Genomic DNA, 53,189 nt, shown 5'->3' with positions numbered 1-53,189 from the left:
GGATGAAACGCCTCGGCGTCACCAATCTGCGTACCGGGCTTTCCTGGGCCGACAGCTTCAGGCCGAACGCACTTGACTGGTTCGACCGGCAGATGGAGGCTTTGGCCGACTTCGACGTGACGGTTACTTTCTGCTTCACGCCGGAACACCGCGGAATGATGCCGCACCACAGCAGTCCGCCGCTGGTGCCGGAGGAATTCGCCGACTTCTGCGCGGCAATGACGCGCCGATATGCCGGCAGCATCGCTGCCCCTTCGGTCTGCAGGCTGCGCGCCTCCGCAGCGTGAGGAGCTTCGGCCCTCCAGCCATGACGCTCACCATCCTCAACGTCGCCTATCCCCTCGCCCCGGTCGGGCCGGATGCGGTCGGTGGTGCCGAGCAGGTGCTGTCGATGCTCGACCAGGCGCTCGTACAGGCCGGACACCGCTCGATCGTGATCGGCTGCCAGGGCTCGAGCGCTGCGGGTGTCCTCATCGAGACGCCGGCCGAACCGGGCGTGCTCGATGAAGCGGCCAAGCGCCGGGCGCAGCGTGCTCATTGCGCCGCAATTGCCACCGCGCGCGCTCGCTGGCCAATCGAGGTGGTCCATTTGCACGGTATCGATTTCGATGCCTATCTGCCGGGCGACGGGCCGACATTGGTGACCCTGCATTTGCCGCTCGACTGGTATCCGGCCGACGCTCTCAATCCGGCGCGGGAGGATCTGTGGCTGCATGCGGTATCGGCGGCTCAGCAAAGAACCGCGCCGCCGGGAGCCAGGCTGATTGGGCCGATTCCCAACGGAGTGGACGTCGACGCGCTGAGCGAGCCGCAGGCCAAACACGACTTTGCGCTCGTGCTCAGCCGCGTCTGCCCGGAAAAGGGCATCCATCTGGCGCTCGACGCAGCCAAGAAGGCCAGCGTGCCGCTGGTCATCGGTGGCAAGGTCTACCCCTATGAAACGCACACAGCGTATTTTCGCGACGAGGTCGAACCCCGGCTGGACGACCGGCGCCGCTTCCTTGGTCCGCTCGGCTTTGTCGCCAAGCGGCGCCTGCTGAATACAGCCCGCTGCCTAGTCATCCCGAGCCTTGCCGCGGAGACCAGTTCGCTCGTCGCAATGGAGGCGCTCGCCTGCGGCACCCCCGTGGTGGCCTTCGCGAATGGCGCACTGCCGGATGTGGTCGAGCACGGCAAGACCGGGTATCTGGTCGGGGATGTCGACGAGATGGCCGAAGCCATCGCTGCCGCACCCAGCCTGGACCCCGAGACCTGCCGAGCCGAGGCGCGGCGGCGCTTTTCACTCGACCGCATGGTTTCCTCCTACATGGACGCCTATCGGGCGCTGGCACGGCTCGGCACAGACAGCGGGCAGCTCGCGACGGCGAGGTGAGCAGGACATGCTCCGCAGTGAGATCATCGACGATCCGGCGGACCTCGAAGCCCTCGAGCCGCACTGGTGGGAACTTTGGTCGCGCAGTCCCTCGGCGACGCCGTTCCAGTCTCCCGCATGGTTGCTGCCATGGTGGCGGACATTTGCTCCCGGCGAGCTAGCGACGGTCGCCGTCTGGCGTGGCGACGATCTGGTCGGCCTGGCGCCACTCTATCTGGAACGCCACGACGCCGGCGCGCGATTGCTTCCGCTCGGCATTTCGTTGAGCGACTATCTGGATGTCCTTTGTCTTCCCGAGATGGCCGAACCGGTCGGCGCAGTCATCGGTGGCGCCGTTCTTTCCGTCGGCTGGTCACAGTGGATCTTGCAGGATCTGCCTCCCGGCGGCGCCGGCCTTGCCATCAGGCATGCCGCGCTCGAATCGTGCCAACCCGTCGGTCACGCCGCTTGCCCGGTGCTCGCCCTCGCTGGCGACCAGACGCTTCAAGGCTGCGTTCCGGCACGGCGGAGGCGCCAATTGCGGCGCGCCCACAGGGCCGCGTCGAGACGCGGCAGTGTCTCCATCGAACCCGCTTTGTCCGATCCGCAGATATTCCTCGACCACCTGATCCGCCTTCACCGCGCGCGCTGGGCCGGACACGGCGACGGCGTTCTGTCCGATTCCCGCGTGGAAGCATTCCACCGTCAGGCGCTGCCGCAGCTGGTCGCACAGGTGCTTGCCCGATGCTGGCTTGTCACGATCGGTAACGCGATCGTGGGCGCCTATTACGGGTTCCATCATCGTGGCCGCGCTTGCGCTTATCTCGGTGGCTTCGATCCGGCCTATGCCGATGAAAGTCCCGGCGCGCTGCTCATCGGCCAAGCGATAAGGCAGGCGATCTGCGAAGGCGCGGAAGAGTTCGATTTTCTGCGCGGACAAGAGGCCTACAAGTACAGCTGGGGCGCCGTCGACCGGTGGACGATGCGCAAGATCTGGACGCGGAGCAAAGGGCGATGAGCGCGACCCAGCCAGAATCTCGGCGGTCGATATCAGCAAGGCGGGTGCTGGAGGATTGCATGGCAGACGGTGCCGGCGTCGAAGCCGTCATCGCCAGGCTGGCTCTCCGTTTCGAGACAGGAATCGATGCTGCAGAATTGGCGAAGATTGCGCAAAACACGCACTCGGCTGACCCGCGAAACACGGCAAAACTGCAACGGATTGCCGACCTGCTTCGGCGCAGGCCCGAGATCTTCGCCACGCTGCGCAAAACAGGTGGCGCCGTTCGGCACGAGCGTGGCGAGGACGAGACCGACGATGCGATCGTCAAGCGGCTGGCGGCTGGGTTTGACGCGGCGGCGGCGATCTCCCCGGCGGCGAGCGTCCAGCTGTCATCGCTGGGCAATGAGGAAAACCTCTCTGCCGCTACGGCTGAGATCGTTGCATGGCTGGAGAGGCGAGGCTTTACCGGCACCGGCCGCGACATACTGGATATCGGCTGTGGTATCGGTCGGTTCGAACAGGCGCTCTCCGCTCTGTCGCACCGAATCGTTGGCAGCGATATATCCCCAGCGATGATCTCGATCGCCCGCCGGCGATGCGCCGGGCTCGGCAACGTAGAATTCCGCCCTACGCGCGGTTTCGATCTTGCCGATTTTTGCGATGCAAGCTTCGACCGCGTGCTGGCCGTCGACAGCTTTCCCTATCTGGTGCTGGCCGGCCTTGCGGAGCGACATTTCGTGGAAATCGCGCGCGTGCTGAAGAGGCCGGGGATGGCCGCGCTTTTGAATTATTCATATCGCGGCTCGCCGGCGCTGGATCGCGCCGATGTCCATAACTTCGCCAACGCAAATGGCATGCAAGTCCTCGTCGACGGCGAAAAGCCGTTCCGGCACTGGGACGGCGATGCCTTCCTGCTTACGATTTCCGGCGGAACATTGCGGCCCAACGCTGGTTCGGATGCCGAACGGGAAAAGCCGCTATTCGACGGTATGAAGGAGGACAAGATGGCGTCCGGAAGCAAGAAGCACATCGGTCGCGGCAGTCACGGCAAAGGCGCTGGCGCTGGCGCGATGACGGATCTTCCCAAGGACAAGATCGGAGAGAACGCCGTTCTGTCCAACAGAGACAAGAAGCAGCACACCAAGGAGCGTGGGCTCGACGGCAATCGGGTCAAGTCCGAGCAGTACCAGGATCATTCAGCGGATCGGCGGCCTGAAGACTGATCGTTGCGGCGGCATATGGCTTGCAGCCGGCGAGCAATTGAAACACCGCGAGAACCCAACCGCTGACGAAGCTGTGCAAGGACCGAAGCCGGTCGCATGGACGCCCTGCAAATTCTTGCAAACTCGCACTGTTGCCACCAGAGTGAGGTGAAGGGACCAACATTTGCCAAGAGAGCGCGATGTCTCGCTCAAGGGAAGATTCCGTCAGCACGCGTGCCGATCTGACGATAGACCGGGAAATCGCTTCCTTGCTTGCGGCCATCGAGCAGGAAAGGGTTCCTGACCGGCTGACCAAACTTGCGATCGAGTTGCAGCATGCGCTTGTCGAAAGGCACTTGCGCGAGACCAGCAACTAACGTGACGTGTATTAGCGGCGCCTCTCGGCTTCGAAGTCCAGTTGTCCTTCGGACAGATAGCTGCGCCTTTCCATCAGGGTTTGCGAGGAACTTTCGCCAAGGTATTCCAGCACGCCGGCGCGTGCCCTGTTGAGCCGGCTCTTCACGGTTCCCACCGCGCAACCGCATATTTCGGCCGTTTCCTCATAGCTGACGCCCAGAACGCCTATCAACATCAGAACCTCGCGCTGGTGCTCAGGAAGGCTCTGGATGGCCTGGTGGACCTCCTTGCCCTGCACGGACCATTCCTGCGTCGCTTCCGAGATCGGCCGCAGCGATGCGCAGTCGAGCAGGCCGGGCGCTTCCCTCACCGCGGCCCTGACACGCGTGTAGTAGGTGTTGCGCATGATCGTAAAGAGCCATGACTTCATGCGCGTTCCAGCTTCGAATTTGTCAATGTTGGCCAAGCCCTTGGTCAGCGTCTCCTGGACCAGGTCGTCGGCATCATCGGGGGTGCGGCAGAAGGTGCGGGCGAAAGCCCTCAAAGCGGGTATGAGGTCGACGATGGAAACTTCTTCGGTTTCGCGAGTCGCCAAGGCGTAGGCTGCAGGTGGCAATGGTCCAGCTCCCGTCCAGAATGAGTTCGTGAGCGCAGACCAGTTAAATGCATTGGGCGAAAGATCGTTCCGGTTGGCGAAAGCACCCGGCTCCAGAAACCGGAGAGGACTTGGCTGAGCAATCCCGGCCGACGGCGATATTTTTGACGGAACAACCATCGGGATCGCGGAGTTCAAAATCAAGGTCGTCCGACAAATTCGCGCGCCGACATTTGGCGCGTCGAAATGCGATCTCGCAGCGAGCCTTGGCTGCGACCTCAAGGGCGGCCCGCCACCTCAAGAAACAGGAGGAGTCCATGACAGGAAACAAGCACGCCAAAGGCAAAACGCCGGCCGATAGCGATCTTGCCAACGATCCCGGCATCGGCAGTTCCAGGGGCACGATCAAGGAGGGCGACCGGCTCGATCAGGGCAACAATACGTTCGAAGGCGATGTCGAGAACGACACCACGCCGCAAGGCGGTATCAATCCCCGGCAAAAGATGCGGACCAACAAGTGACCGGCTGCGCACGATCGAACAAACCTGCTGCAACCCGTGCAGCAATCCCGCGTTAAAGAGCATGAGCCTCGTGTCCGCCCCGGACGTTGATGCGACAGGCTCTTTCGCGGAGACACAGATGACAAAAAAATCGTTTGGCCGCCCCGTTCCAATTCTCGTCGGCCTTGGTTTCCCTCGCCATGTCGAGAATATCTGGCAGGCCTATGACGTCTTAAACGAATGGCCGAGCCGCGGTCCGGCGCACAAGGCGGCGTTCGACGCCTGTCGCGCCGGGCTGGCTGACGAGGTCGACGTCGAGACGGTGCGCGCGGCGTTCGATACGTTCGCCCGCAAGGCGGGCATTCTGGCCTACGATATCGCAGCCGAAATACCAGCACGCCCCACAACAGCTGCGAAGGCCCACGACGTCTGGCCGAAACGCCCATCGGACGGCCGTGTAGACCCTGAAGACGCCCAGCTTGCTTGAAGCGGCCACCTTGCTTGAAGCGGCCACCTTGCTTGAAGCGGCCACCTTGCTTGAACCGGGAGGAATACGGTGCTGAGAACAGAGTTCGATACCCCTGTTTGCATCTATTTCGGCAAGCCTGGGCGATCGCGATTGGTCAGTTCCGTTTTCGAAGCAGTACATTGCCTGAAAAGCGAGAAATGGCCGGCGCGCAATGCTCCGCTGGCGCTGGCGGCCGCTGATGTATTGAATCGCGCCCGGACCGGTGAAATTACGGCCGGCAAAGCGCGGCAAGCATTTGTCGACGCCGCTTGGGAGGCGAACATTCTTGTCGAAGGCGAGCCGCATGACGCGCGTGGCCTGACAGCCTTCATGTCGGACAGCGGGTGAACCGGCACGCTGTTTTCCCGCAGTTCCGTCCAAAGCTTGGTTTATCGCGAATGATTGGCGTTCTCGGCCTTTTTCTCGCGCTGCTGCCTGAGGACCTCGTCGGTTCCGACCAGCTTCTTCGATCCGCCGGGAATCGCGGTGGACACAACAGCCGGTGGGTCGCTTGCCGGGAAAGAATCCTCCAGACCCGCCTGCAACTGGTCTTCCAGCGTTTGCGGCTCTTCAGACCGGCCGGGGGTCCTTCGGGTATCTACGTTCTCCAGTGGCTGCTTCATGTCCGGTGAAGACTTTACCTCTCGAATCCAGCCGTAGAGCTGTTCGATGGCAAATTCCTTCATCGTGTCGAAATCGGCTTTTTCGTCACGCGATGCCTCGATTTGGTCGACCATCGTCTTCTCGAACCGGTCGAGATTATCGTTTCCGCAGGCCCGGCAGAGACGCACCAGCGCCTCGCGCAGTATGAGTGGCGCAAAGTGCGCCGTCGCCTCAAGCCTGAGCTGCTGCAAACGCTCCGGGGTAGCGGCTTGGAACTTCGACATGTTCGACCTCTCGCCTTGTGGAGCAGGTCAACGAAAATTGTCGGCGGATGTTCCATCGGCGGTGGCCGGTGCATCGCTTGATCCTCAGCGGTGCGCGCCACCGACTGCCATGCGGATACCGAGACAGACGACGAAGCAGCCTGCCACGCGCTGCTGCCAGAGCCTTACCTTCGGGCGTTTCATGACCCAGGTCCCGAGCGTGCCGGATGCGAGTGCATATGTGCCCAGCACCAACACACCGGTCATTTTCTGGGTGCCACCGAGCAGCAGCAATTGCAGCGTGACCGATCCGCGGGAGGGATCGACGAACTGTGGAAGGAAAGCTAGCATGAAGGTTATCGGCCAGGGATTTATCAGATTGGCGATCATTCCTTCGCGTGCGGCCACAAGCGCCCCGACACTGCGGGGCTCCTCGACGGCGACGCCGGCCGACGGCAGCAGCACCAGACGCGATCCAAGCCAAACCAGATAGGCTGCGCCCATCCATCGAAGCATGGCAAAGGCAAACGGCGATGCCTGGAGCAGCGACGATATGCCGAGGGCAAGCAGCGGCAGCTGGACCATACCGGCGCCGAGGGTCATTCCCAGGACGGTGAACAGGGCAACATCACGGCCCTGCCCGATGCCGCGCGCAATCACCAGCAGACTGTCGGGCCCCGGCGGCATCTGCATCAGGATGACCGTTCCGACAAAAGCCGTCCACGAAGCGGGATCCACGTCGCTACTTCGCCCCGGTTTCGCAAGATGCCTTTGCGCCGTCCTTCAACTGGCCGGCATCTCGCATCATCTTGAGCGCTTCGTCCCTCGTCAGGCCGCACTTGCGGGCAAAAAAATCGATCTCATAGGCCAACTCGGCCGACAGGTCGTGTTTGGCATACATTCTTCGCTTGTGTTTGCGTGCGCCCACCAAGGCTCGGTCCCGGCTATGTTAGTCCTCCCGAACTCACATCGGATCAGCCGGTTCCCACTGCCTGACCAATTCGTTTCCGCAGGTTTTCTCACGCGCCGTCCGGCCGGCCGACCCTGTCCTTGAGTTCGTTCAGGAATGCGAGGAGCGCGTCTTCAGGATCGTCGGCCTCTTCGGTCAGCATATCGATGCCCCAGCGGCCGAGAACAGCCTCCTGGACGATGCTCGGCTGCGACATGAAGATGAAGGATTTCGGACGGTTCTTCTCGTAACCGGACCTGCGCCAGGTCTGCCAAAGCCGATGCAGCAGCAGACGGATGTTCATGTCGGACATGCTGTAGCCGATGAACAGGATGGTGCGCCCTAGCGCGTCGGCTCGAAATTTCACATCGAGCGGCGAATCGAACGACAGCCGTTCAAAATAGTCGGTCTCCGCCAGGACCAACGATTTATCGTCGTCGAAATCGCCGTGGAACTTGATGATCTGCGTCACCTCGCCGGTGGCCTTTGGCAAGTCCTTCGCATTGGCGACTTTGACAAAGGGGCGGCTATGGATCTCGAAGGCCACCTCGAGGTTGCGATCATAATTGGTGGTGTAGATGATCGGAAAATCGAGCGATACGATCAGCTTGTGGATTGCCGATCGCTGCACTTCTTCCCGCGAGACGCTCCATTCGCGATCCATCCAACTGCGCAAATGGCTGAGGCTCCCCTGCTTCAGCCGGTAATATTCTGCAATGGCCTGATAGCTGGCCTCTGGTGCGCCTATCATGTCCTCGTGAAGGCCGAGCTCGTTTTGCATGTGCTCGATGAGCTTTTGCCAAGACGGCAAGCCGACGCTCATCGACACCCCGGCTCCAACGAACAGGATCGCTCGTCGCTCTTTCACCGATTGGGCCAGTTGCTCGACTGCAGACAGCATTCGACACAACTGCAATAGATACCGCTCCGTTCCAGCCGAGCCCGGACCACCGGGAGAATAACTCCGATTTCGGATTGAATGCCTCCCGAGCGCCCGCCGCCGAGTTTAGCTCACCCCATCCGATATTTATTTCATTCCATTTGGCACTTCTGCGCCTGTCACGCGTTGGGAGTGTTCAACAAACACGGCGCAGCTGATGGATCGCAATCGGATTGTCTCAGTAGCATTATGTCTGTTCCTGCTTACGATCTGCGCCGTCCAGCAAAAAGCTTGGGCTCAAGCACCTTGCCCGGCCGACCACGACAAATTGTTGGCCGCTCTCAAGGCCAACGTCAAAGCAAGCGGCGGCCCGGGCAATGGCGGCTTCGATACTCATGAATGGGCCGCAGTCGTGGCTCGCGACGGAACGGTCTGCGCCGTCGCGTTCAGCGGGCCTACCGCCGACGCCCAGTGGCCCGGCAGCCGGCTGATCGCCGCCGAAAAAGCCAATACCGCCAACGGGCTCAGCCTCGCCCAGATGGCGTTGTCCACCGCGAACCTCTATGCGCCGGTGCAGCCCGGCGGTCCTCTATACGGCCTGCAGGCCACCAATCCGGTCAATCCAGCGGTAGCCTATGCCGGCGATCCTTCGACATTTGGAAGCTCCAGCGATCCGTTGCTGGGAAAGCCCATCGGCGGTGTCGTCGCATTTGGCGGCGGCCTGGCTCTTTACGACGCCAAGGGGATCGTCGGGGCGCTTGGCATAAGCGGCGATTCCTCTTGTGCCGACCACAATGTCGCCTGGCGCGTGCGCGCCGCGCTGGGGCTGGACAAGGTGCCGGCCGGCATCAACCCAGACCGCAAGGACGCCATCATTTACGACCTCGATCCCGGCGGCAAGAGCGCCTCCGGCTGGGGGCATCCATTGTGTGCCGGAAGTGAGGCGGACGTGGCGGCGGAGCTCGGCGCCGGCGTGGGCGGGTCAATACACAAATGAAGAAAGTGCGACAGGTGGCCGTGCAAACCAGTGTGTCAGCCAACGGGGGAAAAAGGTCTATGGCTGCGATGCTGGGATGGACGCTGCTGGCGGGCTTCGCGCTGATTACCGCGGCGGTTGCTCAGTCAACGTCAAGCCCTGCGATAAATCCGCCGGCCGCAGCCGCTCCGCCCGACGACGGCCAGTGGGCGATGCCGGCAAAGAACTACGCCTCGACCCGCTACAGCGATCTCGCGGAAATCACCGAAGACAACGTCAAGACCCTGCAGGTGGCCTTCACCTTCTCGACCGGCGTCAACAAGGGCCAGGAGGCTGCGCCCCTGGTGGTCGGCAACACGATGTACATAGTGACGCCGTTTCCCAACATCCTCTATGCGCTTGACCTTACCAAGCCCGGCGCGCCGATGAAGTGGAAGTTCGAGCCCAATCCGGAGCCTGCCGCCCAGGGCGTTGCCTGTTGCGACGTGGTGAACCGCGGTGCGGCCTTCTTCAACGGGCGCATCTATTTCAACACGCTCGACGGCCACACCATCGCCGTGGATGCGGCCACCGGCAAACCGGTCTGGAACACCCATATCGGCAACATCAATGTCGGCGAGACCATCACGATGGCGCCGCTGGTGGTAAAGGGGAAGGTGCTGGTCGGCAATTCCGGCGGCGAAATGGGCGTACGCGGCTGGATCAAGGCGCTCGACGCCGGCGACGGCCACGTCGTCTGGACGGCCTACAACACCGGCCCGGACACCGAGGTGCTGATCGGCCCGGATTTCAACCCGCATTACGACATGGACAAGGGCAAGGATCTCGGCGTGACGTCGTGGCCGCCCGACGCCTGGAAGATCGGCGGCGGCAATGTGTGGGGCTGGATCTCCTATGACCCGGACCTCAACCTGATCTTCCATGGCACCGGAAATCCCGGTCCGTGGAATCCGGATCTGCGGCCTGGCGACAATAAATGGACCGCCGGCATCTTTGCCCGCGATCCCGACACCGGCGCAGCCAAATGGTTCTATCAATGGACCCCGCACGATCTGCACGACTACGACGGCATCAACGAACAGGTGCTGCTCGACATGACCTGGCAGGGCAAGCCCCGCAAGGTGCTGGTGCGGCCGGAACGCAACGGCTACGTCTATCTGTTGGATCGCACCACGGGCGAGGTCCTGTCGGCAGTGCCGTTCGGGCCGGTCAATTCCAGCAAGGGCGTCGACCTCAAGACCGGCCGGCTGATTGTAAATCCGGACAAAAAAACCGGCACCGGCAAGGTCGTGCGCGACATCTGCCCGACCGCGTCCGGCCTCAAGGACTGGCAGCCTTCGGCATTCTCGCCCAAGACCGGTCTGCTCTACATCCCGCACAACAATCTCTGCATGGACGAAGAGGGCGTCGAGGTGAATTACATCGCCGGCACGCCCTACGTCGGCATGAACGTGCGCATGATCCCCGGGCCGGGCGGCAATCGCGGTGCTTTCACCGCCTGGGATGTCGCCGCCGCCAAGCCGGCGTGGAGCCTGAAGGAGAACTTTCCGGTGTGGAGCGGCGCCGTCGCCACCGCCGGCAACGTCGTGTTCTATGGCACCATGGAAGGCTGGTTCAAGGCGGTCAGCGCCAGGACCGGCGAACTGCTGTGGCAGTTCAAAACGTCGTCCGGCATCATCGGCCAGCCGATCACCTATCGCGGCCCGGACGGGCACCAATATGTTGCGATCCTTTCGGGTGTCGGCGGCTGGGCCGGCGCGATCGTATCCGGCGATCTCGATCCGCGCGACGCCACCGCCGCGCTCGGCTTCGTCAACGTCATGAAAGATCTGAAGGATGTAACCACGCCGGGAGGTACGCTGTATGTGTTCCGGCTGCCTTGAGACGATCGGCCGAGTTGCGCGGCCACGGAGAACGCGTTCGCGGCGGTTAGCCGTCGCGGTTGGCGCACTGGCGCTCTCGCTTGTCGCCACCCTTGCCGATGCGCGCGAGCTGAGGATCTGCGCCGATCCCAACAACATGCCGTTCTCCAATGCCGCCAGGGAAGGCTTTGAAAACAAGATTGCCGAACTCGTCGCCGGGGAGCTTGGTGCGACGGTGTCCTACACGTGGTGGGCACAGCGGCGCGGCTTCGTCCGCAACACGCTGAAAGCCGGCTTGTGCGATCTGGTGCCCGGCACGCCCGTCAATCTCGAGATGCTGCGCACGACCGCGCCCTACTACCGGTCTTCCTATGTGTTCGTGACACGCAAGGATGTGCCAGAAATCACGTCCTTCAACGATCCTCGCCTGCGCGATCTGCACATCGGCGTCCAACTAATCGGCGACGACGGCGCCAACTCGCCGCCCGTCCAGGCGCTTGGCCGCCGCGGCATCGTCGGCCATCTCATCGGTTTCCCCGTCTATGGCGACTATTCGGCGCCGAACCCGCCAGCGCGCATTATTGAGGCGGTCGCGAATGGCGACATCGACATGGCCGTCGTCTGGGGACCGTTGGCCGGCTACTTCGCATCCAAGCAGAAGGTGGCGCTGCGGATCACGCCGGTTTCGCCGCGCGTGGACGGCCCGCAACTGCCGATGATCTACGACATCTCGATGGGCGTGCGCCGTGGCGACGATACGCTGCGCAACGAGGTGAACGCCGCCCTGACCAGACACCGCGACGAGATCGACGCGATCCTGGCGGCCTACCAGGTGCCCCGCCTCGATCCTGTCGGAGCGCCTTGAAATGAAGCGCGGTCTTCCCTTGCTGGTGTTCGCGATCCTCGCGGTTTCCGGGTGCCAGCGTGAGGAACGCGACACGCGTCCACAGTCGGCGCTCGGCTCGGGCGACCAACCGGCAGCCGTGACGGCCCTCGAGCCGGGCGGCCAACGGCCGGCCTCGTCCGATACCAAGGCCGGCGTGTTCGAGGCCAACGCCTTCCACCTCAGCGAGGGCAAGCGTCTGTTCAACTGGTTCAACTGTTCCGGTTGCCATGCCAATGGCGGTGGCGGCATGGGCCCGGCCCTTATGGACAAGAAGTGGCTCTATGGCAGCTCGATCGAAAGCATCCACGCCACGATCAGGGACGGTCGGCCAAACGGCATGCCGAGCTTCCGCGACAAGATCCCGGACGACCAGATCTGGGAGCTTGCCGCCTTCGTCCGCGCGTTGAGCGGCAACGCGCCAAAATCCGCTGCGCCGAGCCGCGACGACGACATGATGCCCCATCCATCCGAAAATCGCCTGCCGGATGCCGCGACTCTGGGGAAGTCGCCGTGAACCGCCTTGTTTGCAGGGTGTGCTGCGGCGCAGCCTTCATGCTGCTCCTTGCAGGATGCAGCGGCTGGCAATCGGCGCTCGACCCAAAAGGCTCGGCCGCGGGTGAGCTTGCGTGGCTGATCTGGTTCTTCACCGCGCTGTGCACGGTGGTCTGGCTTCTAGTGCTGGCTGTGCTGATCATGCCATTGGCCCGGCGCGCGGCGCCGCTCGGCGATCCACTTGTACTCGACGCTGCCGCCGAGCGCAGCAAGATGCGAATTGTCGTCGCCGCACTCGCCGCTACCGCCCTGATCCTGGTAGGCCTGACCCTGCTGAGCTACTTCGCCAACCGGACGCTCGCTGCTATCGGCTCGGATGCGGCGCTGACGATCCGGGTGACCGGACATCAATGGTGGTGGGAGGTGCGCTACGAAAATGATCAGCCGAACCGCATCCTGACGACCGCCAATGAAATCCACATCCCGGCGGGCGAGCCGGTGCGGCTTGTAGTGACCTCGACCGACGTCATCCATTCCTTCTGGGTCCCGAACCTCTCGGGCAAGCTGGACCTCATTCCAGGCCACGAGAACGTTCTCGATCTGAAGGCGGACAAACCCGGCGTCTATCGCGGCCAGTGCGCCGAGTTCTGTGGCGCGCAGCATGCCAATATGAGCACCTTCATCATCGCCGAACCTCGGCCTGTATTCGACGCCTGGCTGAACGATCAGCTGCGGCCGGCGGCCGCCCCCGTGTCGGCCGAGGCCAAAACCGGCCACGACCTGTTCCTCAAACGGCCATGCGTGATGTGCCACAAGATCGGCGGCACCATCGCCGGCGGTACGGTCGCTCCCGACCTTACACATATCGCAAGCCGGCGGACGCTCGCTGCCGGAACGCTGGCGATGAGCCGGGGCAATCTCGCAGCCTGGATAGCCGATCCGCAAGGGATCAAGCCAGGTGCCCACATGCCCGTGGTGGGACTGAACGGGGACGAGCTGAATGCAATCGTAGCCTATCTCGAGGGCTTGAAATGAGTAGCGCCGACCTGGCCCATGGGCGTGACCTCGCCCAGCAACGCGCCGCAGCACAAAAGGGTGACCTAGCTCCCGAGCGCGACGGTCCTCGTGATACCGGCCTCGACGACGCCAGCCTTGACGGCTGGTTGGCGCGGACATGGCAGACGGCGCCAGGCATCATCGGTGCGCTCTCGAGCGTCGACCACAAAATTGTCGCGCGGCGCTACCTGATCACCGCTTTCGTCTTCCTGTGCCTCGGTGGCCTCAGCGCCGTTGCCATGCGCATCCAACTGTCGGGGCCGGAGCGTGGGCTGATCGGGCCCGACCGCTACAACCAGCTGTTCACCATGCATGGCGTGACCATGATGTTCCTGTTTGCAGTGCCGATCGTTCAGGCGACCGGCATCTACCTCGTGCCACTGATGGTCGGCACCCGCAATATCGCCTTTCCGCGCCTCAATGCATTCAGCTTCTGGATTTATCTCTCCGGTGGCCTCTTCGCTTGGGTGTCGTTTGCACTCGACATGGCGCCCGACGTCGGCTGGTTCTCCTACGTGCCGCTGTCCGGTCCTGAATTTGGGCCAGGCAAGCGTTCCGACGTGTGGGCGCAGATGATCACTTACACCGAAGTGTCATCGCTGGCGGTCGCGGTCGCCACCATCGTAACCGTGCTGAAGCAGCGTGCGCCGGGCATGTCGCTCGATAAGATTCCGCTCTACGTCTGGGCGATGCTGGTCACCTCTTTCGTAATCGTGTTCGCCATGCCGGCGGTCATGATCACGTCGACGTTCCTGATCCTCGACCGGCTGGTCGGCACCCATATCTTCAATCCCGCCGAGGGCGGCGACGTTTTGCTGTTCCAGCACCTGTTCTGGTTCTTCGGCCACCCCGAAGTCTACATCATATTCCTGCCGGCTACCGGCGTGGTGTCCTCGATCATCGCCGCTTTCGCCCGGCGTCCGGTATTCGGCTATCTGGGCATGGTACTGGCCTTGATCGCGGTCGGCTTTCTGTCGTTCGGCCTGTGGGTTCACCACATGTTCGCAACCGGTCTGCCCAAGCTCGGCGCGAGCTTCTTCACCGCCTCAAGCATGCTGATCGCCATCCCGAACGGGCTGCAGATCTTCTGCTGGCTGGCGACATTGTGGGACGGACGCCCGATAATCCGGACGCCGCTGCTGTTTGTGTTCGGCTTCTTCTTCACGTTCGTCGCGGGCGGCCTGACTGGGGTGATGCTGGCGTCGGTGCCATTGGACCTGCAAGTGCACGACACCTATTTCGTGGTCGCGCATTTCCATTACGTGCTGATCGGCGGGTCGGTGTTCCCGCTGCTCGGCGCGACCTATTTCTGGTTCCCCAAGATCACCGGCCGGATGATGAGCGAACGTCTCGGACGCTGGCACTTCTGGCTTGCCTTCCTAGGCTTCAATGCGGCGTTCTTTCCGATGCACATTGTCGGCCTGTGGGGCATGCCGCGGCGGGTCTACACCTATCCGGTGGAACTCGGCTGGGGCAACATCAACCTGTTCATCACAGCCGGCGCGGTCATCCTGTTCCTAAGCTTCGTTCTGTTCACTATAAACCTGGTGTACAGCGCCTCGAGGGGCGCCCCGGCGGGGGACAATCCCTGGAATGCTGGCACGCTGGAATGGGCGACGAGCTCTCCACCGCCGAGCTATAATTTCGCTCGGATCCCGGTGGTTACCCACGCCGAGCCGCTCTGGGCCGAACGTGACACGCTGCCTGTCGCGACCGGGCTTCGCGTCGACGCGCGCGAACTTGTCATATCGACCGTGGCAGAGGCGCATCCAGATGTGCGCGAGAAGTCGGCGACACCGTCGATCTGGCCATTGTTCGCCGCGCTCGCCGTCGGCGCCACCTTTCTCTATTCGATCTTCAGCCCGTGGGCGGTGGTCTGGGGAGCCGGGCCGATCGCCATCACTCTGATCGGCTGGTTCTGGCCGAAAGGCGACCCGGAGGATGAGGAATGAAACAGCGCCCTACCGCCGATCTTTCCCAACTCCCGACCTTCGGGCTCGGACCACGCAGCCCGACCTGGTGGGGCACTCTCGCCTTCATGGCGCTGGAGGGCACTGGGTTCGCGCTCGCCGCAGGCGCCTATCTTTACCTTGCCTATCTGTCGCCCGAATGGCCGCTGGGCGTGCCGCCGCCCAACCATTGGCCAGGCACCATCGTCACGCTGTTGCTGCTCGCCAGCGTGGTGCCCAACCACATACTGAACCGCTATGCCGAAGCCTGTGCCATGGTGCCCGTGCGCATCGGCCTGATCGTCATGTCGCTGCTCGGTATCGCACCGCTTGTCGTGCGGTGGTTCGAATTTCCGGCCCTCAACATCTATTGGGATACCAATGCGTACGGCTCAATGCTGTGGGTCCTGCTCGGCCTCCACACAACGCATCTGATTACCGACGTCGGCGACACGCTGGTGCTGACGGTCCTGATGTTCACGCGCCATGGCTATAACGGCCGGCGTTTCGGGGACGTTGGCGACAACGTCTTCTACTGGGATTTCGTGGTCGCGACTTGGATCCCGATCTATCTGTTGATCTACTGGATGCCGAGGCTTGACTGAGATGCGTGCGCTTCGCTTGGGCACATCATGGGGCGGGCTGTTGTCCGGGCCTTTGGCCTGGGCGGTGTCGACGCAGCTGAACTATGCGTTCGTGGAGTGGCAGTGCGCCCACGGCGTTCCCCTCATACTGGTCATTGCGCTGGTGCTGACAGTGCTGGCCCTGCTCGGCGGCGTGCTTTCGTGGCGGGCGCGCCAGCAAGGTGGCGCCGCCTTTAAACCGGATCGTACGCGCGGCACCGAGGATTTCGTCGCCAATATCGGCATTCTCAGCGCGGTGCTGTTTGCGCTGGCAATTGTCATGCAAGGCGCCGCCTCGCTCATTCTTGACGGCTGCCTGCGATGAGCTTCGACGCGCTCTTCTCTACCACGATCTGCTACGGTGCCGGCGCCGCGCAGGCCGGCTGGACGCTGGCGTTGCCGATCACGCTGCCGCTAACCATGGTCGCACTGCTTTACGCGGCAGGCGCCTTTCGGCTGTGGCGGCGGAGTGCCCGCAGCCGCCCGTTGCGGTTGCGGCAAGCCCTGCTGTTTGCGACCGGCTGGGCCATTTTGGCGGCAGCACTGGTCAGTCCGCTCCATGCATTGGGTGAGCGGGTCTTCACCGCCCACATGATCGAGCACGAACTGTTGATGGCGGTGGCGGCACCCCTGCTGGTCGCCTCCCGGCCGGCGGCGGCGATGATGTGGGCATTGCCGATCAAGCTGCGGCTGGCATTTGGCGCAGCCGGGCACGCGAAGATGCTGCAGGCGGTTTGGGCCACCATCAGCCGCCCTGTAACGGCCACCGTCCTGCACGGCGTCGCCATATGGGCATGGCATATTCCGGCGCTGTTCGAGGCGGCGCTTGCACAGGGTGTCCTGCATTACGCGCAACATGCCAGCTTCTTCGGTTCCGGCCTGCTGTTCTGGTGGGTCCTGCTGCCGCGTTCAGGCCGCGAACAAGCCTGTGGCAGCGCAGTCATGCACCTCTTCTTCACGTCGCTGCACACTGGCCTGCTCGGAGTGCTGCTCCTGGTCTCGCCAAGGCTGTGGTATCCGGAAAATGGCGCAGGCGCAGACCTATGGAATCTTAGCCCGCTCGAGGACCAGCAACTCGCCGGTCTGGTCATGTGGGTTCCGGCCGGCCTGATCTATGGCGGCGCGGCGTTGCTGCTGGCCGGCCTGTGGATCCGCTCGAGCAGCCGAAAGGACCGGGAGGCGTCGCATGCGCTTCACGCTGTCTAAAGCCGTAATCGGCGCTGCGGTTATTGTCGTGCTCGTTGCAGCCCTGGCCGGGATTTTGTTGTACTTCGAGCAAAGCCGTCGGGTCGAGCAGAAGGCCGACAATGCGACCGGCGGCGTCGGCGCCCGCGCCATTCCGATCATGATGGCCAATGGCTGCGCCGGTTGCCACACCATCACCGGCGTTCCCGGCGCGCAAGGGTTAGTCGGTCCACGCCTCGACGCAAGCCTGGCCACCCGGGTCTATGTCGGCGGCGTCTTGCGCAATAGGCCGGAGAACCTGATCCGCTGGATCCGTGCGGCAAGGGAGATCAATCCGCATACGGCAATGCCTTCGACCAGAATTTCCGATCAGGAGGCGCGGGACGTCGCTGCCTACCTCTATTCGCTGAAATGACATCGTTGCTCGCCTAGTCGAGATCAAACACTGCCGGCAGTCTACCGATGCCGGTTTGCCGGACCGGCAATCGTCACCGCCTTCGGCTCGATGCCTTGCTTGCCGACGAACCTTTCGGAACCGGCCCGCATCGGCGAGGCTGCCCGCGGTCGCGTCGCACATCGCGGCCGACGCGAGCGCCCGCTATGGCCCGGGCAATCTGCTGGTGCGGATTGTTTCGCGGGCATCTCGGATATGAGCTTCTTTGGCGAGGGGGCCGAGTCCGGTCCGACGTCGTCGTCCGCAACACGCCGATGTGGGCAACATTCCTACCCTCAATATGGTGGGGAACGAGACTACCATACGCCGTGCGACCGTTTGCATATCGGCTATGCTTTCGACGTACTGTCGCAGGTTGTGAGAGCTGTTTATGCTGCACTTCTTGAAGAGCAGGGTTAGGTGTAAAAGCTCGACAGTCAACACCTCGCCAGGAACAAATCGGCATAGCCACGGTTTGGTTCTACACGTCAAACCGCGAGGAAATCCTATGGATACTGATGTCAATTCCGAAACCCGCTCGATCTTCATTGTCGGGCTGCGCAACGCCCACGCCATGGAGAACCAGGCACTGTCGATCATGAAACCTCAGGTCAAGCGGATCGAGAACTATCCGCAGGTCGCCGACCGCCTGCAGCAGCATATCACGGAGACCGAAGGGCAGATGGCCCGCCTGGAATCCATTCTGGATGGCCTCGGTGAGGACCATTCCACATTGAAGGACACGGCCATGTCGATGGTCGGCAGCATGGCCGCGATGGGACATTCCGTAGCCGGCGACGAAATCCTCAAGAACAGCTTCGCCAACTTTGCATTCGAAAATTACGAGATCGCCGCTTACAACTCGTTGCTCGTACTCGCCGAGGCCGGAGGGTTTAGTCAGGCAACCAATTCCCTTCAGCAGAATCTCAGCGAAGAAGAGAAAATGGCCGACTGGTTGAGGCAGAACCTGCGCGGTGTCACCTTGCAATACGCCAGGCTGCGTGAGGCGGGAGAGACCGCCAAGAGTTAGGCCGCCCGGCGGGCCGAGAGGAATTCCTAGCAACCACCCCTGTCGAATTGACGGGGTTGTCTAATCGCCGCTGGGACGTCAAGCATGTAATTGCGTTGAGACGACGCTGCCGGGTGCATGGTTGTCTTCGCGGTCGACATCAGTCGCCGCATGATGGAGCTCCGCGGACGAGCCTTCAATGTGGACGACGCACTTTGCTGAGACAGCGGTGCAATCCCATCAGCGGAATGGCTCGGCTCACGTCCCGGCAGGGACGTCTCAGGCGCTCAGATCCTGAACGCTATTCGCAAGATTTCATGCTGTGGCGCCTGCATTTCGATCAAAGAACTCACCGGTCTTGAGCATCGAATGCATTATCACCGCCAGTTTGCGCGCCACAGCCACGGCAGCTCGTTTGAAGCCAAACCCTCTCCCGGAGCCTGAGGCCCCACGTGCGCAGGCTGCTGTCGATCGAGCTGCGTGTCAGGATGACCGCCGCAGCCTCATAGAGAAGTCCCCGCAAATGTCGATCGCCGCGTCGGGATATATGGCCGTCATAATCGACTTCTCCCGATTGGTAGCGGCGAGTTGTCAGGCCGATCCAAGCGGCAACAGAGCGGGACTTCTTGAAGTTGCCCGGATCTTCAATGGCCGTGGCGAAAGAGGTTGCGGTAATGGCGCCGATGCCGGGGATCGACATGAGTATGCGGCATGCTTGGCTTTGACGTGCATCTGCGACAAGCTGGCGCCCAAGCTCGGCGGCACGGATGCGAATGCTGCACCAGGCTTCCAACATCGGTAGGACGACAGGAGCAAGCTCGCTCTGATCGATAAGAAGGCTCCGGACATTCTTTTCGAATGTAGTTCCCTTACCGGCGGGAACGAGCAAGCCGAACGTTTTCATGATCCCTCGGATCTGGTTGGAAAGCTCGACGGTGATCCGGACCAGCCGAGTGCATGCTGCCACGAGCGTGCGGGTCAACATACTGTCGAAGCCTTTCACGCGCACCTCGCGAAAGAATCCTGCTTCAGCAAGACGCGCCAAACCATCGGCGTCATTCGCATCCGTCTTGTTCGCCGCCATATCGAGAGCGGCTTTGGCATGGCGCGCATCGATGCAGATGGCTGGCAATCCCTCGGCGCGCAGCGCATGATAGAACCAAACTGACAGCGGGCCGGTTTCGAACACGACGCGCTTTGCGGCCGGCGCCAGCTTGCGGACAAGCTCGGGAATGATCCTGGGATCAGATGCGCACTTCCCGCGCCAGATCCGTTCGCCTTCACGGCGGATCGACACCGCCGTCTCTTTCATCGACACGTCGAGACCGATATGTTCTTCCATGGCTGTTCTCCGTTGATGCTGGGCCCGGCGTCCAGTCGTGAGCCCGTATTTCATCTTATCGGGGAACAGCCACCCTCCAAGGCTATGATCGGTTCCAGGGCGCGTCGCTCCCGCGATTACCCCATGTGGTTGTTTTTTTTCAGAATGGACAGTGCTGCTGAGGCCCGTTGGCCAGACACGCTTCATGCAGCCCGACGAACCGAACTGATTCAGAGCGAAGAATCGGAACGGACCGGAGCGCCTCGGCTAATGACTTGAGCGCCGCGATCATATTTGTCTGCGGAAGGTTGCGGACTCCTAGCCGACTTCGATGTGCCAACCGCGAGGCGGCCCGTGGTCGGAATCGCCACGAACGACCGCAGCGCTATCACGTTGTTTCGGGAGAATCGTTCGAACTGGGAACCTCGTCGGTCTCCGGCAAACGATCGCGAATCGCTTCCTCAGTTTTGCTTGCCGTCTTTTTCACGACTTTCTCGACGCGGTCGACCAAGGTCTCGGCGTCGCTGCTGGAACCCTGTCGGTCAGCCTCTTCTTTTACAGTCTCATATGCTTCGGCGGCGACCTGCTTGGCTTGTTCCACGCCTTCTTCAAAGAGCTCCTCGGCAGTGTCACGAAGCTTGTCGCGGTAGGGGCCGAGTTGTTCGTCTTCCGCGGCGGTGTGAGGCAGCATCACGCCGATGGCGGTGCCCACGGCAAGGCCCACCGCGGCCATTGCCAGAGGTTCGCGCTGGAACAGGTCTCGCGTCGACTGCCGCACCCGCCCCGCCATATCGTTGGCGCTCGAGCCGAACTGCCCGGCCGTGCTTCTTAATCTTTCTTTGGCGCCGCTCGCAACGTCTGCGACAGCCTCAGTCCCACCGCCTGCCACGGAAGCAACCGAACGAGCGGCATCGGAGAGCATGGAGCCGGCGGAATCTTCGCTCTCGGCACCGTACTCATCGCCGCTTGAGTCCTGCCAGGCCCCGCCCAAGCTCCGCTGGTCAGAGAAGGTTCGGCTGCCGTCAGGTTCCCTGCTGGTCGAATAGGCACCAAGTGCTGAACTGTCTACCGACGTGCCCTTGCCAAGCATCAGCCAGGCCAGGCCCGCGCCGACCAATGTAAGCGGCAACGGATTGTCCCTGACCTGAGTCTTAAGATTGCTGAGCATGGCGGATCCCTCGCCGCTGAACATCCCGGTGAATTCGTCGATCAGTTGGCCCGGTGTCATCTTGCTGCGGATCGAGTCTGCGGTATCTGCCACTCTGGCGCGAGCAATATCAGCATCGCGTTCCAACTCGGCTGCGGATTTGTCGGTCATCTTATCTGTTCCTTGATCACGCGTGCGTCGCGTTTAAGTTGGTCTTGTGTCCGGTCGGGGGTCAACTCTGAGGGAGCCATGCTTGCCTTGCCGGAGCGCAAGAGTATGACGCCCAGTACTGCCACCACGACGCCGACGAGCAGCGAGGACCATCCGGCTCCCAGCCCGGCGCTCGCCAAGGCAATCACCAGCGCCTGCAAAAGCACCATCAGGGCGGCGAGCAGGCAAATGGCGCCTCCCATTACCTCCACGGCGCCGGCGCCGGCCTTGCTTACCTTTTCCGACATTTCAGCCCGCAACAGCCTGCTTTCGGTTTGAAGCAGTGTTGTGACCTGCTGTGCCAGATCGCTGACAAGGGTTGTCAGGCTGCGAGTGTCCTGATTGTCAGTCATGGGTTTTGCTCCAGGCTTGCATTGGCCCAGTCATCGCCGGACTGATCGGATACTAGCGGGGCCGGCTCCACTGCCTCTGCCGATCGCCCTCCGAACTCATTCGAGCTAGGACCGGTCTCGGGCGCCCGGCCTGCTCCCGACCGGCGCGGTGCTCCGGCTTGGGCAGAGGGCGGCGAGCTCTTGATGAACCGCCCCAGCGCCAGGCCTGCCAATACCGAACCGGCGATCAGCGCCCCCGAGTTTTCGCGGCCGAACGACTGAATTTCGCCAAGCACCTCGTCGAACGGTTTATCCTTCAGGGACGAGGAAAGCCGCTCGAGCCCGCCTGCGGCGTCAAGGGCGAATTTCGAAGCGGTCCGTTGATCATTATTGGCAAGATGCTCGCTTGCCGCGCGCAATGCGCCGCTGAAGGCCTTCAGATTGGCGCTCACGTCGCGCTGCGTTCCCTCCGCCTTGTTGAACAATGCTTGCTTTGCTTCCGATGCGTAGTCTCCGGCTTTCCTGGTGATCTCGTCACGCGCATCGTGGAGCGCTTCCGTCGCGGTCTGCTTTTCTCGCTGTAGTCTTTCCGAAAGCTCGCTTCTGGCTGTCTCGAAATCGGCCGTCTGACGGCCCTGATCGTCCTGGTCCTGCATGGTGTCTCCTAGTGGAATCCGAGGAAGGAGAGGATCGCAAGCACGACGACGACGAAGCCGATGAGATAAATAACACTGTTCATGCCGCAATCTCCTCCACTGCGCACCGAACTTGCCTGTGCTTCCCGTGTTCCCCTCAGGCGTCATCTTTTTTGGTAAGCGAAGCCTAACCAGCCTCAAGACGGGATGTTGTCCTGTGCCGATGGCGGTGAGCGCGCGGTTGGAAATGATACGAGACCGGACTCCGGTGCGACTTACAGGTCGAGGCGCAGGTCCGCTCCGGCACATGGCGCTGCATGGGCCGGAATCTTTCCGTAGTGCTTTGACTGGGCATTATCGCAGTGGGACCTGCCTGCGACCTACCACTCGATCGCAGGCCGCGCGATCATCAGCCAGAAAATCCCGAGTACGGCAGCGAAGGCGGGGAAGCCGAAGGCGAACCACAGCCAGAAGAGCCGATGATAGCGCGGCGGCAACGGCGCGCCTGCAGCGGCGGCTTGCGATGCCAGCTTGCGCATCTCCATTTGCATCCAGACGACCGGGAGCCAGAACATTCCGGTGAAGATATAGAGCGCGATCGAAAGTACGATCCAGCCCTCCGACAGCGAGTAGCCGGCCTGCCAGGCGAGCGCGGCTCCGGTCAAAGGTTGCGCGACCACGGCCGTCGCGGTGAAAAGGAAGTCGGCGACGACGACGACACGCGCCACCGCCGCAACCGTCGCGGCATTGCCGGTCCTGTGGGCGAGCAACATGAAGAAAGCGATACCGGCGCCGGTACCAAGCAGCACGGATGCGCCGATGACATGCAGAAATTTCAGCAGGAAATAGAGCATCAACGCTCCTCCAGCACTGCCAAGGCCACAAAGTGCAGCACCAGGATCGGCAACACCTTGAGGAACGGCCCAAGCGGGTCGTTCCACAGCTCGGGGCTCAGAAAGCTTCCGACGACCAGGTAGAAGAGCGAGAGCGCGATGCCGCCATAGAGGCCTTTTCGCGCCGCCGGCCGCCAGGCTAGGAGCGCGCCGACGGCGATGTCGGCAAGAGCACCGGCTATCACGATCGGCGGCGACAAGATGCCCGCCCCCGTGCCTTGCATCAGATCGACGCCGCTGCGGTAGCCGGTGGTCAGCGACACAATTCCCGTCACGATCCACAAGAAGGGCAGGACGACGAAGATCGCAGGCTTGATGAAATACAGCCGGGCAAACCATTTTTCCTGCACCGTTGCCGGATTGAGCGCGAGGAAGCCCGCCAGGGTTTGCGGGCGTATGCCGGTCGTGGCGGTCCAGTCCGAGGGATCTCCAACCGCTCCTCGGGCAATCTCTCTGGCCGCGTTGGTGCGCATCGGTGGACGCCAGCCGAACATCGCGGCAAGGTCGCCGAGGCGGTAGAGAAGCCTTGCAACAGCCGCCGGCAAGACAAACCTGGCTGCAGGAGCCCAGCCGAGCCATCGGCGATAGCTGCCGACGACCTCGTCCATGCTCAGCTGTTCGGGACCGACAAGTTCCAGCACGATGCGAGACGGACTGGCGGGATCGAGAAGGAAGACGACGGTTGAGACCACGTCGTCGAGCTGCACCACTTGGAGCGGGCCGGTGCCGGGCATGGACGGCAGCACCGGCAGCGAGGCGAGACCCCTAAACAATGCGCTGGCCCCAAACACCGGCCGGCCGAGCACCACGGACGGGCGCAGGATCACCCAATCCAGATCAAGCGCCATAAGCGCTTGGTCGCCAGCCAGCTTCGTCGCCGAGAATGCCGAAGGCTGCGCCCGATCGACGCCGATTGCCGAGAAGTGGATCACCCGGGCAACCCCTGCCCGCGCACAGGCGAGGAAGAGTGCTGCCGCCGCCTCGCGATGGACTTCGCGCGTCTTTTCACGAGGGCTATCCTGCAGAACGCCGGCACAATTGACGACGGCGTCTATGCCCCTGAGATGCGGTAGCCAGTCTTCGGGCTGCAGCGCCACCGCCATGTCCAGCACCAGCAATTGATAATTGCCGGTCCGGTTTGCGCCGGGGCTGCGGACCAATCCGATCACCTCATGTCCTTCGGAAAGAAGGCGTGCCACGACGGAGGCACCGATTAGGCCGGTGGCGCCGGTAACCAGGACTTTCACTGGACCCCATTCTCCGACGGCGGGAAAGTATCGTTCATTCCGGTTTATCGCCCTCGATACTCCCCTTCATACCGGAAAGTTCTTCCGTCGTGCATAACAACCGCGGCCGCGCCGGATCGGAGATGTCGAGCTTGTCCCAAGGGATGCGGTACATGCTGTCGCGACTGCGCAGTCGAAAGACATTGAGGACCGCAATGCCGATGGCCGAAGCGGACAGACGCTCGAAGGCCGCGTAGATGCCGACATGGTACTCGGCAATCACCAGGTCGTCGCCATCCGATTCTGCGCGTATCTCCTCGATATGACCGATGCTTTTGCCGCGCTGCGAAAGCACATTCCTGCCAGCCAATTGCTCGAGATTGATAGTAGCCATCATCCAGCTCCCGGGATACGCCCAATGACATGATCGCGCAGCCAGTCCTGCCAGTCGAAAATCGCCGTTTCGCGGACGTCGATATCGAACTCGATGTCGACGCCGATGTCGCGCACCTTGTTCCAGGCGATGCGGTGCGGCTCGGCATGGCGCTTGCCGCCGAGCCTTGCCGCAAGCCGCGCCATCCAGCGCCCGGGCCGCTGGCCAAGCCGGCGCGCCAGCGTGATCGAGCCGAGCTCGACCGCAATGATTTTTGGCGGCTTGCCTGGCCTGAGTTCGGCCACCAGCCCGTCAACCTTGCCGATCTTGACCTGCTCGCGGTCGACCACTTGCTTGTCCAGGATGTCACGCAGCAAATCCATCACGTGCCTCCGAACATCTGCAAAGGAATGGTCACGATCGCGAGCAAGAAACCGAGCGCGATGATGAAGATAACCGCGGCATTCGCGATGATGCCATTGCGGTGCTCGCCGATATAACGCTCGTCGTTCAGCAGGAAGAGGAACGGCACCACGGTTAGCGGCAGGCTGGCGGCCGTCAGCGCCATGGAGAAGATGGTGAGCTTCAGCGGATCGAGACCCAGTGCGATCGGAATGGCGGCGAGAAACAGCGAGACCGTATACACGGTGCTGAAACCCGGGTCGTCGCGCGGTTTCAGGTTCTCGCCCCAGGTCCAGCCGAAACCCTGCGCCACAAGGTAGGCTTGCTGCAGGCCGATTTCGAGCGCGGCGCCGAAGCAGGCAATGCCTAGTGACGCAACGAACAGGACGAACCCCCAGAAACCGAAGATCTGAATCAGCATCAGCGGCAGTTGGTGGTAGTCGTCGACCTGCACTATGCCGTGTGCTGCCAGAACGAGCGCCGCCACAATCAGCACACCCATAGCGATTGTGCCGCCAAAACTCATGCCCAGGCCGGCAATCGCCCGATTGGCTCCGAGATAGCTCTTGTCCCACTCGTCCTCGATCGCTCCCGACGAATAGAACATGAACAGATAGGGCGAGATCGACGCACCAAGAATGCTGACTGCCATGAACCAGTAGTTGGCCGCGTCGTGATCCGGCAGTGTTGGCACGGCCCCGGCCGCGACCTGCCCCCAATCGGGCTTCAGCATGACGGCGCCAACCACGAAGCACAGCGTGACCAGCCCGAGGATCGCGACGCCTTTTTCGATGAATCCGAACGTGCCTTTCCAAAGGAACAGCCATGCCAGAAAAGCGACCGGCAGCGCCCACCACTGAAAGCCGATGCCGGTGGCGAGCTCGAGCGCAATCGCAACACCGCCGATTTCGGCTGCCATGACCAGGAAGTTAACCAGCAAAGTGGCGAGCAACGGCCACAGAAAGGCGTTGAAGCCAAACCGTTCCCGGATCCCGTCGGCGATGGTGTGATGACTAACTGCGGCGAAGCGTCCGGCCATTTCGACCAGGAAGATGATGCAGATCGTGCCCAGGACGACGGCCCATATCAGCTGAAACCTGAACGCGGCGCCGGCCTGAGCGGCGGTCGCCATTGATCCGACCTCAAGAAAGCCGCCAACGCTGGTGACGACGCCGAGCGATATTTCGAGCAGCTTCTTCATGATTTCGGCGCGAAATATTTCGCGTAGGACGTGCTCAGGTCGGCGGCGGCGGCCCGCAGATCCTGCTGCGCGTGTTCCACTTCCGAGCGGTTGCCGTTCTGCACGGCCGTCGCCGCGCGAATTACCGCTGCCGAAAGCCGTCCAACCGCCATCTTCAGACCGGCTTGGCCGCTGGACTCAGGCGACTTGCCGGACTGGATTTGCGCACCGGCATCGGCGAGCGCCTTGCCGGCCGATTGCAAAGTGCGCGACGTGTATTCCGACGGGGCTTCCCCAGCGATCCAGCTCTCCAGGACCAGCGATGCGGTCTGTGTGGCGGAAGCCGCGGTTTTCGACTGCTGCTCGACCTGGCCGGAAGGCGAGCATGCCGTCACTACAAATATTATCAGCAGCAAGCGCAGGCGGTCTGGTCGAGAACCGACGGCTGTAACGGCATTTACAATACGTGCTTGTAGCGTTGCTGCCACACGATTGTTCTCCCCGGCACCAGGCGACTTCGGCGCGAAGTTTGATCTAGAGCGCTGGGTGATCAGGTCAACTGAATCGCGATGAACGGCGCTGGCACCGCGGAACAAACCAGCGATCGCCGGATTAGGGGATGACGAGGCAAAGGCCATGGACAGGGAAGAGCGTATCAGGCAGCGAGCCCATGAGATCTGGGAGCGCGAAGGCCGTCCGCAAGGACGCGAGCGCGAGCATTGGGATCAGGCCGTGCAGGAGATCGAAGCTGAGGGTTCCGAGGCCGAACGCGGCCCGGTCGTGCCCGATCCAACGGTCGAGGCCGGCTCCGATCCGGAGGCACGCGGCAGCAAGCGGCGGCGAGGGACATGAGGCCGATGCCTCGTTTCGTCGCCTGGATCGTGGTCGTACTGGTCGTGCTGTTCGCCGCCTGGCTGATGATCGGGCGCGACAGAACCGGCGGCGGAGGTCAGCCCACGCCGCACGCAATTGATCAAAATGGATAGGAACCGACATGACGGGAACCGATACTCATCCTGAACAAGACCCGGCGGAAGGATCGCGATCGATAGTGGAAAAGCAGCTCCGCAACGAGCAAGGCGGTGAGGGTCAAAATCGCAAAGCCGAGCCAGCTTCCGACACATCCGGCAGCAAGACCAAGACACCTTCGGAAGCGCGCAAGAAAGGCTCAGGCTTGGATTGAGCCGGCCGAAAGCGGGCTCACACTGCCGTTTGCCTCGAAATAATAGGGATAGCGCTCCTGGACGATTTCGAGCACCTCGAAGATGCGGCGAAGATGCGTTCGCATCGCCTCTTCCGCCGCAAGCGCGTCGGCCTGCTCGAGCGTATCGACAATCCGCCGATGTTGGCCGAGAACCACCGACATGCTGTCGAGGCGCGGGAAAGACAGGAAACGGAAGCGGTCCATGTGCAGCTTCGCCGCGCTGATGTCGGCCCAGATTCCGGGGAAGCCGGCATGGCTGGCGATGTGCTGGTGGAACAGCTCGTCCGACTTGAAAAAGCGCCTGTCGTCCGCGATGGAGGCGAACGTCTCCTGGACCGCCAGTTCGCCTTTGAGCATGGCGAGCAGTTCGGCGCGACGCGGGCTCTCGACCGCGCGCTTGATCAGGCCGACTTCGAGCGCTTCGCGCAGAAACTGCGATTTCTCGAGATCGGCAATCCGGAGCGGCGCCACCATGCTGCCGCGCTGCGGATAAATGTCGATCAAGCCAAGACCGGCCAGCCGGGCGAGCGCCTCCCTGACCGGCGTGCGGCTCACGCCGAGGGCTTCCGACATCGCCTTTTCAGAAATCAGCTCGTGCGGCTTCAGGCGGAAGGTCAGGATCTGGTCGAGCAAAACCTCGAACGTCCTAGCCGCGACTGAAGCGCCGGGGGCGGTTTCGTCGAGCCGCCCCTCGGTGATGGTCCGCGTTCCCAAAAGCCGTGCCATCGGCGACCCCTTATAGGCTCTGCAGCTTCAAGCCGTTCATGAAATGCCTGCGCAAGCAGCAGCGCCGACGTTATTCCTTGCGCGGAGAACCGCCGATGCGCGCCAGCAGGCCGCCATCGACGCGTACGACCTCGCCGGTGACGAAGGAGGCATCGTCGGACAGCAGGAAGGCGACGACTGCGGCAATCTCTTGCGGCTGGGCGGTACGGCCGAGCGGATGCATGTTGTCGAGGATGCGCAGGATCTCGTCGGGCTTATCGTTGAGCTTGACCGCATCCCGCAGCATCGGCGTGTCGACGGCGCCCGGAGCGACGGCATTGACGCGCACACCGAGCGGCGCATAATCGACGGCCATCGATTTGACCAGCCCGATCAGGCCGTGCTTGGCCGTGCTGTAGGCCAGAACCCCTTCCTGGCTGGCCAGACCCTGCACCGAGCTCATATGGACGATGGCGCCGCGGCTTTGCCGCAGCAGCGGCATCGCCGCGCGGGAGAGCAGGTAGGCAGCCTTGAGGTTGACGTTCATCACCTCGTCCCAAAGCGCCTCGTCCGTGGTCTCCACCGTTCCGTAACGCTGGATGCCGGCATTGTGGGAGAGCATGTCGAGCCCGCCGAACGCGGATCGGGCAAGCTCGACGGCGCGGCCACAGGCTTCAGTGTCGGCGGTCGAGCCAAGCACGGTGTGCACGGTCACGCCGCGCGCCGAAAGCTGCGCCGCGACGTCATCCAGCTGATCGCCCGCCCGGTCGAACAGAATCAGGTCGACGCCTTGCCCGGCCAGCCTTTCGGCGACAGCACGGCCGATGCCCATGGCCGCCCCCGTGACCAGTGCGCGTTTTTTGAACTCAGCCATTTATTCTCCCTCGAACAGTTGCGCAGCGACTGCCATGGTAGTCGATCGGCGCCACTTGACGTGCCCTTCTTTGCCGAACCGGCCCAACCGTGTTCGGCGTCATGTCGATCCTTGCATGAAAGCCAGCGTTTCCGCGCGCGTCGGTGCGCCAAGACGTCCGCCAAAGCGCAGGCACTTTAGCGCGGCGGCGGCGCTGGCCACTGCTACCGCCCGCTCTTCGTCCCAACCTTCGGCCAGACCGAGAGCGAAGGTGCCGTGAAACACGTCGCCTGCCGCCAGGGTGTCGACGGCTTCGACCCGCGGCGACGGCAGATGACGGACATCATTGCCGCCCGGGTGCCGGAACGCGGTGCCGTTCGCCCCATCGGTGACCGCCACGAAGGCGCCGGTCCGTTCGCCGAGAATGGCGACGGCGGAACCGGCGGAAACCTCTGGACCGCAAAGGATGCGTGCCGCCGGCAGCGAAGCAACGACATGCGAGGCGAGCGGCAGTAGCCGGTCGAGCACCGGTCGCGACGCGACATCGGCGTCAAGGATCGCCGGGATGCCGCACTCGCGAGCCTTCGCCAGCGCCAGGGCCGCGGCTCCGGGCCAGCGGACATCAACCAGCACGGCGTCGAAGCGGGAAAAATCCGCGGGCGGAAGACGGTCAGGATCGGCTTGCGTGATTGCATCGTAGAAGGGCACAATCATACGCTCGCCGGCGGCATCGACCAGGATCGTGGCAATGGCCGAGCGACCGCCTTCAACCCTGCGCACCAGCGAACAGTCGACCCGCTCCGCCTCCATCTGGCCGATGACATCGCGGCCGACAGCATCGTCGCCGACGCTTGCCCATAGCCAGACCTGCCCGCCCTGGCGGCTGGCTGACGCGGCGGCGCTTGCCGCCATCCCGGCCGCGATCTGCACGGCCTCGCTCGGCAGGAACTTGCCGGCGCCGGAGGGCAGGACATCGAGGCGCAAGATCGTGTCGTAGGTGAGCGCGCCGACGCAGAGCAGGCGGGGCGCCGTCATTGCAGCCGGTAGCCGCGCTGATGGGCAATCGCTGTCATCACGCCTCTCAATTCGGCAAGGCCGCGAAGACGGCCGATCACGGGGTAGCCGGGATGGGTGTGCCGCGCGGCGTCATCAATCAGCTCGTGGCCATGATCCGGGCGAAACGGCAGCAGCGCCGCCGGTTCACCGGCATCGCGGCGGCGTTGCTGCTCGTCGAGCAAGATCGAGACCACCGAGACCATGTCGACATCGCCGCTCAGATGCTCGGATTCCATGAACGAGCCGTCCGGGTCCATGCTGACATTGCGCAGATGCACGAAGTTTATCTTGTGCGCAAAGCGCCTGGCGATGGCGGGCACGTCATTGGCCGGGTTGGCGCCCAGCGACCCGGTGCACAAGGTGAGGCCGCTATGGGCCGATGGCACGGCGTCCAGGATAAGGGCGATGTCGTCGGCGTTCTTGACGATCCGGCACAGGCCGACGAGATCGCGCGGCGGATCGTCCGGGTGGATCGCCAACGTGACGCCCGCCTCTTCGGCCGCCGGCAGCACGTTTTCGAGAAAACGGACGAGGTTCTCGCGCAGCCGGTCGTGCGACAGGCCCGACTGCTCGGCCACCACTTCGCGCAATTCTGCTATGTCGTAGCGTTTGAAGGCGCCCGGCAGGCCGGCCATGATGTTGGCGAGCAGACGCTCTTTTGACGTATCCGGCGTCGTCTCGAACCATTCGCTCGCCCGCTGGAGAACATCGGACGCATAGTCGCGCTCCGATCCCTTGCGCTGCAGCATGTAGCAATCGAACGCGGCAAGCTCGTGCATGTTCATGCGGAGCGCCCGTCCGCCGCCCGGCAGCGGCGCAGCCAGGTCGGTCCGGGTCCAGTCGAGGATCAGCATGAAGTTGTAGCAGACCGTGCGCACACCGCAGGCGCCGAGATTGCGTAAGGTCTGCCTGAAATTGTCGTAGAGCCGGTCGAGATCGCCGCGGCCGAGCTTGATGTCCTCGTGCACGGGCACACTCTCGACGACGCTCCATTTCAGGCCCATCGCCGGATCCGCTTCGATAAGCGCCTGGCGCTGCCTGATGGCGTCGATCGGCCAGACTTCGCCGTAAGGGATGTCGTGCAGTGCCGTCACGATGCCGGTCGCGCCGGCCTGCCTGGCATGGGCAAGCGTTGCTGCGTCGCTCGGCCCAAACCATCGCCACGTCTGCTCCATTCGACCTCCAGCTGCGGAATTTCTCGATGAGGACCGCTGATGTATTGGATACTACCATGGCAGTCAATTGCTTGCCGCAGCCCAGTGCCTGTGTCTGCGTTCGGGCCGCCCCCTATGAGAGATTACAACGGTACGTGGCGTTCAGATTGAACGGCTATGCAAGGTCCGAGTTTCGGCTGGCCCAAATCGCGCCGCGTTCGAACATCGTGCGCATTTGCGGCACGGCGAACTCGTCGGCGGTGTGGCCGAGCGCGCTGTAGAAGACGCGGCCCTTGCCGTAGCGGCGCTTCCAGACGACCGGCATGACGACGCCGGCGATGAAATCGAGATGCTCGCCGGTGAAAGTAGTCGTCGCCAGCACCTCGTTGGTCGGATCGACATGCATGTAATACTGCTCTGAACGGTAGGCGAAGCCGTCGATGCCCTGCATGACCGGATCGTCTGGCCTGGTGATGTCGACGTGATAGTCGATGATGTTGCCGGGATGGGCGACCCACTGGCCGCCGGTCATGAACTGGTATTCCGGCTCGTTGCGGAAGCTGTCGCACATGGTGCCGTGAAAGCCCGCAAGGCCGGTGCCGGCCCTGACGGCGCTGGTCAGGTTTTGCAGCTCCGGCTTTTCGATCGTCGACATGGTGATCACCGGGACAATGAGATCGAGCATGCCCAGCTGCGGATCGGCAAGCGCCGAAGTCCCCTGCTCCAGCTGCACGTCGAAGCCGTTGCCGGCCAGCATCTCCTTGACGATTTCGGCGCTCCGGGCCGGGGTGTGACCTTCCCAGCCGCCCCAGAAAATCAGTGCCGTCTTGCTCATCGCATTATTCCCTATTCCAGAATTCCGAAAGGCAGGTCGGCCTGCATCGGCGCCGGCCGGGCGCAGCCATATCTCAGGTCGATACGCTGGCCTATCTCTGCTGAAGAGATGATCGATTCCATGATTTCCAGGACATGGAGGGAAAGATCGAGACTGGCGCGGTGTTGCCTGCCCGAGACGATCGCCTGCGCCATGTCGGCAAGGCCGAGGCCCCGGTAATTGCCGTCGCCATAGGAATGGATCTGATCGGCCACCGTCCAGTCGCCCTTGCACTGGCTGGTCCTGATGTCGCCCTGGAACTGGTTGGGATCGGAGACGATCATCGAGCCCGTGGTTCCGTAAAGTTCGATGTGATTGTGTTCATGCTTCCAGACGTCGAAGCTGGTGGTGATCGAGACCGCGGCGCCATTCTCGAATGCGAGCAGGCCGGAAATATGGGTCGGCACCTCGACCCGGATGGTCTCGCCCTGGCGCGGTCCAGAACCGATGATGCGGGTGGCGTAGGATGACTTCGCCTGCCCGGTCACGGATTTTACCGGACCCAGGAGATTGACCAGGCAGGTCAGGTAGTACGGTCCCATGTCGAGCATCGGCCCGCCGCCGGGCTGATAGTAGAAATCCGGATTGGGATGCCAGAGCTCGTGGCCGGGCACCTGCATGAAGGCAGAGCCGGCGACAATGGTCCCGACCGTATCCTTATCGACCAGCCGCCGCGCCGTTTGGTGGGAGCCGCCAAGAAAGGTGTCGGGTGCACAGCCGACGCGCACGCCCTTTTCGCGCGCGGCCGCGACCAGCCGCTCGGCGTCGCTGAGCGTCGTTGCCAGCGGCTTCTCGGAATAGACGTGCTTGCCTTGCCCGACAGCCTGCAGGCCGACCGGCACATGATGCTGCGGCGTCGTCAGGTTGAGCACGATCTCGACGCGCGGATCGGCCAACAGCGCGTCGACCGGCATGGCAGCCAGGGCGTAGGTCGCTGCCTTGGCCTCGGCCGCCGTCCGGTTGACGTCGGCGACGCCGACAATGTCGAGCACCGGGAATTGTGGCGATGCCTTCAGATAGGCATCCGAAATGTTGCCGCAGCCGATAATGCCGACGCCGATGCTGCGCATGGGCTTCTCCTCAAAAGGCGGCATTGATGAAACAGCAGAACTCGTTTGTCACCCCCCTTTCGGCCGGACGAGGTTATCCCGTGACAAGGATATACCTCGAGAGCCTCAGAACCGCCGCCCGATCACAATCGCGCGCCTATGCGCGAGCGGCTTGATTTCGAGTTCGAACGGCCGGTACTCAGCAACACTGCCTCATGTAGCTTGCTCGACATTTCTGATGCCGGCTTTGAGCACAGCACAGATTTTCACCCGTAGAAGGACGCACATGATCCGCCCACAAGGAACCATCGCACCGATCCTGACGCCGTTCGAAAACGACGGCCGCATTGCCCGCGACCTCTGGATATCACACGCCAAGTGGGTGCTGGATCAGGGAGCGCATTTCCTGTCGCCGTTCGGCACCACGGGCGAGGCGTTGTCCGTCTCGTTGCGCGAGCGCATGCAAGCGCTGGAGTGGCTGGTCGAGGCCGGCATTTCGCCAAGCCATCTGATGCCCGGCACCGGTGTCACAGCACTTGCCGAGACCGTCGAGCTGACGGCGCATGCCGTCGGGCTCGGCTGTGCCGGGGTGATGGTGCTGCCGTCGTTCTTCTATACGGCCGCCGGCGACAACGGACAGGCCCGCTACTATGGCGAGCTGATCGAACGGGTGGCGAACCCGGCGATGAGGATGATCCTCTACCACATCCCGCAGAATTCCGGCGTACCGGTGAGCCCGGCGCTGACCGCCCGCTTGAGCCAAGCGTTTCCGGATGTCGTGGTGGCTTACAAGGACAGCGCCGGCGATTGGAACAACACCGTGGCGGTCATTGCGGCAGCTCCAGGGGTCGCGGTGTTCCCGAGTTCGGAAGCACAGCTGACGAAAGGCCTCGCCAACGGTGCTGCGGGCTGCATCTCGGCGACGGTCAATCTGAATGCCGCAGCGATCCGGGCCCTCTACGACGCAGCGCTGGCGGGAGAGGACATTACTGACGCGGATGCCGCCATCAAGGCGTTCCGCAAAATCATCCAGGACGCCGGCCTCATCTCCGCGATGAAGGCAGTGCTGGCGGTACGGTCCGGCGACAGACGCTGGCTGAACCTGCGCGCGCCGCATGAGAACGCGACGCAAGCCACCGGCGAAGCTTTGCTCGCCGCTCTCGGCCCGCTAGCCGACCATATCGGCCGGAGCTGACTATCGGGCCGTGTTCAGGGCGGCAGCAGCGCGTATCAGCGCCTTGAACGCATTCTCATCTATGTCTTCGCCCTCACGGATATCGATGGCGCGCCTGGTGTTGCCTTCGAGGCTGGAGTTGAACAGGCCTGAAGGATCCTGCAGGGCGGCGCCCTCTGCGAAGGTCACCTTCACGACGTTCTTGTAGGTCTCGCCGGTGCAGATTATTCCGGCGTGCGACCACACCGGAACGCCTCGCCACTTCCACTCCTCGACCACTTCCGGGTCAGCCTGCTTGACGAGAGCGCGGACATGGGAAAGCGTCTTGCCTCGCCAATCGCCCAGCTCACTGATCCTCGCATCTATCAGCTGCGAGGGGGAGCTCTCTGCATTTCCTTCCATAGAGCCACTCTTCATCACCATTGTCGCTTTCCCTAGGGTTGTTGCCGCTCGCCCGTCACATGAATACCGCTAGTCGGCACCGGGTTTGCGGGAATGACTGGCATTCCACTCACATTCGCTCGCCAGGCAACTGGCTGGCTTGCTTTACCCAGTCGGTGAGTTGAGCTTCGTCGAGCTGGTCGTCCTCGCGGATGTCGAGGTAGCGCACGTCCTTGTGCTTGGACTCGCCTGGAGGGAAAGGATGCAGCGACGTGCCGCGGAAGAAAGCCAGCTTGATGTACTTTGTGAAGCAATGGAAGTTGAGGAACCAGCCTTGACCCTCTACGCCATAGAAGGGCGAGTTCCATTTGACGGCCTTGCGCAGGTTGGGAACGTTGCGCTCGATGAGTGCGTCGAGGCGGCGGCCGACGTCGCGTTTCCAGCCCGGCATGGCCGCGATGTAGGCCTGCACAGGAGCGTCACCATCACCCTTCGGGATCTGCGGGTTGCCGCCTGCGAGGAGGACCGGCTTGGCGGCTGCAGGCTTGGCGGCGGGCTTCTTCGCGACCGCCGCTGACTTGATGGACGTCTTGTTGGCCATGCGGTCACTCCAATGCGCCGGTGCCCCCTGCGTTGCGCCACTTGGGAGCGTAAGGCAGCACGAACATGTACAGTCCGGTAAGCAGGAGCAAGCAGAGTGGAAACAGCGGCAAGAGGTATACCCAGTAGGCGGGTTCCTTGCCTACTCCCAGGCTGATGAAGATGGCGGCGACGACCGCCGCAAAGATGATCGACAGCCAGCGGTGGATCTGCCGAACCCATTTGTTCCAATCCATTGAGACCTCCTCTGAAGACGAACCGAAGCGGATCGGGCAGCCCGTTTGGCGACTCCCGCCGGGCAGCCACGCCACTGAACGCATGCTTTACCAGCGCGCCAGTTGGGTGATTTGAACGAGATTGCCGCAGTTGTCGTTCAGCTGGGCGATGGTCGAGCCGGTTACTTCGGTCGGCGGCATCGTGAACTCGGCGCCGCGCGCTTTGATGCGCTCGTAGTCGCCCTTGACGTTATCGGTGAAGAACATGACCGCGGGCTGGCCCTGCTGGAAAATGGCTTGCTGGTAGGTCTTTGCAGCGGGGTTGTCATTGAGCGCGAGTTGCAGCTCGGCACTGTCCGGCTCGTCGGGTGATGCGACGGTCAGCCAGCGAAACGGCCCATTGCTGAAATCGGCCTTCTTGGTAAAGCCGAGCGTTTCGGTGTAAAAGCCCAGTGCCTTTTCCTGGTCGTCCACGTATACTTTGGCCAACTTGATCTTCATTGGCTTGCCTCCATTATCGCCTCGTGATGTCGCTCTGTAACAGAGCCCTCGCCTGGATAGCCCAGCGGATCTCAGTCCGTCCGCGCCAGAACCTGCTCCAGATCGTCAAAGAACCTCGGCCAGCCGACTTTGGCACCCCGGAAGTAAGGCTGCTGATCCGGCCGGAAGCCCGACTGTTCCATGCGCAAGCGGGCTCCGGTGCTCGTGGGGGTGAGGGTCCAGGAGACGACACTCTTGAGATCCTTGGTATCCCACGTGTAAGTCAGTGTTCTGTTCGGCTCGACCGTCTGCACCTGACATTCGACAGCGCCCCAGTCTGCGTGAAGATTGAAACGGTGGTCCGCGACAGGTTTGAAGTCATTTTTCATGAGCCACTCCTCGATCAAGTGTGGTTGCGTGAGCGCGCGCCAGATCTTCTCGGGCGGATAAGCGATTTCCCGTTCAACAACGACGGAGAGCGTTTCGGTCGACGTTCGGTTCACTGGTCCATCCTTTTGAGCAGGTCTTCGAGGTCGTCGAACCGGCTCTGCCAGAACCCGGTCATCTGGCTTGTCCAGTCGATCAGGGGGGCAAGCGCAGCAAGCTGCGCGCTATAATGGGTCTGTCGCCCTGCATGGCGGTCGCGCACGAGCCCGGCCTGCCTCAAAACGCCGAGATGTTTTGACACGGCCGGTTGCGAAATTCCGGCCTGAGCCGTCAGAGCCCCGACCGTCTGCGCTCCTTCGCGACACAGCCGCTCAAAAATAGCGCGCCGAGTCGGATCGGCAAGCGTTCTGAAGAGTACATCGTGAGCGTTTGGCATTGGGATCGATAACTCTTCGGCTATTGATCGATGTATAACCGCCGGGATATGTGTGAGTCAAGCGGGAAGCGGCATAATTCTCGTTGCAGGTCACCTGCTTCGCTCACGCAGCCAGTTGCTTATTCGCCGTGCTCTGCACTGGAATTGTCACGCGTTATGCGCTACATGACCATCTACATGGTCAGGAGCGTGACATGGATGCAGTCAATCTGGCGGACGCCAAGGCACATCTGAGTGAGCTCGTCGACCGGGTTGAAGCTGGAGACTCGATCGACATAACCCGGCGTGGCAAGCCGGTCGCCAGGCTCACGGCCGTGGCCCGCCCTCGCAAACGGATCGACGCCGTCCTGCTCCAATCCCTGACCGCAACCATGTCTCTGCAGGCTCAGGCTGCCGCCGATCTGGTGCGATCGATGCGAGATGGCGATCGCTATTGACGTCCTATCTCGATACTTCGCTGATCATCGCGGCGCTATCCAACGAAGCCGTGACCGCGCGCGTTCAGGGCTGGCTGGCGGAGCAGGACCCAGCGCAACTTGTGATCAGCGGCTGGACCATCACCGAGATGTCCTCCGCCATGGCGATCAAGCTTCGGACCGGACAGATCGACCTGGAGCAACGCGCGGCAGCGCTCGCGATGTTCAATAGGCTTGTCGCTGAGAGCTTCACCGTGCTGCCGGTGACGGGCGGGCATTTTCGGGTCGCCGCGAAATTCGCCGATCAGCATATGCTCGGGCTTCGTGCTGGCGACGCCCTGCACCTCGCGACGGCATCGGAGCATGGCGCCACGGTGTGGACCCTCGACCAGCGACTCGCCGAGGCAGGACCGATTCTCGGCGTGCCGACGCAGTTGCTGGCATGATCGAGGCCCTCTCCTCCAAAATGAATAAACCGATTGAGGCTCGCCGAGCGGTACGGCCTTTCCACCTATGAAGCGATGATCGCCTCCGCGGCGGTTCACGCTGGCTGCGATACACTCTGGTCAGAGGACATGCAGCACGGAATGGCGCTCGACGAAGGCTTGCGCATCGTTAATCCCTTTCGCGTTGCGAGCTGATCACGCTCATTGAAGGGAGCTGGCCGGGAGCGAACTGGCGGCTTTCGATGTTGCCGAGCGGCGCGTCGGGCACGGAGAGCGATGCTGTCAACCACAAGCGTCTGCGCGGGCGAGGAGAAAGGCCGCCTCGCGCACGTTGCGGGTGAGCTTGGCCGCAGCCTCGAATTCGGCGCGGGCCTCGGCCAGCCGGCCGGCCCGAAACAGAAAATCGCCCCTCGCCGCCGGCAATGGCGCATAATTGCGCAAGGCGGCGGCGTCGGCAATCTCGTCTACCAGCCGCAGGCCCGCTTCGGGCCCGAAGGCCATGCTGTGGGCGACCGCTCGATTGAGATCGACCACCGGCGAGGGCATCACTGCACGCAGCCGGTCGTAGAGCGCTGCGATGCGGGGCCAGTCGGTGTCGGCCGGACTGCGCGCCCGCGCGTGACAGGCTGCAAGCGCGGCCTGCAACACATAGGGGCCATCGCCCCCGAGGGCTTCGGCATGGGCCAGCGCGTCAAGGCCTCGGCGGATCAGCAGCTGGTCCCAGCGCGCGCGGTTTTGCTCGGTCAGGGTCAAGAGGGCGCCGTCCGGCCCGATGCGTGCCGGCAGGCGCGATGCCTGGATTTCCATCAGAGCCAGCAGGCCGAACACCTCGGCATCCTCGGCCATCAACCCCGCCAGCATGCGGCCGAGCCGTTGTGCCTCCAGGCACAGGCTCGGCCGGACAAGGTCGTCGCCTGCCGTGGCGGCATAGCCTTCATTGAAGATGAGATAGATGACCTCCAGCACCGAGGACAGACGCGCCGCACGCTCGGCGCCGCGCGGCACCTCGAAGCTGAGCCTGGCCTTTCCGATCGTCCGCTTTGCGCGGACGATGCGCTGGGCGATCGTCACCTCGCTCGACAGGAAAGCACGGGCGATCTCGTCCGTCGTCAGGCCGCCGATGACACGCAGCGTGAGGGCCGCGCGGGCGTCGGCCGAAAGTATGGGGTGGCAGGCTGTGAAGATGAGGCCCAGCAGTTCGTCGCCAAGATCGTTGTTCATGGCCATTTCGTTTCCCTCGGCCGTACCGTCGCACTCGCCGTCCAGCTCCCGCGCGATCTCCTCATGCTTGCGCTCGCGCATCTTGTCGCGACGGATCGCATCGATGGCGCGGTGTTTGGCGACTGTCATCAGCCAAGCGCCAGGATTGGCCGGAACGCCGGTCCTGGACCATTCGGATAGGGCTATGACGAGGGCGTCCTGCACCAGTTCCTCTGCAAGATCGACATTGCGCACGAGGCGGGCCAGGCCCGCGATGAGCCGGGCCCGTTCAATGCGAAAAATCGCCTCGATCGCCTGCTGCGTCTCGCCTGCCGTCATGCTGCCTTATCGGCCAAAGCCATAACGAAGGCAAAGCAGGTTGCGGCCGACAGGTTCAGTTGCCGCTGAGCTTCTCGCGCGTCCGGTCATGGATTTCCGTGACCTCCGGCGTCAGATTCCCATTGCCAATCAGCCATCTCGTACAGCGGCCGGATTTCAATCTCGCTCGGTCCCGGCATGGGATTGGGGCAGCGCTTCACCCAGGCGACCGCCTCGTCCATGTCCTTGACTTCCCAGAGCCAAAAGCCGGCGACCAGTTCGCGGGTCTCGGCGAAAGGCCCGTCGATGACCGTCCGGCGGGGACCATCGAAAGCAACGCGCTTGCCCTGCGAGGAGGGCTTGAGGCCATCGGCGTCGAGCAAGATGCCGGCATTGCGCAGCTCGTCGTTAAACCTGCCCATCGCCTCCATCGCCTCCTTCGCCTCGGGCGTGGGGACAAAGCCCTTTTCGCTGTCCTCGGTAGCCTTCACGAGCACCATCACACGCATCGTCTGTCTCCTTGTTGAGCCGGACTCACCGGCCGGCATCGAAACGACGAACGGAGTTTAGGAAATCGACATTGTCCTGCAAATTTTTTTCGAGGTTGAGGAGAAAGCCGCCGATCGCGGCTCCTCTAGTCAGGAATTGCGATGGCGCGATATCGAGATTGGGCGCAACGCTGGTCGCCGATTGTAAGTAATTGAGTGGCTCGCCTAAACCATTTCGGGACGTTTTGAGGCCTCGCGGATCGCCTTGTGCACGCTGCGCTGCAAATCCATGAAGGCCGGGGTTTCCATGACCTCTTCCCGGCGCGGGCGCTCGATGTCGACATTGAAGGTCTGCATGATGCGTCCTGGGCCGATCCCCATCACGACGATGCGGTCCGAAAGGTAGACGGCTTCTTCCACATCATGGGTGACGAAGAGCACGGTGAGCCTGTGCTCCTCCCAGATCTGCGTCAGGAGTTCCTGCATCTGATGCCTGGTCAAGGCATCGAGCGCGCCAAAGGGCTCGTCCATCAGAAGCATTTTGGGTCGATACGAAAGAGCACGCGCTATGGCCACCCGTTGCTTCATGCCGCCCGAAAGCTCAGACGGATAACGATTGGCGCTGTGCGGGAGCTTGACCAGATCGAGATGCTCGCGTGCTATCCTGCGGCAGGTCGCGCGATCATGACCCGCGGCCTTGAGCGCGAACTCGATGTTCTGCTGCGCCGTCAGCCAGGGAAGCAGGGTGTAGGACTGGAAGACGACGCCGCGGTCGAGGCCCGGCTGCAGGATCGGCGCGCCATCGATGGCAAGATCTCCCGCGTCGAAATCCTGCAGTCCGGCAACGATCGACAGCAGCGTGCTCTTGCCGCAACCCGACGTGCCTACCAGCGAGACGAACTCGTTGTCGGCAAGATCGAGATTGATATCGCGCAGCACTTCCGTGCGCCGCGCGCCCGTGCCGAAGCTCTTGTGGAGACCTTTGATCCCCAATTTGGGCAAACTCATCGGCCCGGCCTCATTGCACGTGGCCCTCCTGCCGGAACAGCACTTTTCCCAGTGCCTTCATGACCTGGTCGGTAATGAGGCCAAGCACGCCCAGCAGCAGGATGTAGCCGATGATGGTGTTTGTCTGGAAATAACGCTGGGACACGGTGATGCGGTAGCCGAGCCCTGATGTCGCCGCGACAAGTTCTGCCAACACCAGCCAGGTCCATGCCCAGCCGAGACTGATGCGCAACGTATCCCAGATGCCTGGCAAGGCGCTGGGAACCACGATGCGCGTCAGGATCCTGCGATCCGGCAGGCCGAGCGTCCTGCCAAGGCCGATGAAATCAGCGGGAACCCGCTTCACATTGTCCATGATCATCAGCACCTGCTGAAAGAAGGTGCCGATGAAGATGATCAGGAACTTCTGGGCATCGCCGGTCCCCGACCACAGGATGGAGAGGGGCACGAAAGCGACCACCGGCATGTAGCGGATGAAATCCACAAGCGGCTCGATCGCCGCTTCCCAAGTCCTGAAGCTGCCGATCAGCACGCCAATCGGAATCGCCAATGCCGAGGCGATGAGGAAGCCAACAGAAATGCGGTATATCGAGGTCCTGAGATCCAGCCACAGCGTGCCGTCACCCGAGAGCTTGCCGAGCTGGGTCACCACGCTCCCCGGCGAGGGCAGGAAAATCGGCCTTACCAGCCCCAGCCCCGTTGCCGCCCACCAGGCGAGACCGAGGCCGGCAAAAACCGCCACTGCTATCATCAGGAAGCGCGAGCGTGCGATGGGCGCGCCGAACCCGGAGGATCGGCGACGGCGCATCGGCTGTTTGATCACCGGCCCCGGCGCTGCGTGAGACGGGCTTGGCTTGGTCGCACGCTGCTCGGACATTTGCGTCACCACCGCGAGCCGGCCCTCGTCATTTCGCGGCCTTGACGAATGACGGGTCGATCATCTGCTCCGGCGTCACGTCCGCCTGAAGCAGCCCGGCGTTCTTGGCGGCTGCCTCGACATCGGCGAATGTCTTGGTGGAAAATTCGCCCGTCAGCGCATCCTTGTTTTCGGCGAGAGTATAGTAACGCACGCCATCAAAGGCGGTGTTGAGGTCTTCGACGCTCGAACCAACCGCCTTGGAGATGATCGCCCGGCCGTCGGGCGTGTCGGCATTGTAAGCCTTCAGGGCCGCATCCCAGGTTTTGATCATGGCAAGCACCTGGCCGGGACGCGACTTGATCACCTCATCGCGCACCACCAACACGTCACTGATCAGGCCGGGATCTTCGCCTGCGGTGAAGAGCAGCTTGACGTCCTTGTTCTGTGCCCTGGCCGCGGTGAGATAGGGCTCATAGGTAACCGCGACCGGGACCTGGCCGGCGATCAACGCACTGCCGGCATCCGCCGCCGGCATTGGAACCGGCTGGACATCGGCGATGGACATGCCGTTCTTGGCGAGCGCGTATTTGAGCAGGATGTCGCTCGTCGTGCCTTCCTCGAAAGCCACCTGTTTGCCCTTGAGGTCGGCGACGGAGGCGATGTCCTTGCCGGCGATCATGGCGTCCGCCGTCATGCTGACGTCGAGCAGAAGCACGATCTTCACCGGCAGGCCGGCCGCAACCATGCCCATAGCCGTGTGGGTCGCGATGTTGGCGGCATCGAGCTGGCCGCTCGCCAGGGCGGCGTTGATGTCCTTGTCCTCGGCGAAGTTCACGATCTGCACGTCGGACAGCCCGTTTGCCTTGAACAGACCCTTGGCTTCGGCGACGTGCCACTGGCCGTAGCCAAGCCATGGCTCGATGCCTATCTTGAATGTTCCTGCCTCAGGCGTCGCCGGAATTGTCGTGTCGGCCGCGTAGACCGCCGGGGCAAACCCGACGGCAGCAGCCATAACGAGTGCCCGAAATTGTCCTGCTAGGTTACGCATCATCTTGTTCCCCTTGATGATCAGGCCGCTTTTTTGAACCAAACATCCGGCCTGGTGAGAATGCGGGCTTCTGCTCTTGCGGCACCGTGCCTCGGCATCTTAGCTGTCCGTTCAACGAAAGTGCGACGACACTTCAACGTCAGCAACAGCGGATGTCAAGGCTAAATACATACATGCATATACAAGTTAGCCCCCCTCCTTCCGACTCTGATTCGCTTCACTGCGATCAGGTTTTTTTGGATGGAGAATATCGACTGCCAAGCGAGTAGCGGCTGCCAACGTAAGTCAGCTTGCTGATCGTGGCAACGACGGCGCCCGTCCATGTCCGGCGATGCAGAAACAGGCAGCAGCTGCCGACGTCGATGCCCAGATACCGCGCCGTCTCGGCATCGGCAGGGGTCGCCGAGATGATGTGCTCGACCTCCGTCACGGGGGTTTTCTGCATGAGGTAGTCGTAGGTCGCTGTCTTGGAAAAATCCTGCTTGTCATAGTCGGGTATCAGGCCCGGGTTGACGAAGCGCTCTTCCAGTTGCACAGGCAGGTCGTTCTCGAAGTTGACGACGATGGAATGATAGACCGACACGCGCTTTGCAAACTCAAACGAAAGCGCGAGCTCCTTTGTCGGCGTGATCTTTTCGAGGACGATAACCTCGGAGCGATGCCTGTTTCCCCGCGCGACAATTTCCGCCGCGATGTTGTTGATCTCGATCAGTGCGGATTGCGGTCGAGGCGGCGCGATGAATGTGCCGACGCCCTGGAGCCGGATCAGAAAACCCGCAGAGGTCAACTCCCGCAAGGCACGATGGACCGTCATCCGAGACACGCCGAGTGTCGCCACGAATTCATTTTCGGACGGCAGCTTGCGGTCCTTGCTCCATCGCCCCGTTCCGATATTCGTCAGGATGTAGTCCTTGACCTTCTCGTAAAGAGGGCTGGCGGTGTCGGGCAAAGTGATCATTACAAAAATCCTTTCCGGCAAGGTTCGGAAATCACACGCGCCCGGCAGACCGCATCCGGATGATTGTTTTCAAGCCATCGCCCTGTCCCGCCAACAACCGCTTATAGGCTGCGGGAACATCATCCAGGCCGATCTCCCGGTCGATCAGTTCGACCATGGGCTCGGTCAATTCGCCGAGCATCCGGATGGCGTCGGGAAGCTCATCGGCAAAGGCGTGGCATCCCAGCAATGCGATTTCGCGTTCAACCAAGATGTTGGGATCGATATCGAGGCGGCCGTGGAATATGCCGACCATCGCAACGGTGCCGCCGGCGTCGAGAACGCCGAGCAACTGGCCGAGTGCTGCGATGCTGCCGGTCGCTTCGACGGCAGCGAGCAAGGGGGCATCCGCGGTGGCGGCGGCGATGGCGTTCCGGTTCAAATCGACGATGCTGGCGCCGGTGACCCGCGCCACGCGGGCGCAGCGGCCCTGATTGCGGTCGGCGACGAGCACGGTACCTGCGAATGTCCGGGAAAGCAGCAGTGCGGCAAGCCCGCCAATGGTCCCGCAGCCGACGACAAGAACGGAACCGGCCGTTTTCGGCAGACGCCGCACTGCGTGCAACGCTACAGCCAGCGGCTCGGCCATCGCCGCGACCCGTTCGTCAAGCACGGCATCGACGATGTGCAGGAGGCGTGCGGGCAGGACCGCCTGTTCGGCAAATCCGCCGTCGCATATCTCGCCGACAAAGCCCAGCGACGTGCAAAGATGCCGCTTGCCTGCATGGCATTGCGCGCATTCTCCGCACCAGAAACGGGAATCGGCGACCACTCGGTCGCCAACACCGACGGTACCCACGCCCTCGCCGATGGCAATCACCGTGCCTGTCAGCTCATGGCCGGCCGTGGAAGGCGATCGGCTTATCCATTGGCCCGTGCGGAAGTTGTGGAGATCGGAACCGCAAATGCCTGCGGCATCGACCCTCAGCTTCACCCAGCCTGGCTCGGGAGCGCCTGGCGCGGCGATATCCTCGACGCGCAGGTCGCCGGGTCCATGGAGCCGCGCCGCCCTCATCGTCATCGTTTCCGCTCAGCCGGCGAGATAGCGATCGCGGATCTCCGAAACCGCGTTCTCATGCGAGCTGAATCCTTCGTAGCGGGCGAGCCTGCGGGCATGCAGGGCGAGTTCCGGATAGGCCGCCGAGGTCACATAGCCGACCGACGATCTCTTGACGAAATCCGTCACGGAAAGCGGTCCAAAGGTTCGCGCCCACCGGCTGGTCGGCAGCACCGCATTGGGTCCCAGGACGAAGTTGGCGAGGGTCACCGGCGTATGCGGACCCATGAGGATCTCGGCAGCTTCCGTGATACGTCCGAGATGCGCAAATGGCTCCGCTGACAGAATCTCGAGGTGCTCCGGCGCATAGTCGTTGATGAACCGGTAGCTGTCCTCCAGCGACTCGGTCAGCACGATGCCGCCGCGCCTTCCAGTCAGCACCGCGCGCGAGAACTCCACACGCTGTTCGCTCATCCGGGACCAATGTTCCGGTATCGCAATCAATGCGGCTTCGGCGACCTTGCGGCTGTGCGTCACCAGGTAGGCCGAGGAATCCGGCCCGTGCTCGGCCTCGATCAACAGGTCAAGAGCAGCCAGGCCGCCGTCGACGCTGTGATCGGCAAAAATGATCGCTTCGGAAGGACCGGCGGGGAGACCTGTGTTGATGATCGGGGACAACACGCTCTTTGCCGCCACCACCCAGGGGCTCCCCGGCCCGACGATCTTGACGGCAGGCTTCACAGTCTCGGTCCCATAGGCGACGGCGGCGACCGCATGGGCGCCGCCGCACTTGTACACGGTCTCCACGCCGGCGATGCGGGCAGCAACCAGCGTCGCGGCGTCGACGGAACCATCCGAAGTCGCAGGCGTCACGATCGCGATCTGGGGAACCCCGGCAATCACCGCCGGAACCGAAGTCATCATCGTCACCGAGGGAAAGGCGCCTTTGCCGCGCGGAACATAAAGCGCAACGGAAGCAATCGGTGTGTATCGGTCGCCCGCATAGGCGCCCGGCCGAACTTCCTTGAGCCACATCGTTTCCGGGCGCTGCTCCTCGTGGAAATGCCGGATGTTCTCAATGCCGAACCGGATACTCTCCACGACGTCCTTGTCGACCTTGTCGAATGCCGCGTCGAACTCCGCTTCCGAAACTTTCAGTCCACCGTCGGCAACATCGGCTTTGTCGAGTTCGCGTGCAAACCGGAGCAGTGCCGCGTCACCTTCATCCTTGACGGCCTGGATGATTGGACGGACCTTTTCGATGAAGGAAGACAGATCTCCTTCGGCGCGTTTCAGTAAACTGGCCCGCTGATCGACACTGAGGGATGACAGGCGGTGGAAGCTGACGTCAGACATGGCGGCTCCTTTTGTTAGAACGCAATTACGATTAGCGCTTGTCGATCACTTCTGGGACACGTCTCCGGCCCCTGAAGCCTTCAAATCGATGCGAGAAAGCCTCCATCCACGGGAATGGACTGGCCGGTTATGTAGGCTGCCGCATCCGAAGCGAGGAACACCGCGATTCCGTGCAGGTCCGAGAGATCACCAAAACGGCGCTGCGGAATCTTGGCGAGCATCGATTGCTGCCATGCCTCGTTGCTGTAGAACACGTCTGTCATCGCTGTTCTGAAATAGCCAGGCGCAATGGCGTTGACCCGGATCCCGAGATCGGCCCACTCTGCAGCAAGCGCCCGCGTCATGCCGAGGAGGCCTGATTTCGACGAGCCGTACGGCACCGCCGTGGGAACCCCAACCTCGGAGGTCAGCGAGCAGAGATTGATAATGACGCCGGGCCGCCCGGCGTCTCTCATCTGCCGCGCGGCGGCTTGGGCGCAGAAGAAGGCGCCTTTGAGATTCGTATCGACAATCCGGTCCCACAAGGCCTCGTCGACATCGAGTGAAGGCCGGACCTCTTCCACCCCCGCATTGTTGACGAGAATATCGAGACCTCCGAGCAGGCTGCCGGCCTCGGCTGTCGCCGCCCGGCAGCGGTCGACATCGGTGACATCCAGGGCGACGGCGTGCGCGACCCCGCCGGCGGTGCGGATGGCGGCCATCGTCTTCTCGAGCGAGGCCACGCTGCGCGCCGCGACCGCGACGTCGGCGCCGGCCGCGCTGAGCGCCTCGGCGATGCTGCGCCCGATGCCACGGCTTGCGCCGGTTACAAGCGCCTTCCTGCCTGACAGATCGAAGAGAGATGCGTTGCGCATGTCATCCTCCTTGGTAATGTCGCGCTTGGACCGATCGCGTCGAGACTATCCGAATGCAGCTTATCTATACAAGCATGTACATCATGGCTGTAGTGCGCCATGCGGAACTTTGCTTGTCAGAGCGGCAGCGCATTGACCGACATCGGACCGGTCTACGCGGTTCGCCCCAGCCCATCTGGAGTTCATCGGGAGGGGATAGATGAAGCGCGCAGTAGACCACGAGGCGATGAGCGTGGTCGGCTATACCACCCCCTGGAGTGCCAAAGCAGGCCAGCGGATCAACCTCAGCCTGTCATGCGATCGGCCGATAAAGGCCACACGAATTTGCCGGCTCGACAAGCCGGCTCCAGAATTTCTCGCCTGGCCCATCGAAACGATAGGTGAAGCACGGCATCGGCATTTCGACCAGGGGTCGTTCCTGTTCGTGCGAGCCGGCGAACTGGCCAAAGTACAAGCCGTCCACGGCATTCGTTTCGAGCTGTTCCTCACGCGCAACGAAGGTGCGCGCACGATCCTGGAAGCAGGCGCCCTCGGGCTGCGCCTCCGCGACGACGGCGCATTTGTCGTGGAAATCGGTGACGAAACCTTTGTCGAGAAGAAGGCGCCAACTGGTGTGTGGCTCACCGTCGAGTTGGATCTGCGGCAGGATCAATCGCGTCTGCGCATCAAATCCCATGACCGTCTCGCGCCTTACGAACTCCATGAAGGTTTTGGCGGCCCGGCGCGGAACCTCCAGGCGCAAGGCATCCATTTCGGCGCAAGCGCCACCAACCACGAACCTACCCTCAACGCGAAATTTGCTGCGATCCGGCTCGACACCCCACAGGGGACTGTTGCCTGGGATTTCCCGACGCTGTTACCAACGCAGGCGATCCTGACGTCGGGCGGAGCAGATCCGTTGCTCCTCGACGTGATCAATCAGCCAGCCTTCTGCGTGACTTCGGCACGCTGGGACGGATCGAGCTTCGAGCCTCGCTTGGTGCCGTCGCACTACGACGCTATCCATTGCCACGACGACGACATCGGCCCGCTTGAGTGGCCGGTCTCGCACCGCGTGACGATCCCCGAAAACGCACACCCAGGCGTCTACGCGTTCCAGGCCGAATGGGAGGGTGGCTACGAACGCGTGGTGTTCTTCGTCACCTCTTCACAGGTTTCGTCGCCGCTGTTGTATCTCGTGCCGACGGCCACCTATCTCGCTTATGCGGACGAATATCTCCCGGATCATCTTTATGAATGGAAAGGCGACGACCGGGGACATCGCTTCGCGATCGCCAACAATCTGAAATCCCTTTACGACTACCATTCCGACCTTAGCGGTGTTTCCATCTGCTCCTACAAAAAGCCGAAAGTGACGCTCAGGGACGATTACGATTATCCGCTCTGCGGCTGCCCACACAATTTGCCGGTCGATCTGCATTTCCTCCGATTCTGCCACGACAATGGAATCGTGTTTGACGTCATGACCGATCACGATTTGCACGAATGCGGCATAGACGGTTTGCGTCGACATCAAGCCGTCGTCACCGGCAGTCATCCCGAATATATGTCGATCGAGATGGAGCAGGCGCTGCGGCAGTTTGTAGCCGAAGGCGGCAGCATCGCCTATCTCGGCGGAAACGGCTTTGCTGCCACTGTGGCTTTCAAGGACGACCTGATGGAGTTGCGGCGCTCGCCGCTGGAGGCCGGCCGCACCTGGGACGGCCCTGTCGCCGAACAGGCGCTGTCGATCACCAACGAACCAGGCGGCTATCTCCGCTGCCGCGGCCGAGGCGAATTCTCGCTGATCGGCGGTGCAATCTCATTGATGGGTTTCGATGGCGCACGCCCCTTCACGCGCACTGAGGAAAGCCATGAAGCAGGATGCGCATGGCTGTTCGAAGGCGTTGAAAATGCGACCTTCGGCACCGACGGCATGGTGCTGGGCGGTGCCGCGGGCTACGAACTGGATGCGACGTATCCAGCCCTCGGCACTTCCGCTGACACCGTCGTGATCGCGCGGGCGACGGGATTTCCCGACAGCTTCTTCCAGGATCCGACGCGCTGGTACGAGGGCGGGGATAAGCAACGCATCGCCCGCCGCTGCGCCGAAATGACCCTGCGAAAGCTCGCAGCAGGCGGCTTGATCTTTTCCGCAAGCTCGGTTGCCTGGTGCGGCGCGCTGCCAGCCGCAGGCGCCATGAACGATGTCGGCAGGATCACGCTCAATCTGCTTACCCGCCTCGGTGCGACGAAAGGAGAACCAGGCCGAGAAAAATCGATAAGCTGATTGGCGCCGTTACGGAAAGACCCGTATCCGGTCTTGGGAAATCAAATCAGTCGGCGTGCACCGGCTTCGTCTCACATGCCTCTCGCCACCTGGCGGACGGCAGTTGCCTCAGCCGCAACCAGCCGGCGAAATTGCAGCCCGGTGGTGAAAGTTGGGCGGAGGCCTATGTGGCGAGCGGTGACTTGGCGGAGGAAGTCGCGAAGTTGAAAGCCCAAGAGGGCAAGCCGATCATCGCCCACGGCGGAGTGAGCTTCGCCCGCAGTCTCGTCGCCCAAGGACTGGTCGACCAGCTCGCCCTGATGGTGGCCCCGTGGCGCTGGGCAAAGGCCTGCCGCTGTTCTCCGAACTCGCCGCGCCGATGTCTCTCAAGCTGGTGAGCTCGAAAGCCTTTCCGGGGGCCGCGGTGGCGCAGATTTACCGGCCAACGTGAACAGGTCAGAGAATGTGTGCAGCCAACGAACCGACGAAGTAAGGGCGAGGTATAAATGAATGCGATCCCTTCGGATCGTCGTCGATCGATAGGAGCCTGTGCATGGCGAAGCTTGTGTTCGGAATGATGCAGTCGCTCGACGGCTATGTCGCTGGCGCCGAGGGCGGGCCCGGGCTGCCGATGCCGGGCGAGGCGCTCCATCGCCACTTCAATGCCCATGTGCGCGGGATCGCCGGCAGCCTCTACGGCCGGCGCATGTACGAGGTAATGCGCTATTGGGACGAGGGTCAGCCAGGACAGGACCAGGTCGGGCGCGACTTTGCGGCGGCCTGGCGGGCGCAGCCGAAATGGGTCGTCTCTCGCACCCTGAAGTCGGTCGGGCCGAACGCGACGCTGGTGGACGACGATCTCAAAGGGTTCGTTAGGGCGCTTAAAGCCGAACACGAGGGCGAGATCGAAGTCGCCGGACCGGAGCTTGCGGGTAGTCTGACCGAGCTTGGCCTTGTCGATGAGTACCGGCTCTACTTCCGTCCCATCGTGCTTGGTCGCGGCAAGCCATTCTTCGCCGGCCCGCGGCCGCCGCTGCGTCTCGTGGCCAGCGACCGGGTTGGCGAGGACGCGATCAGAGTGACGTACGTTCCCGCCTGATCACAACCCACCCGACACCCTAACGTCCGTCGGACCGAATTTGAGCTCATTCCTACTCGATTGTTGCAAATCTAGTTAGGCCATTGATAAGCTAGTTTTTTTATTCGTTGCCGCGCAAGAAGCCGACCCATGGGCCGCCAAAACGTTACAGTCTTGATTTCAGATGGAAAAATAGCACGAAAATTTTTTGTGCGGTTTCGGCATCTATCGAAGTCGATCGCCTTTTCCCGACCCACTTTGGGCAACTCAGGTGGGCTTCACAGCGAACCAAGAAAGTACCGTCACTAACTTTCATAGCACAGCGCGCCACAACGCGACCCGCCGCGGCAGCGTCATCCAAGCGCCATCCCTCTCCGTTTGTAGGTGAACTGGATACCGCTGGCAGTGCAAACTGGACACTCCCGGCAGCATAAACTGGACACCTCAAGACCCACCCGCTCCGAGGACGCGACAGCACGGTTCAAGGTGCAATGTCGCGCCCTCCACTTGCTGAACTTCTTCCCGGAGGGGGCCGGGGGAGGTTGAATAACCTGTGGAAGGCCTGTGGGTCTTTTTGGGACCGTTTGCGGACCGGCCTGAGCCTAGGAATCGTTTTGCTCAACTGCCCCTTCGAGACGGCTGACCGGCCAAAGACGCCCCTCAGGGGAGAGGGGCCCCGCGTTCCGTGGCACCGGCCCGCAACCTTCAGAATATGATAGCCCGCGGCAACCGGAGAAGGGAATCTGTGCTCTCAAACCAGCATCGACTGCTGGGCGGAGATACCCGCCGTCGCGCCATGCGATGTTGCCAGGGTGACCGAGGCCATGAGGGGGTTGGCGAGGTCGCCGGCGGCGTAGATGCCGGGAATGCTAGTTTCGCGGCGCTCGTCGACCTTGAGGGCGATGCCGAGGGGCGTATCGACCGTGGCGAGGCCCAGTGATTCATGCAGGCTTGCGGACGGCTTGTTGCGCGGATGGGCGAACAGGATGTCGACCGCGACATTGCGGCCGGTATCGAGATTGACGGTGGCGATATGGCCCCCGTGATGGGCGATCTCGGTGATCCGGCCATCGACGACAGGTATGTTGCGGCGCGCCAGATCGGCCCGGATATCGGGTGCAATGTCGTGACCATCAGCGAAGACCGTCAACGTGTCGGTCCAGTCGTGGTACAGCCTGACATAATTGTGCGACGGCGGGCCGGACCAGACCAGGCCCCAATGCTGGCCGGCGACTTCAAAGCCATCGCAATAGGGGCAGGGTACGATGGACGTGCCCCAGCCCTCGGCAAAGCCCGGGACATCAGGCATCTGGTCGGCAACGCCATAGCTCAGGATCAGTCGCCGCGCCCCAAGGCTTTCGCCATCGCCAGTGAGGACGGAGAAATCGTCGATGGCGCCGGAGACCCTGTCGGCTCGGGCATTGACCAGCCTGATCGTGGGATAGCGCGCCAGCTGCTGCCGCGCTTCGGCCAGGATGTCCAGCGGTGGCTTGTGATCGTGGCCGAGCAGACCATGCGAGTGGCCGGCGAAGCGGTTGCGCGGCAGGCCGGTATCGAGAACGGTGACCTTGCGGCGGGCACGGCCGAGCTGCAGGGCGCCGGCGAGACCGGCAAAGCTGCCGCCGATGATGATGACGTCATCCATAGTGATGGGCTCCGTGTTACGGTTGGAGGGGTGTGGGCTGGGCGTGTCGCGAAATAGCGTCCAGCGATACGCGCTCAAGACGGGCAGCGAGCAGGGCTCCGGCATCGCCGAGACAGTCCCCCATCACTGTGTTGACCGGCCGGACGATGCCGCATTCGATATCTCCGGGCGGCCCGGGGAAACTTGATTTGGAGGACAGGGTAAAATCCAACCTTTGGCTTGCATATTTCTGAAACTGCGTGGTATCGTAATTCAAGAATTAGGATACTGTCAAGGATTGTAATTGTCGTGACCGTAAACAGCCAGGGCCGGCGCGGCCGGCCCGCCAACCAGGCGCTTGGCCAAACGATACTCGACGCCGCGTGCGAACTCTTTGTGGAATTGGGTTTTCAAGCGACGACATTGGACAAGGTCGCCCAGCGGGCGAAGATATCCAAGCTCAGCATCTATCGGCACTTCGAGAACAAGGAGGCGCTGTTCAGCGCGGCCATCGCGGCCGGCTGCCATCAGTTGTTTGCACCACAGGCCCTTCTTGAAGGCGTCGACGGTTCGGTCGACGATCAGCTCATGGCGGTGGGATCATCACTGCTTCGCACGCTGTTGAGATCAGACGTCCGCAGTGTCGAAGCCATGGTCATGGCCGACAAGACGAATCAAAAGTCGTTAAGCAAGCTCCATTACGAAGCCGGCCCCGCCCATGTCATCGCCCAAATCGAGGCCCTGTTGCGCCAGCTGCACGCGAAGGCGGTTCTGAACGTGCCCGATCCTCTCCGGTCCGCCCGCTTGTTTGCCGCGCTTTTCAAAGGATCCGATCTCCTGATTATCGCACGCTTCGATGAGGCGAGAGCAGAGGACGACAACGAAATCGAATCCTATTGCCGGTCGGCCGTCGCCATGTTCATCGCCGCGCACGGTGGCAACGACCACGCGGGCGGATAAGCATTTGATTGCTCCGGGCAGCTTGGCCGGGACCGTCGTCCAGGCGCTTCGTCATATTGGGCCGGCGCGCGCGGCCGAGCTTGCACAGATCGCGGCACCTCATCTTTCTCCCAACGACAAAAAGACGCTCGCATCTACCGCGGTCCAAGCTCCCGCCTGGATGCGGTCGACGCTTCTCTCCATCGCAGATCCGGCGATAGTGTGCTGAAGGTTCTGCAAAAAGTTTTGGAGAGAGAACGGGGCTTGCTCTGAGGGGCGAGCGGCCATGGCACGGTGGTGACGTTGCGATCACCGATTCCCGTGGAAGGGGAAGTGCCATGACCAAT

General features: G+C 62.4%; 64 protein-coding genes and 4 pseudogenes (1 of these 68 running past the window's edge). 30 read left to right on the top strand and 38 right to left on the bottom strand.

Translation table 11 applies throughout. From position 1 onward, the window contains the following. From NKH67_RS08200 to NKH67_RS08180, 5 genes and pseudogenes are all read left to right on the top strand, one after another. Positions 1–287 carry the 3' end of a glycoside hydrolase 5 family protein gene (locus NKH67_RS08200; protein WP_352542039.1) on the top strand. The gene continues 646 nt to the left of window position 1, outside the view, so only the last 287 of its 933 coding nucleotides appear in the window; its start codon lies off the left edge, out of view; its stop codon occupies positions 285–287. 20 nt (positions 288–307) lie between these two features. Continuing rightward, positions 308–1,372 carry a glycosyltransferase family 4 protein gene (locus tag NKH67_RS08195; RefSeq protein ID WP_353030500.1) on the top strand — a complete coding sequence of 355 codons (1,065 nt, stop codon included), beginning with the start codon at positions 308–310 and terminating at the stop codon, positions 1,370–1,372. A 7-nt stretch (positions 1,373–1,379) separates the two neighbouring features. Continuing rightward, complete coding sequence (locus NKH67_RS08190) at positions 1,380–2,369, top strand: GNAT family N-acetyltransferase (RefSeq protein ID WP_352472870.1); 990 nt, start codon at positions 1,380–1,382, stop codon at positions 2,367–2,369. Next, a pseudogene (locus NKH67_RS08185) lies at positions 2,366–3,130 on the top strand (class I SAM-dependent methyltransferase); the annotation flags it as partial. The gene NKH67_RS08190 and the pseudogene NKH67_RS08185, both read left to right, overlap by 4 nt. Before the next feature lie 225 nt (positions 3,131–3,355). After that, a complete protein-coding gene (locus NKH67_RS08180) occupies positions 3,356–3,574 on the top strand; it encodes a hypothetical protein (protein WP_023676213.1) in 219 nt (72 codons plus the stop codon). 188 nt (positions 3,575–3,762) lie between these two features. Here the strand turns inward: NKH67_RS08180 and NKH67_RS08175 are convergent, their stop codons facing one another. Both NKH67_RS08175 and NKH67_RS08170 read right to left on the bottom strand, forming a co-directional pair. Beyond that, entirely contained in the window at positions 3,763–3,891 is a 129-nt protein-coding gene (locus NKH67_RS08175; RefSeq protein ID WP_352451525.1) for a hypothetical protein, read from the bottom strand. Between the two features lie 50 nt (positions 3,892–3,941). Next, positions 3,942–4,505 carry a sigma-70 family RNA polymerase sigma factor gene (locus NKH67_RS08170; protein ID WP_352488584.1) on the bottom strand — a complete coding sequence of 188 codons (564 nt, stop codon included), beginning with the start codon at positions 4,503–4,505 and terminating at the stop codon, positions 3,942–3,944. A 317-nt stretch (positions 4,506–4,822) separates the two neighbouring features. Between NKH67_RS08170 and NKH67_RS08165 the strand changes: the two genes are divergently transcribed. The 3 genes from NKH67_RS08165 to NKH67_RS08155 all read left to right on the top strand — a co-directional run bounded on the left by NKH67_RS08165 (position 4,823) and on the right by NKH67_RS08155 (position 5,861). Continuing rightward, positions 4,823–5,026 (top strand): hypothetical protein, encoded by a 204-nt coding sequence (locus NKH67_RS08165; protein WP_292657608.1) that lies wholly within the window; start codon positions 4,823–4,825, stop codon positions 5,024–5,026. Between the two features lie 61 nt (positions 5,027–5,087). Continuing rightward, the gene (locus NKH67_RS08160; RefSeq protein ID WP_352472869.1) at positions 5,088–5,492 is read left to right on the top strand and encodes a DUF982 domain-containing protein; all 405 of its coding nucleotides are present in this window, start codon (positions 5,088–5,090) and stop codon (positions 5,490–5,492) included. A 69-nt stretch (positions 5,493–5,561) separates the two neighbouring features. Beyond that, positions 5,562–5,861, top strand: coding sequence for a DUF982 domain-containing protein (locus tag NKH67_RS08155; RefSeq protein WP_352472868.1), 300 nt, complete (start codon positions 5,562–5,564; stop codon positions 5,859–5,861). Positions 5,862–5,902: 41 nt separating this feature from the next. On the opposite strand, the gene NKH67_RS08150 is transcribed toward NKH67_RS08155, so the two are convergent. The 4 genes from NKH67_RS08150 to NKH67_RS08135 all read right to left on the bottom strand — a co-directional run bounded on the left by NKH67_RS08150 (position 5,903) and on the right by NKH67_RS08135 (position 8,229). After that, positions 5,903–6,400, bottom strand: coding sequence for a hypothetical protein (locus NKH67_RS08150; protein ID WP_352472867.1), 498 nt, complete (start codon positions 6,398–6,400; stop codon positions 5,903–5,905). Between the two features lie 84 nt (positions 6,401–6,484). After that, complete coding sequence (locus tag NKH67_RS08145; protein ID WP_352472866.1) at positions 6,485–7,117, bottom strand: LysE family translocator; 633 nt, start codon at positions 7,115–7,117, stop codon at positions 6,485–6,487. A 4-nt stretch (positions 7,118–7,121) separates the two neighbouring features. Further along, a complete protein-coding gene (locus NKH67_RS08140) occupies positions 7,122–7,280 on the bottom strand; it encodes a hypothetical protein (RefSeq protein WP_352472865.1) in 159 nt (52 codons plus the stop codon). A gap of 118 nt (positions 7,281–7,398) precedes the next feature. Further along, positions 7,399–8,229 (bottom strand): SIR2 family NAD-dependent protein deacylase, encoded by an 831-nt coding sequence (locus tag NKH67_RS08135; RefSeq protein WP_352472864.1) that lies wholly within the window; start codon positions 8,227–8,229, stop codon positions 7,399–7,401. Between the two features lie 310 nt (positions 8,230–8,539). On the opposite strand from NKH67_RS08135, the gene NKH67_RS08130 reads away from it, so the two are divergent. The 11 genes from NKH67_RS08130 to NKH67_RS08080 all read left to right on the top strand — a co-directional run bounded on the left by NKH67_RS08130 (position 8,540) and on the right by NKH67_RS08080 (position 18,700). Continuing rightward, positions 8,540–9,205: a GlcG/HbpS family heme-binding protein gene (locus NKH67_RS08130; protein WP_352472863.1), complete on the top strand. Its 666-nt coding sequence runs from the start codon at positions 8,540–8,542 to the stop codon at positions 9,203–9,205. 59 nt (positions 9,206–9,264) lie between these two features. Next, a complete protein-coding gene (locus NKH67_RS08125) occupies positions 9,265–11,067 on the top strand; it encodes a methanol/ethanol family PQQ-dependent dehydrogenase (protein WP_352680941.1) in 1,803 nt (600 codons plus the stop codon). Next, positions 11,048–11,911, top strand: coding sequence for a substrate-binding domain-containing protein (locus NKH67_RS08120; RefSeq protein ID WP_352472861.1), 864 nt, complete (start codon positions 11,048–11,050; stop codon positions 11,909–11,911). Before NKH67_RS08125 ends, NKH67_RS08120 begins: the two co-directional genes overlap by 20 nt. Before the next feature lies 1 nt (position 11,912). Further along, positions 11,913–12,446, top strand: a complete 534-nt coding sequence (locus NKH67_RS08115) for a c-type cytochrome (RefSeq protein WP_352472860.1) — start codon at positions 11,913–11,915, stop codon at positions 12,444–12,446. A gap of 38 nt (positions 12,447–12,484) precedes the next feature. After that, positions 12,485–13,459 carry a cytochrome c oxidase subunit II gene (gene coxB, locus NKH67_RS08110; protein WP_352472859.1) on the top strand — a complete coding sequence of 325 codons (975 nt, stop codon included), beginning with the start codon at positions 12,485–12,487 and terminating at the stop codon, positions 13,457–13,459. Continuing rightward, entirely contained in the window at positions 13,456–15,432 is a 1,977-nt protein-coding gene (gene ctaD / locus NKH67_RS08105; protein ID WP_352472858.1) for a cytochrome c oxidase subunit I, read from the top strand. The genes coxB and ctaD overlap by 4 nt, the downstream gene beginning before the upstream one ends. Beyond that, positions 15,429–16,034: a cytochrome c oxidase subunit 3 gene (locus tag NKH67_RS08100; protein WP_352472857.1), complete on the top strand. Its 606-nt coding sequence runs from the start codon at positions 15,429–15,431 to the stop codon at positions 16,032–16,034. Before ctaD ends, NKH67_RS08100 begins: the two co-directional genes overlap by 4 nt. Position 16,035: 1 nt before the next feature. After that, complete coding sequence (locus NKH67_RS08095; protein ID WP_353030711.1) at positions 16,036–16,377, top strand: hypothetical protein; 342 nt, start codon at positions 16,036–16,038, stop codon at positions 16,375–16,377. Further along, a complete protein-coding gene (locus tag NKH67_RS08090) occupies positions 16,374–17,258 on the top strand; it encodes a cytochrome c oxidase assembly protein (RefSeq protein ID WP_352472856.1) in 885 nt (294 codons plus the stop codon). The genes NKH67_RS08095 and NKH67_RS08090 overlap by 4 nt, the downstream gene beginning before the upstream one ends. Beyond that, a complete protein-coding gene (locus NKH67_RS08085) occupies positions 17,239–17,652 on the top strand; it encodes a c-type cytochrome (RefSeq protein ID WP_352472855.1) in 414 nt (137 codons plus the stop codon). The genes NKH67_RS08090 and NKH67_RS08085 overlap by 20 nt, the downstream gene beginning before the upstream one ends. A gap of 526 nt (positions 17,653–18,178) precedes the next feature. Further along, on the top strand, positions 18,179–18,700 hold the full coding sequence (locus NKH67_RS08080) for a ferritin-like domain-containing protein (protein ID WP_352472854.1): 522 nt from the start codon (positions 18,179–18,181) through the stop codon (positions 18,698–18,700). A 294-nt stretch (positions 18,701–18,994) separates the two neighbouring features. On the opposite strand, the pseudogene NKH67_RS08075 reads toward NKH67_RS08080, so the two are convergent. The 10 genes and pseudogenes from NKH67_RS08075 to NKH67_RS08030 all read right to left on the bottom strand — a co-directional run bounded on the left by NKH67_RS08075 (position 18,995) and on the right by NKH67_RS08030 (position 27,036). Then, positions 18,995–20,021: pseudogene (locus NKH67_RS08075) on the bottom strand (IS110 family RNA-guided transposase). Positions 20,022–20,388: 367 nt separating this feature from the next. Then, positions 20,389–21,318: a hypothetical protein gene (locus NKH67_RS08070; RefSeq protein ID WP_353030498.1), complete on the bottom strand. Its 930-nt coding sequence runs from the start codon at positions 21,316–21,318 to the stop codon at positions 20,389–20,391. Continuing rightward, positions 21,315–21,710: a phage holin family protein gene (locus tag NKH67_RS08065; protein ID WP_292657573.1), complete on the bottom strand. Its 396-nt coding sequence runs from the start codon at positions 21,708–21,710 to the stop codon at positions 21,315–21,317. Before NKH67_RS08065 ends, NKH67_RS08070 begins: the two co-directional genes overlap by 4 nt. Beyond that, positions 21,707–22,345, bottom strand: a complete 639-nt coding sequence (locus NKH67_RS08060; RefSeq protein ID WP_352772029.1) for a hypothetical protein — start codon at positions 22,343–22,345, stop codon at positions 21,707–21,709. The genes NKH67_RS08065 and NKH67_RS08060 overlap by 4 nt, the downstream gene beginning before the upstream one ends. A gap of 359 nt (positions 22,346–22,704) precedes the next feature. After that, complete coding sequence (locus tag NKH67_RS08055) at positions 22,705–23,178, bottom strand: DUF2269 family protein (protein ID WP_352473424.1); 474 nt, start codon at positions 23,176–23,178, stop codon at positions 22,705–22,707. After that, positions 23,178–24,464, bottom strand: a complete 1,287-nt coding sequence (locus tag NKH67_RS08050) for an SDR family oxidoreductase (protein WP_352473425.1) — start codon at positions 24,462–24,464, stop codon at positions 23,178–23,180. The genes NKH67_RS08055 and NKH67_RS08050 overlap by 1 nt, the downstream gene beginning before the upstream one ends. A gap of 34 nt (positions 24,465–24,498) precedes the next feature. After that, positions 24,499–24,840, bottom strand: coding sequence for a hypothetical protein (locus NKH67_RS08045; RefSeq protein WP_352920825.1), 342 nt, complete (start codon positions 24,838–24,840; stop codon positions 24,499–24,501). Further along, on the bottom strand, positions 24,837–25,199 hold the full coding sequence (locus tag NKH67_RS08040) for a hypothetical protein (protein WP_352473428.1): 363 nt from the start codon (positions 25,197–25,199) through the stop codon (positions 24,837–24,839). Before NKH67_RS08040 ends, NKH67_RS08045 begins: the two co-directional genes overlap by 4 nt. Further along, positions 25,199–26,419, bottom strand: coding sequence for an NRAMP family divalent metal transporter (locus NKH67_RS08035; RefSeq protein ID WP_352473429.1), 1,221 nt, complete (start codon positions 26,417–26,419; stop codon positions 25,199–25,201). The genes NKH67_RS08040 and NKH67_RS08035 overlap by 1 nt, the downstream gene beginning before the upstream one ends. Beyond that, the gene (locus NKH67_RS08030) at positions 26,416–27,036 is read right to left on the bottom strand and encodes a hypothetical protein (RefSeq protein ID WP_352473430.1); all 621 of its coding nucleotides are present in this window, start codon (positions 27,034–27,036) and stop codon (positions 26,416–26,418) included. The genes NKH67_RS08035 and NKH67_RS08030 overlap by 4 nt, the downstream gene beginning before the upstream one ends. Here NKH67_RS08030 and NKH67_RS08025 point away from each other — a divergent pair. From NKH67_RS08025 to NKH67_RS08015, 3 genes are read left to right on the top strand one after another with little or no spacing between them, the layout of a single operon-like run. After that, positions 27,035–27,250 carry a DUF2934 domain-containing protein gene (locus NKH67_RS08025; protein ID WP_023676165.1) on the top strand — a complete coding sequence of 72 codons (216 nt, stop codon included), beginning with the start codon at positions 27,035–27,037 and terminating at the stop codon, positions 27,248–27,250. The genes NKH67_RS08030 and NKH67_RS08025 overlap by 2 nt on opposite strands. Positions 27,251–27,255: 5 nt before the next feature. Beyond that, on the top strand, positions 27,256–27,384 hold the full coding sequence (locus NKH67_RS08020) for a hypothetical protein (RefSeq protein WP_280952094.1): 129 nt from the start codon (positions 27,256–27,258) through the stop codon (positions 27,382–27,384). Between the two features lie 8 nt (positions 27,385–27,392). Continuing rightward, entirely contained in the window at positions 27,393–27,581 is a 189-nt protein-coding gene (locus tag NKH67_RS08015; protein ID WP_352473431.1) for a hypothetical protein, read from the top strand. Here the strand turns inward: NKH67_RS08015 and NKH67_RS08010 are convergent. From NKH67_RS08010 to NKH67_RS07985, 6 genes are all read right to left on the bottom strand, one after another. Beyond that, on the bottom strand, positions 27,567–28,328 hold the full coding sequence (locus NKH67_RS08010; RefSeq protein ID WP_352473432.1) for a GntR family transcriptional regulator: 762 nt from the start codon (positions 28,326–28,328) through the stop codon (positions 27,567–27,569). The genes NKH67_RS08015 and NKH67_RS08010 overlap by 15 nt on opposite strands. 70 nt (positions 28,329–28,398) lie before the next feature. After that, entirely contained in the window at positions 28,399–29,181 is a 783-nt protein-coding gene (locus tag NKH67_RS08005) for an SDR family NAD(P)-dependent oxidoreductase (RefSeq protein ID WP_352451506.1), read from the bottom strand. A 99-nt stretch (positions 29,182–29,280) separates the two neighbouring features. After that, entirely contained in the window at positions 29,281–30,195 is a 915-nt protein-coding gene (locus NKH67_RS08000; protein WP_352473433.1) for a PfkB family carbohydrate kinase, read from the bottom strand. After that, on the bottom strand, positions 30,192–31,391 hold the full coding sequence (gene uxuA, locus NKH67_RS07995; RefSeq protein ID WP_352473434.1) for a mannonate dehydratase: 1,200 nt from the start codon (positions 31,389–31,391) through the stop codon (positions 30,192–30,194). The genes NKH67_RS08000 and uxuA overlap by 4 nt, the downstream gene beginning before the upstream one ends. A 154-nt stretch (positions 31,392–31,545) precedes the next feature. Then, on the bottom strand, positions 31,546–32,205 hold the full coding sequence (locus NKH67_RS07990; RefSeq protein ID WP_352473436.1) for a ThuA domain-containing protein: 660 nt from the start codon (positions 32,203–32,205) through the stop codon (positions 31,546–31,548). Between the two features lie 11 nt (positions 32,206–32,216). Then, a complete protein-coding gene (locus NKH67_RS07985) occupies positions 32,217–33,314 on the bottom strand; it encodes a Gfo/Idh/MocA family protein (protein ID WP_353030496.1) in 1,098 nt (365 codons plus the stop codon). Positions 33,315–33,579: 265 nt separating this feature from the next. Between NKH67_RS07985 and NKH67_RS07980 the strand changes: the two genes are divergently transcribed. Beyond that, positions 33,580–34,488 (top strand): dihydrodipicolinate synthase family protein, encoded by a 909-nt coding sequence (locus NKH67_RS07980; protein ID WP_352473438.1) that lies wholly within the window; start codon positions 33,580–33,582, stop codon positions 34,486–34,488. Here the strand turns inward: NKH67_RS07980 and NKH67_RS07975 are convergent, their stop codons facing one another. The 6 genes from NKH67_RS07975 to NKH67_RS07950 form a co-directional block, all read right to left on the bottom strand. Then, complete coding sequence (locus NKH67_RS07975; RefSeq protein ID WP_353030494.1) at positions 34,489–34,869, bottom strand: DUF1801 domain-containing protein; 381 nt, start codon at positions 34,867–34,869, stop codon at positions 34,489–34,491. 109 nt (positions 34,870–34,978) lie between these two features. Continuing rightward, the gene (locus tag NKH67_RS07970) at positions 34,979–35,449 is read right to left on the bottom strand and encodes a DUF1801 domain-containing protein (RefSeq protein WP_352569221.1); all 471 of its coding nucleotides are present in this window, start codon (positions 35,447–35,449) and stop codon (positions 34,979–34,981) included. A 4-nt stretch (positions 35,450–35,453) separates the two neighbouring features. Continuing rightward, the gene (locus tag NKH67_RS07965; protein ID WP_352612050.1) at positions 35,454–35,684 is read right to left on the bottom strand and encodes a hypothetical protein; all 231 of its coding nucleotides are present in this window, start codon (positions 35,682–35,684) and stop codon (positions 35,454–35,456) included. Between the two features lie 87 nt (positions 35,685–35,771). Beyond that, positions 35,772–36,164, bottom strand: coding sequence for a VOC family protein (locus tag NKH67_RS07960; RefSeq protein ID WP_352502145.1), 393 nt, complete (start codon positions 36,162–36,164; stop codon positions 35,772–35,774). Positions 36,165–36,235: 71 nt separating this feature from the next. Then, complete coding sequence (locus tag NKH67_RS07955) at positions 36,236–36,646, bottom strand: SRPBCC family protein (protein WP_352473443.1); 411 nt, start codon at positions 36,644–36,646, stop codon at positions 36,236–36,238. After that, positions 36,643–36,966 (bottom strand): ArsR/SmtB family transcription factor, encoded by a 324-nt coding sequence (locus NKH67_RS07950; RefSeq protein ID WP_353030492.1) that lies wholly within the window; start codon positions 36,964–36,966, stop codon positions 36,643–36,645. The genes NKH67_RS07955 and NKH67_RS07950 overlap by 4 nt, the downstream gene beginning before the upstream one ends. Before the next feature lie 194 nt (positions 36,967–37,160). On the opposite strand from NKH67_RS07950, the gene NKH67_RS07945 reads away from it, so the two are divergent. After that, positions 37,161–37,403 carry a type II toxin-antitoxin system Phd/YefM family antitoxin gene (locus NKH67_RS07945; protein WP_352680916.1) on the top strand — a complete coding sequence of 81 codons (243 nt, stop codon included), beginning with the start codon at positions 37,161–37,163 and terminating at the stop codon, positions 37,401–37,403. Continuing rightward, positions 37,400–37,828 (top strand): type II toxin-antitoxin system VapC family toxin, encoded by a 429-nt coding sequence (locus NKH67_RS07940; protein ID WP_352680914.1) that lies wholly within the window; start codon positions 37,400–37,402, stop codon positions 37,826–37,828. The genes NKH67_RS07945 and NKH67_RS07940 overlap by 4 nt, the downstream gene beginning before the upstream one ends. A 282-nt stretch (positions 37,829–38,110) precedes the next feature. Here the strand turns inward: NKH67_RS07940 and NKH67_RS07935 are convergent, their stop codons facing one another. The 9 genes from NKH67_RS07935 to NKH67_RS07895 form a co-directional block, all read right to left on the bottom strand. After that, positions 38,111–39,367, bottom strand: coding sequence for an RNA polymerase sigma factor (locus tag NKH67_RS07935; protein ID WP_353030489.1), 1,257 nt, complete (start codon positions 39,365–39,367; stop codon positions 38,111–38,113). 86 nt (positions 39,368–39,453) lie between these two features. Beyond that, positions 39,454–39,855: a YciI family protein gene (locus tag NKH67_RS07930; RefSeq protein ID WP_051406115.1), complete on the bottom strand. Its 402-nt coding sequence runs from the start codon at positions 39,853–39,855 to the stop codon at positions 39,454–39,456. A 204-nt stretch (positions 39,856–40,059) separates the two neighbouring features. Then, complete coding sequence (locus NKH67_RS07925) at positions 40,060–40,842, bottom strand: ABC transporter ATP-binding protein (RefSeq protein ID WP_023676185.1); 783 nt, start codon at positions 40,840–40,842, stop codon at positions 40,060–40,062. A gap of 10 nt (positions 40,843–40,852) precedes the next feature. Then, positions 40,853–41,650, bottom strand: a complete 798-nt coding sequence (locus NKH67_RS07920; protein WP_353030709.1) for an ABC transporter permease — start codon at positions 41,648–41,650, stop codon at positions 40,853–40,855. 97 nt (positions 41,651–41,747) lie between these two features. Further along, positions 41,748–42,749 carry an ABC transporter substrate-binding protein gene (locus NKH67_RS07915; protein ID WP_502893732.1) on the bottom strand — a complete coding sequence of 334 codons (1,002 nt, stop codon included), beginning with the start codon at positions 42,747–42,749 and terminating at the stop codon, positions 41,748–41,750. A gap of 226 nt (positions 42,750–42,975) precedes the next feature. Next, the gene (gene hutC, locus NKH67_RS07910; protein ID WP_352502138.1) at positions 42,976–43,707 is read right to left on the bottom strand and encodes a histidine utilization transcriptional repressor HutC; all 732 of its coding nucleotides are present in this window, start codon (positions 43,705–43,707) and stop codon (positions 42,976–42,978) included. Between the two features lie 31 nt (positions 43,708–43,738). Next, the gene (locus tag NKH67_RS07905) at positions 43,739–44,761 is read right to left on the bottom strand and encodes a zinc-dependent alcohol dehydrogenase (RefSeq protein ID WP_353030707.1); all 1,023 of its coding nucleotides are present in this window, start codon (positions 44,759–44,761) and stop codon (positions 43,739–43,741) included. Positions 44,762–44,776: 15 nt separating this feature from the next. Further along, complete coding sequence (hisD, locus tag NKH67_RS07900) at positions 44,777–46,099, bottom strand: histidinol dehydrogenase (RefSeq protein ID WP_352612040.1); 1,323 nt, start codon at positions 46,097–46,099, stop codon at positions 44,777–44,779. 80 nt (positions 46,100–46,179) lie between these two features. Then, on the bottom strand, positions 46,180–46,953 hold the full coding sequence (locus NKH67_RS07895) for an SDR family NAD(P)-dependent oxidoreductase (RefSeq protein WP_352473450.1): 774 nt from the start codon (positions 46,951–46,953) through the stop codon (positions 46,180–46,182). 199 nt (positions 46,954–47,152) lie between these two features. Here NKH67_RS07895 and NKH67_RS07890 point away from each other — a divergent pair, with 199 nt between their 5' ends. The 3 genes and pseudogenes from NKH67_RS07890 (at position 47,153) to NKH67_RS07880 (ending at position 50,300) form a co-directional block, all read left to right on the top strand. Continuing rightward, positions 47,153–49,222: a N,N-dimethylformamidase beta subunit family domain-containing protein gene (locus NKH67_RS07890; RefSeq protein ID WP_353030487.1), complete on the top strand. Its 2,070-nt coding sequence runs from the start codon at positions 47,153–47,155 to the stop codon at positions 49,220–49,222. Next, positions 49,105–49,473: pseudogene (locus tag NKH67_RS07885) on the top strand (hypothetical protein); the annotation flags it as partial. The gene NKH67_RS07890 and the pseudogene NKH67_RS07885, both read left to right, overlap by 118 nt. Before the next feature lie 281 nt (positions 49,474–49,754). Continuing rightward, positions 49,755–50,300 (top strand): dihydrofolate reductase family protein, encoded by a 546-nt coding sequence (locus tag NKH67_RS07880; RefSeq protein ID WP_352502134.1) that lies wholly within the window; start codon positions 49,755–49,757, stop codon positions 50,298–50,300. 730 nt (positions 50,301–51,030) lie between these two features. Here NKH67_RS07880 and NKH67_RS07875 read toward each other — a convergent pair. Further along, a complete protein-coding gene (locus NKH67_RS07875; RefSeq protein WP_352502133.1) occupies positions 51,031–51,924 on the bottom strand; it encodes an NAD(P)/FAD-dependent oxidoreductase in 894 nt (297 codons plus the stop codon). 288 nt (positions 51,925–52,212) lie between these two features. Between NKH67_RS07875 and NKH67_RS07870 the strand changes: the two genes are divergently transcribed. Together NKH67_RS07870 and NKH67_RS07865 are read left to right on the top strand one after the other, a co-directional pair. Next, positions 52,213–52,863 carry a TetR/AcrR family transcriptional regulator gene (locus NKH67_RS07870; RefSeq protein ID WP_353030485.1) on the top strand — a complete coding sequence of 217 codons (651 nt, stop codon included), beginning with the start codon at positions 52,213–52,215 and terminating at the stop codon, positions 52,861–52,863. Then, a pseudogene (locus tag NKH67_RS07865) lies at positions 52,859–53,071 on the top strand (hypothetical protein); the annotation flags it as partial. The gene NKH67_RS07870 and the pseudogene NKH67_RS07865, both read left to right, overlap by 5 nt. Positions 53,072–53,189 lie beyond the last annotated feature (118 nt).

This window comes from Mesorhizobium sp. M0968, from assembly GCF_040319065.1.
Lineage (GTDB): Bacteria > Pseudomonadota > Alphaproteobacteria > Rhizobiales > Rhizobiaceae > Mesorhizobium.
Note: the sequence above shows the minus strand (reverse complement) of the source record. Positions and strands in the feature narration are given on the sequence as shown.

Coding starts and splice junctions, on each gene's coding strand:
- NKH67_RS08195 (WP_353030500.1), top strand. CDS start 308: ATGACGCTCACCATCCTCAACGTCGCCTATCCCCTCGCCCCGGTCGGG.
- NKH67_RS08190 (WP_352472870.1), top strand. CDS start 1,380: ATGCTCCGCAGTGAGATCATCGACGATCCGGCGGACCTCGAAGCCCTC.
- NKH67_RS08180 (WP_023676213.1), top strand. CDS start 3,356: ATGGCGTCCGGAAGCAAGAAGCACATCGGTCGCGGCAGTCACGGCAAA.
- NKH67_RS08175 (WP_352451525.1), bottom strand. CDS start 3,891: ATGCTGCAACTCGATCGCAAGTTTGGTCAGCCGGTCAGGAACCCTTTC.
- NKH67_RS08165 (WP_292657608.1), top strand. CDS start 4,823: ATGACAGGAAACAAGCACGCCAAAGGCAAAACGCCGGCCGATAGCGAT.
- NKH67_RS08160 (WP_352472869.1), top strand. CDS start 5,088: ATGAGCCTCGTGTCCGCCCCGGACGTTGATGCGACAGGCTCTTTCGCG.
- NKH67_RS08150 (WP_352472867.1), bottom strand. CDS start 6,400: ATGTCGAAGTTCCAAGCCGCTACCCCGGAGCGTTTGCAGCAGCTCAGG.
- NKH67_RS08140 (WP_352472865.1), bottom strand. CDS start 7,280: ATGTATGCCAAACACGACCTGTCGGCCGAGTTGGCCTATGAGATCGAT.
- NKH67_RS08135 (WP_352472864.1), bottom strand. CDS start 8,229: ATGCTGTCTGCAGTCGAGCAACTGGCCCAATCGGTGAAAGAGCGACGA.
- NKH67_RS08125 (WP_352680941.1), top strand. CDS start 9,265: ATGGCTGCGATGCTGGGATGGACGCTGCTGGCGGGCTTCGCGCTGATT.
- NKH67_RS08120 (WP_352472861.1), top strand. CDS start 11,048: ATGTGTTCCGGCTGCCTTGAGACGATCGGCCGAGTTGCGCGGCCACGG.
- NKH67_RS08115 (WP_352472860.1), top strand. CDS start 11,913: ATGAAGCGCGGTCTTCCCTTGCTGGTGTTCGCGATCCTCGCGGTTTCC.
- coxB (WP_352472859.1), top strand. CDS start 12,485: ATGCTGCTCCTTGCAGGATGCAGCGGCTGGCAATCGGCGCTCGACCCA.
- ctaD (WP_352472858.1), top strand. CDS start 13,456: ATGAGTAGCGCCGACCTGGCCCATGGGCGTGACCTCGCCCAGCAACGC.
- NKH67_RS08100 (WP_352472857.1), top strand. CDS start 15,429: ATGAAACAGCGCCCTACCGCCGATCTTTCCCAACTCCCGACCTTCGGG.
- NKH67_RS08095 (WP_353030711.1), top strand. CDS start 16,036: ATGCGTGCGCTTCGCTTGGGCACATCATGGGGCGGGCTGTTGTCCGGG.
- NKH67_RS08090 (WP_352472856.1), top strand. CDS start 16,374: ATGAGCTTCGACGCGCTCTTCTCTACCACGATCTGCTACGGTGCCGGC.
- NKH67_RS08085 (WP_352472855.1), top strand. CDS start 17,239: ATGCGCTTCACGCTGTCTAAAGCCGTAATCGGCGCTGCGGTTATTGTC.
- NKH67_RS08080 (WP_352472854.1), top strand. CDS start 18,179: ATGGATACTGATGTCAATTCCGAAACCCGCTCGATCTTCATTGTCGGG.
- NKH67_RS08070 (WP_353030498.1), bottom strand. CDS start 21,318: ATGACCGACAAATCCGCAGCCGAGTTGGAACGCGATGCTGATATTGCT.
- NKH67_RS08065 (WP_292657573.1), bottom strand. CDS start 21,710: ATGACTGACAATCAGGACACTCGCAGCCTGACAACCCTTGTCAGCGAT.
- NKH67_RS08060 (WP_352772029.1), bottom strand. CDS start 22,345: ATGCAGGACCAGGACGATCAGGGCCGTCAGACGGCCGATTTCGAGACA.
- NKH67_RS08055 (WP_352473424.1), bottom strand. CDS start 23,178: ATGCTCTATTTCCTGCTGAAATTTCTGCATGTCATCGGCGCATCCGTG.
- NKH67_RS08045 (WP_352920825.1), bottom strand. CDS start 24,840: ATGATGGCTACTATCAATCTCGAGCAATTGGCTGGCAGGAATGTGCTT.
- NKH67_RS08040 (WP_352473428.1), bottom strand. CDS start 25,199: ATGGATTTGCTGCGTGACATCCTGGACAAGCAAGTGGTCGACCGCGAG.
- NKH67_RS08035 (WP_352473429.1), bottom strand. CDS start 26,419: ATGAAGAAGCTGCTCGAAATATCGCTCGGCGTCGTCACCAGCGTTGGC.
- NKH67_RS08025 (WP_023676165.1), top strand. CDS start 27,035: ATGGACAGGGAAGAGCGTATCAGGCAGCGAGCCCATGAGATCTGGGAG.
- NKH67_RS08030 (WP_352473430.1), bottom strand. CDS start 27,036: ATGGCCTTTGCCTCGTCATCCCCTAATCCGGCGATCGCTGGTTTGTTC.
- NKH67_RS08020 (WP_280952094.1), top strand. CDS start 27,256: ATGCCTCGTTTCGTCGCCTGGATCGTGGTCGTACTGGTCGTGCTGTTC.
- NKH67_RS08015 (WP_352473431.1), top strand. CDS start 27,393: ATGACGGGAACCGATACTCATCCTGAACAAGACCCGGCGGAAGGATCG.
- NKH67_RS08010 (WP_352473432.1), bottom strand. CDS start 28,328: ATGGCACGGCTTTTGGGAACGCGGACCATCACCGAGGGGCGGCTCGAC.
- NKH67_RS08005 (WP_352451506.1), bottom strand. CDS start 29,181: ATGGCTGAGTTCAAAAAACGCGCACTGGTCACGGGGGCGGCCATGGGC.
- NKH67_RS08000 (WP_352473433.1), bottom strand. CDS start 30,195: ATGACGGCGCCCCGCCTGCTCTGCGTCGGCGCGCTCACCTACGACACG.
- uxuA (WP_352473434.1), bottom strand. CDS start 31,391: ATGGAGCAGACGTGGCGATGGTTTGGGCCGAGCGACGCAGCAACGCTT.
- NKH67_RS07990 (WP_352473436.1), bottom strand. CDS start 32,205: ATGAGCAAGACGGCACTGATTTTCTGGGGCGGCTGGGAAGGTCACACC.
- NKH67_RS07985 (WP_353030496.1), bottom strand. CDS start 33,314: ATGCGCAGCATCGGCGTCGGCATTATCGGCTGCGGCAACATTTCGGAT.
- NKH67_RS07980 (WP_352473438.1), top strand. CDS start 33,580: ATGATCCGCCCACAAGGAACCATCGCACCGATCCTGACGCCGTTCGAA.
- NKH67_RS07975 (WP_353030494.1), bottom strand. CDS start 34,869: ATGGAAGGAAATGCAGAGAGCTCCCCCTCGCAGCTGATAGATGCGAGG.
- NKH67_RS07970 (WP_352569221.1), bottom strand. CDS start 35,449: ATGGCCAACAAGACGTCCATCAAGTCAGCGGCGGTCGCGAAGAAGCCC.
- NKH67_RS07965 (WP_352612050.1), bottom strand. CDS start 35,684: ATGGATTGGAACAAATGGGTTCGGCAGATCCACCGCTGGCTGTCGATC.
- NKH67_RS07960 (WP_352502145.1), bottom strand. CDS start 36,164: ATGAAGATCAAGTTGGCCAAAGTATACGTGGACGACCAGGAAAAGGCA.
- NKH67_RS07950 (WP_353030492.1), bottom strand. CDS start 36,966: ATGCCAAACGCTCACGATGTACTCTTCAGAACGCTTGCCGATCCGACT.
- NKH67_RS07945 (WP_352680916.1), top strand. CDS start 37,161: ATGGATGCAGTCAATCTGGCGGACGCCAAGGCACATCTGAGTGAGCTC.
- NKH67_RS07935 (WP_353030489.1), bottom strand. CDS start 39,367: ATGACGGCAGGCGAGACGCAGCAGGCGATCGAGGCGATTTTTCGCATT.
- NKH67_RS07930 (WP_051406115.1), bottom strand. CDS start 39,855: ATGCGTGTGATGGTGCTCGTGAAGGCTACCGAGGACAGCGAAAAGGGC.
- NKH67_RS07925 (WP_023676185.1), bottom strand. CDS start 40,842: ATGAGTTTGCCCAAATTGGGGATCAAAGGTCTCCACAAGAGCTTCGGC.
- NKH67_RS07920 (WP_353030709.1), bottom strand. CDS start 41,650: ATGCGCCGTCGCCGATCCTCCGGGTTCGGCGCGCCCATCGCACGCTCG.
- NKH67_RS07915 (WP_502893732.1), bottom strand. CDS start 42,749: ATGCGTAACCTAGCAGGACAATTTCGGGCACTCGTTATGGCTGCTGCC.
- hutC (WP_352502138.1), bottom strand. CDS start 43,707: ATGATCACTTTGCCCGACACCGCCAGCCCTCTTTACGAGAAGGTCAAG.
- NKH67_RS07905 (WP_353030707.1), bottom strand. CDS start 44,761: ATGAGGGCGGCGCGGCTCCATGGACCCGGCGACCTGCGCGTCGAGGAT.
- hisD (WP_352612040.1), bottom strand. CDS start 46,099: ATGTCTGACGTCAGCTTCCACCGCCTGTCATCCCTCAGTGTCGATCAG.
- NKH67_RS07895 (WP_352473450.1), bottom strand. CDS start 46,953: ATGCGCAACGCATCTCTCTTCGATCTGTCAGGCAGGAAGGCGCTTGTA.
- NKH67_RS07890 (WP_353030487.1), top strand. CDS start 47,153: ATGAAGCGCGCAGTAGACCACGAGGCGATGAGCGTGGTCGGCTATACC.
- NKH67_RS07880 (WP_352502134.1), top strand. CDS start 49,755: ATGGCGAAGCTTGTGTTCGGAATGATGCAGTCGCTCGACGGCTATGTC.
- NKH67_RS07875 (WP_352502133.1), bottom strand. CDS start 51,924: ATGGATGACGTCATCATCATCGGCGGCAGCTTTGCCGGTCTCGCCGGC.